Genomic DNA, 50058 nt, shown 5'->3' with positions numbered 1-50058 from the left:
AATCCGACATCTACAGCCGGATCCCCGCGCCCGCGCGCATCGACCGCACGTGGGACAACGGCACGGAGTCCTCCTGCCACCTGCTCGTGGACGAGGCGCTGGGCATGCTCACCTACTATGCGGACCCGTACTCCTCGTGGCAGCGGGGCACGAACGAGAACCGCAACGGCAGGATCCGGCGCTACCTGCCCAAGGGGACCAGCTTCGACGACCTGTCGGATGCGGACCTGCAGGCCATCGTCGACGAGATCAACGACACCCCGTTGAAGGTCCTGGGCTGGGAAACGCCCAACGAGGTTTGGTACCGCGAGCTCGGCAAGGTAATGTCAAAGACAAGCCACCCAGAGACGAGTGTTGCACTTACAAATTGAATCCGGGCGATGACGATTGCCGACTCCTTCATGCTATCCTCGTGCGCACGTTCTGTCACGGATTCGTATACGGCGATCTTTCGGTGCTGTCGATGCGGGCCGAACCGCGGTGCCGTCGTATGCTGTGCCCATGAGATGGCCAAGACTGTGGAACGTTGATTTTCCAACGATTCGGTGTGTTCCGAAGAGCGGGCAGGGTATACTGGAGATGAAGGCAGGATATGTTCGTTTTGAGGTATCCGAAGGGCTTTGGCGGCGATGCCAAGCCGGAATCCTGCCTTACGATCCGCGGATGATGTGGATGCAGAGAATCGGTATTGAGGCTCCGGGGCTTGAAACACCAGCTCCGGAGCCTCCTTTTATGTGCTTACGCGTCCCTATTCACCGGGCTCAAGCATTCTGTCGTGGTCCCGACGGTAGATGTCAGGTTCCACATAGATCTCGAACCGATACCACGGCAGTGCGGTGCGCACGGCGTTTTCGATCTTGTCGACGGTTTGCACGTCGTAGTCACGGTCAAGCTTCGAGGTCTGCACCTTGACGCACAGCAGGATGTCGTCTTCGGACATGTGGATCGTCTGCATGTTGAGCAGACGCTCCACACCCGGCGTGGAGGTGACCGCATGAACGATTTTGGTGCGGGTCTCGGAATCCACGGTTTCGCCCAAGAGCAGGGAGCCGGACTTGGTGGCCAGCAGCACGGAGCCGACCATCAGACCGCCGACCGCATCCCATAGCTCGTCGCCGGTGAGAATGGCGATGCCGATGCCGGTGGCGGCGAAGGCCAGACCGATGAGCGCAAGCGTATCCTCCATGATGACCGAAGCCAGTTCGGCCGACTTGGTGCGACGCCAGAACCGAAGGAAACCGATGCGCTTCATGCCGATGCGGTCCATGCGCTCGCGGGCTTCGAGAACGCTTTTGTGCAATCCCATGCCTTCGAAGCATGCGCTGACCACGCATACGGCCAGCGCCACGGCCAGCTCGAACCGGTTCGCCGTGTGCGCGGCGGGGTCGGAAAGCACAAGCTGCATCTTCTTGATGGCCTCGGAGGTCGAATAGAAGCCGCCGACGAAGAACAGCAAGGTGGCTACGACGAACGAGGCAAGATACTTCGCGCGGTACAGTCCGAACGGGTGATCGCCGTCGGTTTTGTGGTGGGAGGCCTTCTCTCCGATGATCAGCACGATTTCGTTGGAGCAGTCGGCGGCCGAATGCACGCTTTCCGAAAGCATGGCGGACGATCCGGTGAATATGGCCGCCGCGACCTTGCAGACGGCGACCCCGATGTTCGCGGCCAGAGCGGCCTTGACGGCCGCCCCCTTGTGTTCGGGTTCCTTGGCGGCCACCACGTTCTTCGACGGTATCGAATCCATTGCCTGCACACCGGCTGATCCACTCATCAGCGGCTCACGCTCCTCCATTCACGGCCTGTATGACGAAACACACTATAGGTCGATGCTGGGTCTCGGGGGCGTGAAGTGTCGGGAATCGTCTCATGCGTCGGCAAGGCGCGGGAGACGAAGGCGTACGAAGGTACGTCGACCGAGGAGCAACGTGGCCGACGCTCCGTTATTCCTCGGCGACGAGATCGAGGTAGTCGTCGCTCCACAGATCCTCGTCCCCGTCCGGCATGAGCAGCACGCGCTCGGGATTCAGGGCCTGGACGGCGCCTTCGTCGTGGGTGACGAGCACGATGGCGCCTTCGTATTTGCCGATGGCCTTGAGGATCTCATCGCGGGATGCGGGATCGAGATTGTTGGTGGGCTCGTCGAGGAGCAGCACGTTGGCTCGGGAGGTGACGAGGGTGGCCAGGGCGAGTCGTGTTTTTTCGCCGCCGGAAAGCACGCGGGTGGGTTTGAGTGCGTCGTCGCCGGAGAACAGGAACGATCCGAGGATGCTGCGGGCCTGGGTGTCGTTGAGCTCGGGAGCCACATGGGTGAGGTTCTCCAGAACGGTCACGTCGTTGTCGAGGGTGTCGTGCTCCTGGGCGAAATAGCCGATCTTCGCGCCGTGACCGAAGATCACCTCGCCGGTGTCGGGCTTGTCGATGCCGGCGAGCAGACGCAGGGTGGTGGTTTTGCCGGCGCCGTTGTAGCCGAGGATCACCACCCGGGAGCCCTTGTCGACGGCGAGGTTGACGCCGGCGAATACGATGTTGGAGCCGAAGGCCTTGGAGATGTCCTTGGCCATGATCGGCGTGCGGCCGCAGGGGGCGGGCTCGGGGAAGCGGATGTCCGCCACCTTTTCGGCCTTCTGCGCCGTGGAGGTCTCCGAAAGCAGACGCTCGGCGCGGCGCATCATGTTCTGCGCGGCCACGGCCTTGGTGGCCTTGGCATGCAGTCGGATGCCCTGCTTCATCAGGCGTTCGGCCTTCTTCTCCGCCACCTCGCGTTCGCGACGGCGTCGCTCCTCGTCCACGGCGCGCTGATGCAGATACGCCTTCCAGCCGAGGGAGTACATGTCGATCTGGCCGAGCTGGGCATCGAGATGCCACACCTTGTTCACCACCTCGTCAAGCAGCTCGGTGGAGTGGGAGATCACCAGGAACCCGCCGTTGAACTTCTTGAGATACCCGCGCAGCCATTCGATGGAATCGGCGTCCAGATGATTGGTGGGCTCGTCGAGGATCATCGTGTCGGCGTCGGAGAACAGGATTCGGGCCAGTTCGATACGGCGTCGCTGGCCGCCGGAAAGCGTGCCGAGCTCGCGTTTGAGCACCTCCTGATCAAGCCCCAGGCTTTCGGCCATGACGATCGCCTCGGACTGCACGGCGTATCCGCCCGCATTCTCGAAATCCTGCTGCGCCTTGTCGTACCGCTTCATGGCGCGGGTCATGACGTCCGGGTCGGGGTCGGTCATCTCCTTCTCCGCCTTGCGGATGCGAGTGAGGATCGTGTTGATGTCACGGGCGCTCATGATGCGGTCGAGCGCGGTCTGCTCCTGATCGCCGGTATGGGTGTCCTGCGGAAGATAGCCCAGCTTGCCGGTGACGCGCACCTTGCCGGCCGTTGGCAGCATGTCCCCGGTGATCACGCGGGTCAGCGTGGTCTTGCCGGCGCCGTTTCGTCCGACCAGACCGATGCGATCCCCCTTCGATACGTGAAAATCCGTGGGATTGAGCAGCGTTCGCGCTCCGATGCGAATCTCCAGTCCCTGAGCCTCAATAGCCATGCCTCACCTACCGTATGCGATCGAATATCGATGTCTTCCTCACGTAAAGTCCAACGGACCATGATACCGAACGGCATGCCGAAGCGGAATCCTCTTCGCGCGGACGGACGATGGCGCCCGTCCCTCGACGGAATCTTCCCGAAATACGGAGACTCACGGGATGTCAAGGAGTCATGCCGACCATCGTGTATGTTCGAACGCATGAATGATGCCGCCTCCGAAAACCGGGAAACCGTGAACCAGACCGTCGTGCATGCCGAATCCGTGGGGTTCTGGCGGGACCGACGGCTGATCCTCGCCGACGTGAACCTCACCATTCGACCGGGGGAGAAGTGGATCCTGTTCGGGCCGAACGGGATCGGCAAATCCACGTTGATCTCGATGATGAGCCTGCGTCAGTTCCCCAACGTCGGGCGGCTGTCGCTGCTCGGCAGAGGACAGGGAGGCCTCGACCGGTTCTCGGCCTCGGGACGGATCGCGCTCGCCTCGTCCGCGGTGGGCAGGGAGCTCGCCCCGCCGGCGGATCCCGTCGACGTGATCGTGGACGCCGCACCCATCCGGTCCGTGCCCGAGGATCTCGGCGATTCCGCAGACGTGATCGAGCTCACTGCCCTGCATGAACGTCGGAGGCGGGACACCGCCGTCTATGATCGCGCACGCGCTCTGATGGAGCGCTTCGGCATCGAATACCTTGCCGGCAAACGCATGGCGGGACTTTCCGAAGGGGAACGCACCCGGGTGCTGATCTGCCGCAATCTCATGTCGGACGCTGATCTGATGATCTTCGACGAGCCGACGACCGGCATGGACATCGGCGGGCGGGAGCTTGTCGTCGGACAGCTGGGAAGGCTGGATGAGAACGGCGTCGGAAGAGGGGCGAGCGGTCCCGACGCCGCCTGTGAACGGGCCGTGGTGCTGGTCACCCATCAGCTGGAGGAGATTCCCGCCGGGTTCGACCATCTCGCTCTGATGGACCATATGCCCGAGGATCGGTATCGCGACTATCTCGATGCGCATCCCAGCATCTATGCGCCCGACGAGGGCAATCCCATGCCGGGCACGATCGTCTACACCGGCGGTCTTGATGATGGGTTCACCTCCGAACGGCTCACGGCGATGTTCGGATTCCCGATCCGCGTGCATCATGACGGGGGACGCTGGTCCGCCTTTCGAGCCTGAGCGACCGGCGCGAGGGATCGGGAGTGCCTCCGCGTGTCGAGGTTGCATTGAAGTCAGGTTGAACCGCTTGTATGGAACTTGATGTGAGCGCGCACAATCGCGTGTCCGTGAACGGGAACAACCGGGACGTCATACAGACCCATACAGCTAAGGAGAACACCATGCAATACCGTCGAGTGGGAAAGTCCGGACTCAAGATCAGCGAGATCGCGCTGGGCAGCTGGGTAACCCGGCTGACCGACACCGCACAGGTGGACGTCGCCCGCGATGTGGTCCGTCTGGCCTATGATTCCGGCGTCAACTTCTTCGACTGCGCCGACGCCTATTCGGGAGGCGACGCGGAGCGCTTCCTCGGTGAGACCCTCAAGCAGTATCCGCGGCGGGAGCTGGTCATCTCCAGCAAGGTGTTCTTCCCGACCGGCGACGGCGTCAACGATCGTGGTCTTTCCCGCAAGCACATCTTCGAAAGCATCGACCAGACGCTGCGGAACCTGCAGACCGACTACGTCGACATGTACTTCTGCCATCGGTTCGACGAGACCACCGATCTGACCGAGACGCTGCGCGCCATGAGCGATCTCGTCGCACAGGGCAAGGTGCTGTACTATGGCGTCTCCGAGGAGTGGGGCGGCGCCCGACTGGAGGAGGCGCAGCGCATCATCGACCGCTACGATCTGTATCCGATCACCGTGGTGCAGCCGCAGTACAACATCGCCGACCGCTACATCGAACATGAGATCATGGGCGAATGCCGCCGTCACGGCATCGGCATCACCACGTTCTCGCCGCTCGCGCAGGGTCTGCTCACCGGCAAGTACCGCAAGGGTCAGTCCCTGCCGGCCGGCTCCCGCGCCACTTGGCAGGCGGATCACCAGATCAACGATCTGCTCACCGACGAGAACCTGAACATGGTCGAACGTCTGTCGAAGGTCGCCGACGAGCTCGGCACGAATCTGGCGATCCTGTCGCTTGCATGGATCCTGCAGCATCCCGAGATCAGCTGCGTGATCGCAGGCGCCAGCAAGCCGAGCCAGCTGGAGAACAATCTCAAGGCCTCCGGCTTCGAGATTCCCGACGATGCGATGGCCGAGATCGACGAGATCACTGGCTTCCGTCGTTTCGAACGCCACGTCGGCTGACCGTCGTTCATCCGAGGCTCCTGTATTCGTCCTCCACCGGTTCGAGCCATTCGTTCGATGCGCCCTCGACGACGTTCATGATCGCGATATGCGCGAAATCGGAGTCGGGGGCCGCGCCATGCCAGTGCTTGGTTTCGGGGGCCACATACACCACGTCACCGGGATTGAGCTCGATCGGCTCCCGGCCCCATTCCTGGTAGTAGCCGCGGCCGCCCACGGCGATGAGGATCTGGCATGCCTGGTGATGGATATGCCAGTTGTTCCGGCAGCCGGCCTCGAACGTCACGTTGGAGACGTTGATCTCCCTGCCCGCCACCAGTGGGGCGAGATAGCTTTGGCCGATGAAGTACCTTGCGTAGGCGTCGTTCGTTTCGCCCATGGGGAAGAAGCTCGGATTGTCGATGACCATGATGTTCCTTTCCGAACGATGGATGTGAACCGGCATCCGCGGGAGGGGCGCCGTGCGACTGGTGATCAGCGTAGAAACCGCTGGCCGGCGTCGCAAATGTCGAGATCGAATAGAATCGCATAGCAAAACCGTATGGACGGCATAGGGAATCGATCAGCGGCATCGTTCCGTGAATCAGGAGGCGTGCGTCGTGGATATTCGGGTGCTGCGCAATTTCATCATGGTGGTGCGTGAGTCGGGGGTCACCGCGGCGGCCGAGATGCTGAGGATCAGCCAGCCGACGCTTTCCCGTCAGATGAAGGATCTTGAACGGGAGATGGGCGCCACGCTGTTCGTGCGGGGCAATCGCGGCCGTGCGTTCGGGCTCACCGACGAAGGACGGCTGCTATACCGCCGTGCGGGGGAGATCGTGGAGCTCGCGGACCGCGCCAAGGTCGAGATCTCCTCCACGGACGGGATCGGCGGGGACGTGCACATCGCCGCCGCGCAGAGCGCGGTCATGCGCATCGTGGGAAGGGCTGCGGTTCGGGTTCGACGACGGTATCCGGGCATCCGAGTCCGTTTGCATGACGATTACGGTGCGAACATCGTGGAGCGGCTGAACAACGGGCTTGCCGACTTCGGCGTGCTGGTGCAGCCCATCGACATGGGTCGTTTCGACCATCTGCCGCTGCCGGGCGGCGATGAGATGGGCGTGCTGATGCGCCCCGATGATCCGCTGGCGTCGAACAGCGCCGTCCGTGCGGAGGATCTGCGCGGCGTGCCGATCATCATGCCTCAGGGGGCCTTGGAGCGGAGGGACCTCTCGGGATGGTTCGGCTCCGAAGGCGTCCATCTCGACATCGTGGGGACGATGAACCTTTCCTACAACGCCAGCTGCTTCGTCCAGGAGGGATATGGGTGTGCGCTGGGATTCGGCGGCATGGTGGACGAGTCGGAGGGTAACGATCTGTGCTTCCGGCCGCTCGATCCGCCGATGAGGGCCAAGCTGAGCATCGCGTGGAGGAACGGGCTGCCATTGCCCCCTGCGGCCGCCGCGTTCCTCGAAACGCTGAAGGGCGTAGTGGAGCAGGAGGAGGATCGCCGGATCTGATCATGCATGATCCGCATGGAATCGTCGGCCGTCTCGACATTTGCCGTCTCCTCGCCGTGCTCCTATCGTAGGGGCGTCGAGATCGTCCCGCGAAACGGAAGATGGGAGCAGGCATCATGGAACAGTCATACGAGGAATCGCCGTACCGGCCGCGGATCACCGAACCCGCCCGCCGATATCGCGAACGGATGTCCGGCGGGGCGGAACCCTTCGGAGCCTCGCTCGAACGGACCGATCCGGAATTCATGGAACGGTACTGCAATTTCGCCTTCGACGAGGTGATCGAACGTACGGGCGGTTCCGGGCGACTGGACGACCGCACCAGATTCATGGCGATCCTCGCTACGCTGCTCGGATGCCAGGGGGTGGCCGAGTTTCGCGAGACGCTGCCTGCGGCGCTGAACATGGGGGTCTCCGCCGTAGAGGCCAAGGAGATCGTGTATCAGGCGGTGGATTATCTCGGCATGGGACGGGCGCGGTCGTTCTTCGACGTGGTCAACGAAGTGCTCGCATCAAGGGGAGTGGAACTGCCGTTGCCGTCGCAGGCCACGACCGAGCCGACCGAGGAATCGAGACTCGCCGGCGGCACCGACAGACAGGTGGCGATCTTCGGCGAGCATATGCGGGACTTTCCGGATTCCGGTCCGGCCGACCGCCGGCACATCAACCGCTGGCTCGCCGCGAACTGCTTCGGCGACTACTACACGCGCAGGGGGTTGGACGACGCGCAGCGCGAGATGATCACGTTCTGCTATCTGGCCGCCCAGGGCGGGGTCGAACCGCAGCTCGTCGCCCATGTGGGAGCCAACCTCCACGTCGGCAACGACAGGGATTTCCTCATCGCCGTGGTCTCCGCATGTCTGCCGTACATCGGCTATCCGCGTTCGCTCAACGCGCTGCGCTGCATCGACGATGCGGTAGCGGCCCGGAACGCGTCGGAAGCCTAGGACCCCGACGCCGGAGTGTCGTCGTTGTACTTCGAGCGCTCGAAGCATCTACCGTGATAACGGTCAACCGCAAATCATGCTGCAACCATCCGATGAAGGAGGAACCCATGACCGAAACGATGAAGGCCGCCGTGTTCGAACAGCCCGGTGTGATGGCCGTCAGGGAGCTGCCGAAGGCCCGGCTCGAAGCCGATGACGATGCCGTGGTGCGTGTGGTGCGCGCCTGCGTCTGCGGTTCCGACCTATGGTATTTCCGCGGGCTCTCCCCGCACGCCGCGAACAGTCAGATCGGCCACGAAGCCATAGGCGTGGTCGAAGAGGTCGGCCCGGCCGTCGAATCCGTGAAGCCCGGTGATTTCGTGGTGCTGCCGTTCCCGTACAGCTGCGGCACCTGCCCGGTATGCAAGGCCGGTTTCGAATCGGTATGCCCCCACGGTGGCTACTTCGGCGCCAGCCAGTCCGAATACGTGCGCGTGCCCGAGGCCGACGGCACATGCGTGTTGGTGCCCGGCGCTCCCGAAGACTACGACGACGCCACGCTCGCCTCGCTGCTGACCATCGCCGACGTGATGTCCACCGGCTACCACGCAGCCGTGTCCGCCGAGGTCAGGCCCGGCGGCACCGCCGTGGTGATGGGAGACGGCGCCGTCGGCCTGTGCGGCGTGATCTCCGCGAAGATGCTCGGCGCCAGTCGCATCATCGCCATGAGCCGCCACGACGACCGTGCCGCGCTCGCCCGCGAATTCGGTGCCACCGACATCGTCCCCGAACGCGATCAGGCCGCCGTCGACAAGGTGCTCGCCATGACCGACGGCTACGGCGCCGACGCCGTGCTCGAATGCGTGGGCTCCAGGCAGTCGTTCGACACCGCCATCGGACTGGTTCGCCGTGGCGGCGTCATCGGTCGCGTCGGTCTGCCGCATGACGTGGAGATCAGCGCCGAAGGCACGTTCTACGCCAACGTCGGCATCAAGGGCGGCCCGGCTCCGGTACGACACTACGACATCGACTCCGGTCTGCTCGACGCCGTGCTGAACCACGAGATCAACCCCGGCCGCGTGTTCACCGCCGAATACGATCTCGACCACATTCAGGACGCCTACGAGGCCATGGACCGGCGCAAGGTCATCAAGTCGCTCATCCGCTTCTGACGATGGGCCGTGTCGCGTAGCCGGCGCGGCGCGGCCGACTTCGGCGTTCCTACCAGCGAACGGAGATGCGCTCGCGATTGTGGGAGCCGGTTCCGTTCGCGCCGGTGGCCACATCGACCACGGCGATGGCGTAGTCCGCGTAGCTGATCGCACTGATGCCGTGCTCGTCGGTGGTGAACTCCTCGCCGGCGAGCACATAGCTGCCGGTGCGCTCGCCGTCCGGCCGGAAATCGGCCGCGGGGGAGATGTACGTCCAATTCACGTCGCTGCGCTCACGTAGTTCGGCTAGGGATCGTCCCATGGCGGTGGCGACGGGCTGATAGGCGTCGGGGAATCCTTCGGTCTGGTTGAGCTGAACCGTGTGCTCGGGGTTCACGTACAGGCTGCCCGCGCCGCCGACGACCAGCAGTCTGGTTTCGGTGCCGGACAGCACGTCCGCCAGATGCTTCAGCGTGGTGGAGTGCTGAGGCAGGGTTTCTTCGGTCCATGCGCCGAAGGCGTCGACGACGACGTCGAATCCGGAAAGATCCTCACCGGTCAGATCGAACAGATCCTTGGAAATCACGCGCTTCGCCTTCGTCCGGTTCTCACCGCGCACCACGGCGGTGACGTCGAGGCCCCGGTTCGCGGCCTCCTCGACGATCCGGCTGCCGGCCTTGCCGTTGGCGGCGATCACTGCGATTGATGTCATGGTTGGCTCTCCTTCATGGTCGTTTCGGTCATGCCGATGCCGGGGTTGTGTCCGCATCGGTATGACAGTACGATATTGAAGTACATCCCGAAATGGAAGAAGGCACCTAGAAGTGCCATAGTTACCAAAACGGAACCATTGTGCGTTTTCAACGAAAAACAGGAGTCGTGAATGCCGAAACTGAGTGAACTGCCGGCGTGTCCGGTCGAGACGACGCTGATGCTGATCAATGACAAGTGGAAGATCCTCATCGTGCGTGATCTGCTGGACGGCACCAAGAGGTTCGGAGAGCTGAGAAGATCGGTGGGCAACATCTCTCAGAAGGTGCTTACGTCGAATCTGCGCGACATGGAGGCGGACGGACTGGTGAACCGTAAGGTGTACGCCGAAGTGCCTCCCCGGGTCGAATACACGCTCACCGAAACCGGCCACAGCCTCGAAACCGTGATCGACGCCATGTGGCAGTGGGGAGAAGACTACAAGGCCCTGCTTGGCGGCAAGATCGGTGAGGGTCCGAACCGGGAGGACGACACCCGATGATCGAGGGGAAGGACGGAGGGAGGACGGACGCGCTCGACGCGATCGAGGTGCGCGGTGCTCGCGTGCACAATCTCAAGAACATCGACATCAACATTCCACTGGGTAGGATGGTCGGCGTCGCCGGCGTCTCCGGCTCCGGGAAATCCTCGCTGGCGCTGGGCGTGCTCTATGCGGAAGGCTCGCGCCGGTATCTGGAGGCACTCTCCACGTACACGCGTCGGCGACTCACTCAGGAGGGTCGGGCACAGGTGGACGAGGTGCTGCACATACCGGCCGCGCTCGCCCTGCATCAGCGGCCGAACGTGCCCGGCGTGCGATCCACGTTCGGTACGATGAGCGAGCTGCTCAACAGCCTTCGCCTGCTGTTTTCCCGCGTCGGCTCGCATGTCTGTCCGCATTGCGGGGCCAGAAACGTGCCCAGCCTCAACGTCGCCGCGGAGCTTCCCATCGTCTGCTCCGCCTGCGGGCGGGAGTTCCACGGTCCCGGAGCCGAAAGCCTCGCCTTCAACTCGGCCGGCGCATGCCCCACCTGCTCCGGTACGGGCATCATGCGTGAGGTGAACCGCGCGGCTCTGGTGCCCGACGAATCGAAATCCATCGACGACGGCGCCGTGCTGCCATGGGGATCACTCATGTGGGATCTCATGAAGCAGGTGTGCGGCGCGATGGGCGTGCGTACCAGCGTGCCGTTCCGCGAGCTGACCGATCGGGAACGCGACATCGTGTTCAACGGGCCGGCCGTCAAGAAGCACATCCTCTACAGGCCGAAGAAGGGCGACGACTTCGCCGAACTCGACTTCACCTACTACAACGCCGTCTACACGGTGGAGAACGCGCTCGCCAAGGCCAAGGACGAGAAGGGCCTCAAACGCGTGGCACGGTTTCTTGTGGAGCGGCCGTGCTCCGATTGCGGCGGCACACGACTGTCCGCGGCAGCGCGTGCCCCGATGGTCGATGGGCTGAACCTTGCGCAGGCGACCGCCATGACCTTGGACGACGCCGTGGACTGGGTGCGGTCCGTGCCGGGGACCCTGCCCCCGGACATGCGGCCGATGGCCACGAACATCGGCGAATCGTTCCTCGACGTGGCCGGACGACTGCTCGAGCTCGGCCTCGGATATCTCGCGCTCGACCGTGCCGGCGCCACGCTTTCGACCGGCGAACGTCAGCGCGTGCAGCTCGCCCGCGCCGTTCGCAACCGTACGACCGGCGTGCTGTACGTGCTTGACGAGCCGTCGATCGGCCTGCATCCGGCGAACGTGGACGGGCTGCTCGGCGTGATGCGCGATCTGGTCTCCGACGGCAATTCCGTGGTGGTGGTCGACCATGACGTGCGCGTGCTCAAGGCGGCCGACCATCTCGTCGAGATGGGGCCGGTCGCAGGCGCGGACGGCGGTCATGTGATCGCGCAGGGCACGGTGGACGACGTCGAGCGGACGGTCGGCAGCCGCATCGCGCCGTTCCTGAAGGAGACCGCGCCGTCGCGTGTGCGTCCGGCCATCGGGAACGCCGACGTGTTCGAGCATGGCCGGATCCGCATGACGACCGACGCGTTGCATACCGTCAAACCGCTGACCGTGGAGATCCCGAAGGGCCGGCTCACCGTCGTAACCGGCGTCTCGGGCTCCGGAAAGACGACGATGGTGCTGGAATCGCTGATCCCCGCCCTGCATGCCGCGGCCGCGGGGGAGACGCCGCCGCGGCATGTGCGTCACATCGAAACCGACGGCATCCGCCGGACGAACCTCATCGACGCCACTCCGATCGGCGCGAACGTACGATCGACCGTCGCCACCTACGCCGGCATCCACGACGAACTGCGGCGCGCGTTCGCTCGCGGAGAGGAAGCCAACAAGGCCGGATTCAAGGCGGGTGATTTCTCCTACAACACCGGTCGGCTGCGCTGCCCCACCTGCGACGGCACGGGATCGATATCGCTCGACGTGCAGTTCCTGCCCGACGTGGAGATCGAATGCCCCGACTGCCATGGCAGCCGGTATTCGCCGGAGGCCGGTCGCATCCATCGTCGTTCGGGGCGCGACGGATCCGGCCGACCGCTGACCCTACCGCAGTTCATGGCGATGAGCGTGGATGAGGCGCTCGTGGAAACCGTCGATCTGAAACGGATTCACACGCGGCTCGAAACCCTGCACGATCTGGGTCTTGGATATCTGACGCTCGGTGAACCAACGCCGGCATTGTCCGGCGGAGAGGCCCAGCGTCTCAAACTGGCCAGCGAAATGGGGCGGGCGCAGTCCGACGCGGTGTTCGTGTTCGACGAGCCCACCATCGGACTGCACCCGCTCGACGTTCGCGTGCTGCTCGGCGTATTCGACCGTCTGATCGAGGCCGGAGCCACGGTCGTCGTCATCGAGCATGATCTCGACGTCATCGCCAACGCCGATCACATCATCGACATGGGGCCGGGAGGAGGGGAATCCGGCGGCCGCATCGTCGCCGTCGGTACGCCCGCCGATCTCGCGGCCTGCCCGGCCAGCATCACCGGCCGGTATCTTCACTGATCCGCAGTTCGGCCGACATCCCATATCGGACGGATGGCCATGAGGATGTGGATATGCATGAAACCGTCCACAACGCCGTATCGAGACCCGACTTATCCACATTTCCGATGGTCGAACGTGGCCGGCGCCCTGTTATCCACATTTCCGAACCGATCGGTTGCCGTGCGGGATCACGGCTTCTAGAGTGTGGCTCACCCGCGGCCATCGGGGCCCGCGGGAGGTGCGGCGCATCGGTGCCGCGCGAACCACAAGGAAGTTGGGAGTGAATCATGGTGACGACGATGGAGAGTGCGGAGAACTCCGGCGGAACGATGCTGGACACCTTCGACGTGGCCGACCTGTTCCGCCGCTGCGATCCGGATGGATACGCCGACGCAAGACGGCGATTCTACCGGGCGGTGAACATGAACCCGTTCAAGAAGCATCCCGAGGCGATGCTGCGCATGATCGAATGGTCGTTCTGCGACTGGCTGGCATTCGACTGCGCCGTTGATCCTTCGTCAACCGACGCCGATGACGTTGATGGGGCTCCTCGGTTCCGGATGCGTCGCGGGAAGGAGCCCGGCGAATCCCCGTATCTGGCGACCGCGAAACGACTGTATGACTGCGATCGCATCAATGCCGCGCAGCTGGACGACATGCGTGAAATGGACTCCACCAATTTCGTCTCCGTGTTCTGGATCACCGACGCCGAAGCGGTACGGTCCCGCATGAAGGTGGAGGACCTGATGCACGGCGGGGAATACGAGCTGCTCTCCGCACCGGATGCGGCCAAATACGATGGCGCGCATGGCGGAGTGATCGTCAACCGCATCGCCAGGGTTCGAGGAGCGTGGCGGCCGTGCGCGATCGCGATCTACGAGGCCCGACGTCCGGACACCAAGCGCACGCGAAACGCGCTCGCCGGCATATTCGGACCGAAAGGGTATCATCCCGACTTCCCGGGACTGCTTCGACTGTTCTACGGGCGTGCCAGGGACATCGGCCTCGATTGGGAGGATCTCTCCATGCTTCTGGGCGCAGGCGCGAGATGACATGCGCCGGTTCATGGAATCCGACCGGCGTTCTTGACTTCAAGCGCTTGAAGTTCCTAGATTCATGGAAATATGAGCGATATGAACACCGCAACCGCATGGCACACCATCCGCGAGGCCTCCCTGGCCTCCGGACTGCCGGAATCCACCTTGCGATACTACGAGCAGATCGGCATCATCCCCCCGATCGCACGCGATCCGAGCTCCGGGCACCGCGCCTACTCGGACGCAGACCTCGAACGGCTCGACACCATCGCGTGCCTTTCCGCCACGGGCATGCCGTTGGACGCGATGCGTGAATACCTCGCCAACGCAGCCGATGGCGAGGAGGGCGCCGTCCGCCAGATGGAGCTGCTCGACGCCCAGGCGCTGCGGCTCGCAGCCAGGGCCGAAGCCATCCGCATGCAACAGGCCTACGTTTCGTTCAAAACGCTCTACTGGCGCGCAGTGGCCGAAGGGCGCGAGGACGACGCGAGACGGTTGCTCGAGGAGAACGCCGACATCGTCACCAAGGTCAAGCATCTGCAGACCGGTGGCAATGCCATCCGATGAATGACGATGCATACCGCAAACGAAAGGACGTCTCATATGACCAAGCGAATCCTTGTCACGTATTTCTCGGCGACGTGCACCACACGCCAAGTGGCCGAACGGCTCGCGAAGGCCGCCGATGCGGAGCTGAAACGGATCATGCCTGCGGAACCGTATACCGCCGCCGACATCGACTGGCGCGATCAATCCAGCAGATCAAGCGTCGAGCATCGTGACCGATCCATCCGGCCCGCGCTCGCCGAACCGATCGACGTGACGCCCTACGACGTCGTGTTCGTCGGCTACCCGCTGTGGTGGGAGACCGCTCCGCGGGTGGTCCGTACCTTCCTCGAAAGCGTGGACTGGACAGGCAGGACCGTTGTCACATTCGCAACCTCCGGGTCGAGTGTGCGCGGCGCCGACGGCGTGCAGCTGCATGATTCCGCGCCGAGCGCGAACTGGATTCCCGGCCGTCGTCTCTCCGCGAACGTGGGGGAGCGTGAACTCGCCGATTGGGTGGCGGAACTCGGACTGCGGGATTGATCCGTCTGTCGGTCCGCCGGAGGATGCCTGATGCTGCCGGAGACGGATCGTTCCCCGGCACCCGGCGTCACGAGGATCGATCCGCTGCGCAGCCCGTGCCGTAGTCGGGGATGGCGGCGACCCCTCGATGCATGAGATCGGTCATGACGTCGGCCAGCTCCTCCTCCGGCAGGACCATGCCGTCCCGGACCCACTGTTCCAGTACCGAGCAGATCGCGCCGGCCCAGAAGCGGCTGGCGTACCTCGGTCCCGGCCGGTCGTCCGTCGCCCCGCGGTTCATGTTCGCATGCATGGCGTCGACGATGCGCTCCCCATGCCCGGCATCCAACAGCAGGCGGTACTTTGCGGCGATGCGACGAACCGCGCCGAGCAGCGCGATCCAGGATTCACGGGTCTGCGTCAGTGGGTCGTAGACGACCATCGTCTCGTCGATCGTCTCGATCAGACCACGCAGATAGTCGTCGAGAATCGCCTCCTTGGATCCGTAGTTGCGGTAGTAGGCGTTGCGCGAGACCCCGGCGCGGCGGGCGATGTCGGAAACGGTGATCGACTCGAATGAGCGGGTCTCCATAAGCTGAACAAGCGCGCCTTCGATGCATTCGCGCACGAAGGCGTTGGACTCCTCGTTGTTGCGATGCAGGGTGGCCAAACGCCGATCGTCGAGTGCCATGTCACAATCCTCCCGCTTCTGTCATGTCCGAGGTCCCGCGCCTTGCCGAGATCCAACGGAACCCGTTATCGTCAATGATGTCACACATGTTACACCGAACGGTGTTTTTTTTTCATTGATATTCGGAAGGATCGGCATGGGCGATCCGAATCGCAGAACAATTCTCATCACCGGCGCGTCCGGCGGCATCGGCAAGCAGACCGCACTTGCGCTCGCCGAACAAGGGCATGTCGTCATCATGCACGGCAGAAACCCCGGCAAAACCCGGCAGGCCCGGGAATGGGTGGTCGAACGATCCGGCAACCACGACGTCCACGCTCACGTCGCCGACCTGTCGCTGATGAGCGAGGTCTCGCGGTTCGCAGCCGAGATGCGATCCCGCTACGACAGGCTCGACGTGCTCGTCAACAACGCCGGCGGACAGTTCGGTGGCGACCGCGAAGTAACGGAGGAAGGCCACGAGCGGACGTTCGCCATCAATACGCTGCAGCCCTTCCTGCTGACGAGCCTGCTGCTGCCGCTGCTCGAACGCAGTCCTTCGGCGCGCATCGTCACCGTTTCCAGCGAATCATACCGTCAGGCAGGTCTGCCGATGCTCGACGACATCGAGCTCGAACATCACTACACGATGGTTCGCGCCTATGCGTTTTCGAAACTGTACGTCTGGTGGCTCATGCGTCGGTTCGACGCCCGACTCAAGGCCTCGGGCATCACCAATGTCACCGTGAACACCGTGGAGCCCGGGGCCGCCCTCACCGCGCTGCAGCGCGACTCCCTGACAAAGACGCCGTTCATGCTGCCGCTGCTCATCCTATGGCTGCCGTTCATGCGCACCGCACGCCACGGTGCGCGAACCAGCGTGCTCATGGCCGCATCACCGACTGTGGAGGGGGTATCCGGCGAATTCTGGGGCAATCGCAGACCCAAGCGCATCGACACCAAATGGGTTTCCGAGGAGGGGGAGCGCAGGATCTGGGATTACTGCGAACAGGCATGCGAATCCTATCTGCACGACGGTTCCGTGACGGCCGACTAGATACGGACGTCGATCGATGCCTGTTGCCGTCGACGTCTTATGCCCCGGTCGTGAGATTGGCGAGGGAGGACACGAAATCGCGGACGATAGGTGTCGGTCGCCGCGCATACAACAACCCGTATGGCACCGTGATGTCCCAATCCATCGGAATCAGGCGGATCGATGGGTGAAGGTTGCTCCAGATGCTCTTCGCCAGTATCAGGTCGCCGGATTGCGCGCATTCGTTGAATACATCGAACTCGTATCGTTTCATATCGATGAGCGTGACGTCTCCTTGCTTGGCGAGACGAGCGCGGGCCTCATCCATGGCGTCTCCTTCGCCGATCGGCGGCAGATGCACCCGCTGGCCCGCAAGATCGCCGATGGTGAGACGGGTCCGGTGCGCCATCGGATTGGACAGCGGAACCCCCATGCATAGCTGGTACTCGGCCAATTGCAGCGTCTGACAGGGATGATGCCAGCTGCCGCGGGAGAAGCCGGTGACCACGGCATCCACGCTGTCCCCCAGATGGTCGATTGCGTGGAGGAAGCCGTCCGGTGCGTCCGACAGCGGCACCAGTTCGAGGCGGATCGGCGGGTGATGCGCGGCCATGGCCGGTGCCAGCCGCGGCCACAGATTCAGCAGAGCTGTGGCCGGGCGCAGCAGGGAGACTCCGATGCGGATGCTCGCTCCATCTTCCGCAAGACGGCGAGCATGCCGCAGTGCATGTTTCGACTCCTCGATGATGTCGTAGGCGTCGGAGACCAGCGCCACACCGGCCGTGGTGAGGCTGACGCCGCCGCGGCTTCGGTGGAACAGCGTGATCCGGTGTTCTCGTTCGAATCCGGTGACCTGCTTGATGAGCGCCGGCGTGGAAAGATGCAGACGTGCCGCCGCCTGGCTGAAACTGCCCAGCTCCGCCGCCGCGAGAATCGCGTCGAGACGCCTGTCGTACATCGGTGCTCCTTTCGTTTTGCGTTGCGTGGTCATGATGCGACGGTGATTTTCCGGTCATGAATCGGGGCTTCTCATCCTCGTTTGGCTCCCACCGATGAAATCGGCGATATTGCTGTGAACTTTTAGATCATGCATTATGAACCTTAATCATTCATAAGCTCTCGTATTCCGGCTGCTCTTGAGAATATCATGGCTACTGCGATAACCAAATGGATATACGGAACAAGGATTGATCTCAGGGAATCATGACTGATTTCGCCAGAATGACCGATGATGCGGATACGGGCGCAGGATCGGGAGAAGGACGGGTGAGCCGCACCGACGTCGACCATACGCACCGAAGCGACCGTGCGAGCCGCCTGTCATCCACTCTCACCACGCTCGCTTCGGCGATCGCCTCGTTTCTTGCCGGCATGGACGTGCTCGTCGTCAACGTGGCGCTGCCGACCATCGCCGCTGATCTCGGCGGCGACATGGTCGTACGGCAATGGGTCGTCGACGGCTACACGTTGCTGTTCGCGGCATTGCTGCTCCTCTCGGGCAGTCTGGCCGACCGGTTCGGCGCCAGACATGTGTTCGTCATTGGGACCTGGTTGTTTGCCGCGGCCTCGCTGTTCTGCTCCATTTCATGGTCGATGACCGCGCTCGTCGCCGGTCGTTGCGTTCTCGGCGTTGCTTCTGCTTTGCTGCTGCCGGCGTCGATGGCGCTCATCAATGAGGCCAATCCGAATCCGAGGCGACGTGCATGGGCGCTGGCTCTGTGGGGTGCTGGCGGCGCGTCCGCATCCGCCGTCGGCCCACTGCTTGGCGGCCTGCTCACGCCGATCCACTGGAGTCTCGTCTTCGCCATCAACGTGCCGTTCTGCCTGATGATTCTGGTCGTCTCGACGAAGATCACCGTCTCTCCGTCCCGACCCATCCGATTCGACGGGCTCGGCCAGATGCTGGCGCTTATCGGGCTGACCGCGCTCGTCGCCGGCATCATCCAGATCGGTTCGCTCGGTCTTTTCCGACCGACCACGCTTGTGCTGCTCGTCGTCGGCATCATGTCGCTTGCCGGGTTCCTGTTTTCGCAGAGCAGGGTCCCCGTACCGATGATGCCGCTGAACCTGTTCCGTATCCGGGGCATGCAGGTGGCGTTGCAGATCGGCTTCATCATGATCTTCAACTGGTACGGCATGGTGTTCATCTGCACGATGTTCCTGCAGAACCAGCTGCACATGGGAGCGTTTACCGCCGGCCTCGTGTTCGTACCGTCCGCGTTCGTGACCATCATTGGCAATATCGCCGGTGGACGCATCATCACCGCGCGCGGCTCGAAGTTCTCCATCACCCTAGGCGTGTCGATCATGATCGCCGGTTTCGTGGTCGAATTCCTCGCACCTGCTCCGATTCCCGTATGGGTCGTGGCCGCGGGGCTGAGCGTCGTCGGTTTCGGAGCCGCCATCACTACGCCGGCCGCCGCCGGTGTAGTGCTCAAAAGCGTGGATCCCGCGCAGGCCGGCATCGCGTCAGCCATGTTCAACACGTTCCGTCAGGTTGGCGGTGCGATCGGCGTGGCCGTGTTCGGCGTCGTCGCCACGTTCCTGCCGAATCTCATGCTCGCCCTGCGTGCTGTGTTCCTCGCCTCCGCCGTGCTGCTGGCCTACGTGCTTGCGTTCGAACTGCTGCGCTGGAATGATCGATGAAATTGACTACCTTTGACTACTTTGAAGCAGCATGCCATACCTCATGCTGCATGAGGCTTCTGCGCTCTGCGGGGGACGGCTGATTCGGGTACGCCCGGCGACCGGTATCGGCGATCTTGCCGTTAGGCGAGCAGTGCTTCGCGGTAGCGGGCGGCGGCTTCGGCGAGCGCGGCGTCGTCGAGTTCCATGGCGTTGAAGAGGACGAACGGTTGATGCCAGACGGCGTTCGTGTACCGTGCCGTCATCCGGTATGGAGAGAGCACCTCATCCATGGTGGCGCCGCCGTTCTCCGTTCGATATTCGCTTGTGGCGCCGCCTGCGGTGGTGGCGACCATGATCTCCTTGCCGTTCAGCGCCTCTCCGTTGGGGCCGTACGCCCAGCCGTAGGCGAGGACCTTGTCCTCCCATTCCTTGAGCAGTGCGGGGGATGAGTACCAATACAGCGGGAACTGCAGTACGATGCGGTCATGCTCCTCGACGAGCCGCTGCTCGGCGGCCGCGTCGATCGCGCCGCCGGGATAGATCGCGTACTCGTCGCGCACGGTGACGTCGGGCAGTTCGGCGGCGGCCTGTGCGAGCGCCTTGTTGGCGTGCGACTGGCCGTCGAGGTCCGGGTGGAACACCAGTACCAGTGTCTTCTTCATGATCGTCGTCCTTTCGGTTTCGTGAATCGTTTTCGGAGGCCTTCTCCGGCGTCGTCATCGAGTGGTTCATCCGATGCCGCTTCCATTATCATCCATTCATCGCTCTTGTCGCGCTGATGCCGGAGTCGGACGAATGCGGAAGGCCCGTCGTGGCATCCGCGCGATTGTTTCTTGCGAGACGTCACGACGGGTCTTCCTATGTTGGCTGACGATTACTTGACGACCTTGAAGCCTGCGGTCCACGGGGTCTGTTCGGTGACGCCGAGGATGATCTGCAGTGCGCCGTAGCCTTCGAGGTACTGGGCGCGCTTGAGCGCGCCGGCGTCCACGGTCTTGAGGCCGGCGTCCTCGATGAACGTCTTGACGGCGTTCTTGGCGTCCGCGTCATCGGCGGCGAGCTGGACCACGGTGGGGGCGCCGTCGGTCTCGCCGGAGGCGAGCGTGGCGGCGAACGTGGTATTGAACGCCTTGACGATCGTGCTGTCCGGCAGCTTGGCGGCGAGGTATTCGGCGGCGGACTGGGATCCTTCCGGCAGGGCGAGGTTGAAGGTGGTGAAGTCGATCGGGTTGGACGGGTCGACCACGGTCCTGCCGGCGAGCTGGCCGGCGTAGGTGGCGAGCACGTCCTCGTAGGCGGGGAACGGCAGGGCCAGGACGACGATGTCGCCGGTGATGGGCTCGCCGAACTTGCTTCCGGTGACGCCTTCGGCCGCGGCGGCGGCCTTGTCGGGGTTGCGATCGATGACCTGCACGTTCGCGCCGGACTTGACGGCCAGTCCTGCGACTGCGGATCCGATGTTGCCTGCGCCGAAGATGGTGATGTTGCTCATGATGGTTCCTCCTGATGGTTGATGTCATGTCTGTTACCGCGTCGCTTCGGTTCTTCGGGCTGTCGCCTTTCGTCCCGCCGCTTCCGCGTTGACGACAAACCTACATTTCCCACTGAGATATTTCAACTTGAAATATCTCAACACGGGTTGTGTGACTGGAGTCGAACCGTTGGGGCGCTTGGGTTTTGTGTGACTTTCGATGGCGCGACCCTGCGGCGTGTCGTCTTGAGATATTTCAAACTGAGCTATAGTGGTGGATATGAACATCGTGGAGATCATGACATTGGGCTTTCTGGCCGAAGAGCCACTGTGCGGCTATCGTCTGAAGAAGAAGATGGAACGGCTGTTCGGCTACGCGCGCCCGTTCAGTGACGGCACACTGCATTCCGTCACCGGCAAATTCGTCAGGCTTGGGCTTCTGGGGGAGTCGTTCAGCGTCGTCAACGGCCGCCGTCTGCGGGAGTTCCGTCTCGAACCCGCAGGCCGCGAGGCGTTGATCGAGGAACTGAAAAACGCCGACGGCTACATGGTGTCCGACATCACCAAATGGTCGGTCGTCATGTCGTTCCTGTCCGTCGTGCCGGACGAGGCCGATCGCAATGCCGTGCTGCGCCGGCGTCTCGACCTGTTGAACTCGGACGTGTATCGCATGTACAGTGACGGTGAGGGGCCGATCGATAACGCCGACCTGACCGACCGGTACCGCATCGCCATCACCGAGATCCACGACGCGGAGATCGCGGCGGAACGCCGATGGCTGGAACGGGAGCTCGGCATTGCCTGACATGACGAGGCATGACGGCCTGCCCAAGTCGGAGACGATCGAGGCACTGTACCGCACGATGCTGCAGGAGATGGGGCCGACCGGCTGGTGGCCCGCCGACAACGTGTACGAGATCATGGTCGGCGCGGTGCTTACGCAGAACGCGGCATGGGCCAACGCCGCCCGATCCATCGACGCGTTGAAGGCCGCCGGAATGCTCGACCCGCACGCGATTGCCGGAGCGGACGGCGAACTGTTGCAGGAGCTGATCCGCCCGTCCGGCTTCTACCGCAACAAGTCACGCGCGCTGCGCGAGGTGAGCCGATGGTATGTCGAACGGTGCGGTGCGCGACCCGAGGGGGCGGCCGGTATCGACGACGATACGTTGCGCAAGGAGCTGCTGCGACCGTTCGGCATCGGCGGCGAGACCGCCGACGACCTGCTGCTCTACGTGTTCGACCGTCGCGCGTTCATCGCCGACACCTACGCACGCCGACTGTTCGCGTTTCTCGGCTACCGGGTGCCTGCCGGCTACCCCGCATTCCACAAGGCGGTCAATCCGATCGTGCTCGCCACATCCCTGACCGTCGCCGATCTCAAGGAGTTCCACGGCCTCATCGACGAATACGGCAAGGCCTACCGCAGCGACGAGGCGAAGGCGGGGTCGTTCCTGAACGAATAGCAATAGGAGAACAAGTGGATTTGCGACTGCCTGTAAAGATGAGCGGAATCTAGCCGAACAGATGCAGGTATCGTGCAGCGGTCAAGGATTTTATGGGGGAGCGCGAGAACGCTCCGGAATCACGGGTGATGATGAAACCCATGTCGTTCTTTTCCGCGGCAGCACGGATCAGACCGTCTTCAAAGTCCGGTTCGTTCGAATAGGCTGAATCCCTGCATTCCTCCTGTCCTACTGGAAGTACCGTCAGAAGAATGAGGAACTGTTTGATGAGTTCCCGGCATCCCGGTTCCCCCAATGGTTTGCGGCATAAGTAGTAGAAGTCCTTCAGTGAGCCGGACGTCGTATACCCGAGCACGTCGGAAACGGCGATTTTCCTCATCAAACGATCGGCTGAAGCGTGTTCCGGGCGTCCCTCGACCGCGTAGTCGATGAGCACGTTTGTATCGAGCAGCAGTCTAGATGGCACGGTTCTCTAGCTCCTTACGCATCTCCTCGTAGCTCATGGTGTCGAGTGCCGTGCCGTGCGGCAGTTCGGCGATCAGGTGCTGCGTCTTCTCGTAGGCTTGCAGCCGCGCCTGTCGGCGCATGTTGTCCGAGTCGGTGAATTCAGGCACCACTCCGGTGTTGGCGATGCTTTCCCACAGTCGCCGGATGAGTTCGTTGGGGGTCAGGCCGGCCTCTTTGATGTAGGCATTGGCTATGGTCTTCGTATTGATGTCGACGCTTGCCGAAACAGTTGCCGTAGTCATCATCAAACTCCTATCAATCATCTTGCTATCAACTATAGATACGTCAATGATGGGCAGTCAAGCAAATGGAATGCCGGCATACCGACATACGAATGCACGCCAATGACCTACCGCATCTCATGGTTATCGTGGATTGCATGGTCACATGGGATTCGGAACAGTATCTGCGCTTCAGGACCGAACGCACGCAGCCGTCACGCGATCTGGCGATGCAGCTGCCGGCCGACGACGGCACGGTCCGTCGCGTGCTCGACATCGGCTGCGGGCCCGGCAACAGCACCGCCGTGCTGCGCGAACGGTACCCGTACGCATACATCCTCGGCGTCGATAGCTCTCCCGAGATGATCGAAGCCGCGCGCGCCGCCCACCCGGACATCGCATTCGCATTGTGCGACGTCTCGCGCAGCGAACAGCTCGACGCGCTGCCGCACGACTTCGACGTCGTGTTCTCCAACGCCTGCATCCAATGGGTTCCGGACCACCGACGGCTCATCCCCGCCATGATGGGCCTGCTGCACGAAGGCGGCATGCTCGCCGTGCAGACGCCGATGAACTACGAGGAGCCGATCCACCGCATCATCGCCGACATCGTCCACTCGCCGCGATACGTCGACCGCCTGCCTCAGCGGCGCGAGTTCTTCAACCTCACCCCGCCCGAATACTGGGAGCTGCTGCACGCCTGCGAACTCGTATCGGAGTTCCGCATGTGGAAGACCACCTACCTACATGTGCTACCCTCGCATCAGGCGATCATGGACTGGTATCGGGGCACCGGGCTGCGGCCATATCTTCAGGCGCTCGCCGATGACGCCGAGCGGCAGGCCTTCGAACGTCAGGTGTACGAACGCGTTCGCGAGGAGTATCCCACGCAGTCCGACGGCAGCATCATCTTCCCGTTCCCTCGATTCTTCTTCACATCGGTGCGATAGCCTTCCCGAAGACATGCCGAACATCCGCGAACCCCGCGGAGCAATGACTCCACAGAGCAATCACACAGAGCAATACGGAAAGGAGCATCATGAACCACGAAGGGAACGAGGAGGCCAGCGCCGACGACGGGCGGCCGTACGGCCCGATGCTGGACTGGGCCGTGGAACTGCAGAGCCTCGCACAGGCCGGGCTGACCTACGGCGAGAACATGTACGACAGGGAACGCTACCAGCGAATCCGCGACATCGCCGCCGAGATGCTCGCCGCGCAGGCCGACCTGCCGTTGCGCAAGGTGAAGGACCTGTTCTGCAACGAAACCGGCTACCAGACGCCCAAGATCGATACGCGCGCCGCAATCTTCAGGGACGACCGCATACTCCTCGTTCAGGAGAACGACGGCACATGGTCGCTGCCGGGCGGATGGGTGGACGTCAACCAGTCGGTGCGCGAGAACACCGTCAAGGAGGCCAGGGAGGAGTCCGGCCTCGACGTGACCGCCGACCGTATCATCGCCATACAGGACCGCAACAAGCACAACGTGCCGCCCTACGCGTACGGCATCTGCAAGATCTTCGTACTGTGCACGGCGGTCGGCGGACGGTTCGAACCGAACATCGAAACGATCCGATCCGGATACTTCCCGCTGGACGGGATTCCTGAGCTCGCCAGGCAGAAGAACACGGCCGAACAGATCGCCATGTGCTTCGACGCCCGGCGTGACCCCGACTGGACCGTGGTGTTCGACTGACCGTTCCATTCTTCCGGTCTTCGCATGATCTTCAAACAGGCGAATAGCGTCGGCATACCGCAGACCGGAAGAAACGACGAATGGATGCAGTTTGTGCATTGCCTGCCGGAGCGCCCGCCGATATAGTCGGTGACAGTGTGTTCCATGTCCTATTCGGCACATCCGGAACACCGGAATACCGTGCGCGGGAGGGGATTGCATTGTCGGAGACGTTCGGATCATCGAGGCTGGCATGGTGGGAAAGATCCGTGGCGCTCATCGAAGCCGTGGCGGCCCGCCGCACCGTACATCTGGCGTCGGAACCCGAGGGGGAGCGCTGGGGGACCATACGGCCGTCGGACTCCACTGCGACGATGGCGTCGGAACCCACGAGACCGCTCGACATGGCCGTTGTCGGAGACTCGCTGACGGTCGGATGCGGCGTCGAACGACAGTCCGACGGGCTGGTGCCCGACATGGCCCGATCTCTCGCCGATGTCATCGACCGACCGGTGCATTGGCGCGCCTACGGCCGTCTTGGTGCCACCATGCGCCGTGTGCGATTCCGTCTGCTGCCGCAGGTGGAGGGTCAACCCGACCTACTGGTTCTGTGCGCCGGATCGAACGATCTTATGGCACGACGCAGCGAGGCGGAATGGCGGGAGGACCTCGGCGCAGCAATCGACGAGGCCCGTACGAAATGTGACCACGTCGTGGTCATCAGCTCGGGACAGGTGTACCGCTCCCCGGCGTTGGGAAGAACACTGCGCAAGGCCGTGCTGACCATGACCGACCGGCAGACCGCAATCAGCCGGTCGATATGCGAGGGCAAGCGGGTCCAGTTCGTCGACATGACCCATTACGACACCGGATTGCGGGACGACGATTTCTGGGCGTACGACCACTTTCATCCCTCACGGCGCTGTTATGGTCTGCTGGCGGACGGTGTCATCGGCCAGTTCGAGGACGGCTTGCTGGAGTCGCTGCGCAAGGCATGACCGTCTACCGCAGCGCATCGAGCAGGGCGTTGACTCTGGTCATGTCCACGTCGCGCTCGCCGAACGCCTGCCGCTCATACGTCAGATCGATATCGTGTTCCCTGGCGTACGATATGATCCTGCGGGCCAGATCGGCGACCTCGCCGGTCCTGTTGAACGGTCGTCCCCGAAGCAGGACGCGCTGCAGGATCGGCCGTATCGCCTTGACCAGCTTGTACCGGTCCGACTTCACCTTCACCATCCAGCCGTCGGCGAAATACAGCACCACGCCTTCGCGGACGCTTGCCTTCGCATCCAGGATCGCCCGTGCGACCTCGTCGGCCGTATGCGCGACAAGCACCGTCTTCGGTCGTGCGAACCCTCCGATGCGGGCGAATTCCTCTTCATGGTCGTAATCGATGGAGAAGCGTTCCGCGTTGCGGATGAGATGCAGCAGTCGAAGTTCGGAGCGATCGTATCCGACGATATGCCGGTCCGACTCCCGGTCGATCACCTCGAACGCCGCAGTGACGTTCCATTCGCGCAGCATGTGCCACAACGAGGTGCGCGCATCGTCGTCGGCGGGGAACAACCGTTCGATCAGCGGGGAGTAGTCGGTCATTCCGGATTTGGACCAGAAGCGGAACACACCGGCCGAATCGGCCGCTCCCACCAGTCCGAGGAACCCGTTCTCCTTGCGTTCCACGCGGACCGGCAGTGATTCGGGATGCTCCCGCGCATGCCCGACCACTCGGCTGAACGTCGTCTCCTCGGTCTCGTCCACGGCGAAGAACTTCTCGAATCCCCGTTGCACGACCCTGCCGGATCCGTCCACGAACAATCCTCTCGCGTTGATCGTGCGATCCGTCCACCGATGCTCGCGGAACGCCTCCGGCGTGAAGTTACAGGCGAACACGTCCGCTTCGCCGCGTACCGGTATGACGCGCACGTACGGGTCGGCCCGCATGCGCTCCAGCAGGTTCCCGTTTGGGTCTCCCGGCTCCAACGGACGGAACATCACGCCATGGAACCTTTCCCACGAGGCGCGGATGTAGTCGTCCGGAACGCGGTCGGATTCGGAGCGCGCCGCGTTGCGTCGCAGCAGCTCGTCCAATGGCACGTCGAAGTCCTTCGTCTCCCATATCGCGCAGTGTTCCCGGGCGAGACGGGCCAAATCGACGGCGTACCGGGGATTCGCATGCTGCGCATCCGCCACGACGTCCCATCCGGCGTCCAGCGCGTCGGCGATCATATGCCGTCCCATCGCGACGACCATGGCTTCGAAGCGCTTGCCGTTCCGCGTCTTCATCCGATCGCGGTTCGCTGCCGAGCCGGCTACCATCAGTCGGATCGCATCCAGTGAGACCACGCAGTGCGGCCGCGTGTTCGACGGGTCTTCGGCCCAGGCTCGCGCCCATGTGGACTTGCCCGAAGCGGGAAGTCCACGAAGAATGATGAGCTTTGCCATGGGTCACCGGTCCCTTTCCGCTCCCGAACCCTGTGCATGGTCGTGGAACCATGCGGCGACGCGTGCCTCGCTCACCGGTTCGAGATCCCAAGCGTCGAGGCCCACGTTGAGTGCTTCGGGGCGTGCACCCTCGGGGGAAAGCTGATGCGTGTGCCCGTATAGAAGCCGATGGGATCCGTCGAACGGCAATGCCTGATCGTGGAAGCGCACGGCGTCGTCCGGCCAGCCGAAGGCGAGATCCTCGCGATACGGAAAGTGCGAAAGATGCACTGGCTCCGTCGTGTCCGGCCGTGAGGAGTCAAGACCCCTGAGTGCGACCTCGCCGTTCGGCTCGATCGATTCGAACAGGTTGCGGGTCGGCCTGTTGTCCAGCCACCAGTCGTCATGGTTGCCGATGATCGCGTGCAGGTGCCGGCACCGCAAGCGCCTCAGACAGTCCTTCAGATGCTTGACGGACGTGCGGAATCCGATGTCTCCCAGAATCCACAGCTCATCCTCCTCGTCGACCATGCGGTTGATGTTCGCGATGATCGCCTCGTCGTGCGCGTCCGTGTCCGCAGCCTTGCGGAAGCTGAGTCGGGAATCATCGGTCACGACGCCCTTCGCCCAGTCCTCGGCCGCTTTTCGGCCGTGGGCGGCGAGTATCTCGCCGTAGTGGGTGCGGTCGGGATCGAAGGTGGTGAAGCCGCGCAATACGCTGACCAGCGGATGTCCGAAATGCGTGTCGGTGGTGAAATACTTCATCCTATGCCTCCCTGCCTTGATCTGCTTGATACGTCATCCAATCTACCGCTACCGAGTGCCGTCATCGACCGCGTCGTCGTGTTCGGCTAGTATGAACCGCCATGTGTGCTTTCATGATGACCGTGTGCCCGCAGACCGGTGGTCTGCCGGGTAGATTCGGGCGCTGAGATCCGGGTACTGAAACCCGTATGCATCCCGGTCCCGGACCTTGGGCGAACCATCCCCAAGGCGCTCCGGGCGAACCGCAGTCATTCATCGATCCGTCAGACAGTCGCGTCGTCCGTATCGGGAGGGAATCTCCCGTCCCGTTCTCTCTTGTTCCCTTGTTCCCGCGGGAACCGGATCCGCGTCTGTGATCAAGGAAAGCAAGAACACAGGTATGACCACCAACACGTCCATGAACATCAACGCCTGCGAGCGGCCGGAAAACCGAACGACGGTCGCGCCGGACCCCAACGAGAAGGACTGGATGCGCCGCGTCGCGCTGCTGCTCGCCGGCCAGGCGTTCTCGCTGCTCGGCTCCAGCATCGTCCAATACGCCATATGGTGGTGGATCGCATTGGAATGGAAGACAGGATGGGCCATGCTGCTGGCCACGCTGTTCGGCGTGATGCCGCAGGGCGTCGTCTCCATCTTCGGCGGTTCCATGGCCGACCGGTACAACCGCAAGACGCTCATCATGCTGCCCGATCTCATCATCGCGGCCGTCACCATCGCGCTGTCGGTGAGCTTCGCCGTCGGTTGGGCGAACCTGACGGTGATCTTCGTGGTGCTGTTCATCCGTTCCTCGGGCGGCGGCGTGCAGATGCCCGCGGTCCAATCGTTCATCCCCGACGTGACGCCGTCCGACAAGCTGCTGCGTGTCAACTCGGTCTACGGCGTCATCAACTCGGCGAACATGATCGTCGCCCCGGCGATCGCCGCCGTACTCGTCAACCTAATCCCCCTGTGGGCGATTCTGCTCGTCGACGTGACCACGGCGGTCATCGGTGTCGGCTTCGTCGCATTGATCCGCGTTCCGGAGAAAGCGCGGAAGCAGGCCGTGTCCGATCGGTCTAAGGAGTCCGTCGGATCGCGCACGTTCGCGGTCTCCATCCGCGGCACTCTCGTCGACCTGAGGGACGGATTCGTCTACGCGATGGGGCATCCGTACCTGCGGGGCGTGATCCTGGGCGACGCGCTCGTATGCTTCATGGCCGTCGCCCCCATGAACCTGACACTGCTGCTCATGACCCGGGAATACGAGGGCATCGACCTGAATCTGGGATTCGTGAACCTCACCACCGCGTCCGACAAGCTCGCCGCCAACGAACTCGGCCTGAGCTTCGGCATGCTGCTCGGCGGCGCGCTCATGTCCGTGTTCGGGGCGAAGCTTCTGCGAAGCAGTCGCGCGCAGATGCGCATGGCGGCGTTCGGCATAGCAATGGTCGGCGTCACGGTCGTCGGACTGGGCGTCGCGCCGAATCTGCTCGCGTATCTCGTCGCCGACCTGCTGACCGGCGTGGCCGCCGCGGCGTGTGTCGGCCCGATGCGCACGATCATGCAATCCGAATCCGACGAATTGATGACCGGCCGCGTGTTCGGCCTCGACACCACGTTCGCCACGTTCGCGATGCCGCTCGGCATGCTGGTGTTCGCGCCGCTCGCCGACGTGATCCCGATCTCATGGGTGTTCATCGCCGGCGGCCTGCTCACGCTGCCCGCAGCCTGGTACGTGGGCATGCTGTCACGGCGGGAAACGCGGCCTGCGGCGTGAATGGGTCTCATACTACAATCCGCACTGAGAAACGAGCCTGTTCCGGACGGCGATGATCGCGCTTGCGGCCGTCGGCTTCGTCATGTCCGTGCTCTTCTGCCGCAGGCGGCGAGGCGGTGATATCGGGTGATCGGTCATATCAGGCGAGACGACGGCATCGATGATTGTGATTCCAGAATTTAGCATAATCATGCTAAATTCTGGATTGGAGGTGGTTATCGTGGCCAATACAACAATTCGTCCTGTGTCGGATCTTCGCAACAATTTCGCGGATGTGTCCCGCATCGTGCATGAGACGGGCGAACCTGTATTCCTTACGAAGAACGGGTTCGGAGACATGGTGGTGCTTAGCATGGAGGCGTACGAGAGTCTTCGTCTCGACAGTCATGTGTACGACATGCTGCTGGAGGGGGAGCGTGAGGCCGAGGCCACGGGAACCCGGTTCAGCCCGAAGGAGGCATTGGCCGCCATGCGTGCCGCGATCGATGGTGCGTCGCGTGCGTAGGGCCGCATATAAGGTCGAGATTCTCCCCAAGGCCGTGGGTGACATGAGCGGTGCGGTTTCATATATCGCAGGCGAACTGCATAGTCCTCATGCGGCCGAAGATCTCATGTCGGGACTGAATGCGGCAATCGAGAATCTGGCCGAATTCCCGTATTCGCATCCCTCCTACATGCCGATTCGTCCTCTTCGTCATGAGTATCGCCGGGTCATGGTCGGCAATTACGGGGTCTTCTATTGGGTTGACGAGCAGGCCGCAACCGTTACCGTTGCGAGGGTCGTCTACGCGAGACGCGATCTGCCCCGTCACTTGTCCTGAAACGATGTGCGGTACGGCCGACGGCGTATTCCCTTCCGGTTCCGGGTGCCATATCGTCGGCGTCTTTTAGAATTATCTGTTGGCCCAAATCGGACGCACAAGAAGACGGACAGGAAAAATATGGGGGAGCATGGCTAGGAAGTGAACTGCGCGCCGTCCGGTGAACTGACGGATACGGAAACGGCGACCGTACAGTTCCATCTTGCAATTCGCTCCGTCACCCACAAGCAGACAATCGGTGATGCGCCTGACGCCGGCACCATGAACGCCGTGGTCGAGGACATGGTCAGACAGGTGATCTCCTGTACCGGAGTCGAAAACGTGGTGATTGCCCAACAGTTGCCCGATGGCGGCAATATCTTCAGCGAGGAATTCGCCCAGAACCTCGCGAAGATCAAACTGCCTATCACTAAGTTCAACGCCCTGCTCAAACTGTCGCAGCGGAGCATACGCGACTACAAGCGGACCAATAATGTCAAGGCCGTGGAGTTTGACGAACGCCTCCAGAAGATCGTGGATGCCTATAACACTCGCGACAATCTGCAGTTCGTCAGCGACACGGTTTCCGACTTCGTCAACGATTTGTCCGATCAGCCGCTTGATCTGTTGAAGGATCTCGACAAGGACAGGCAGTCGTTCGAGTCGCTTGGTCTTACCTATGAGGAAAAAGCGTTCTACGACATCCTGGTCAAGGTACGTGACGACATCAAAAGCGAACTGGACATGGATTTGACCGTTTTGCTCTACAAAAACGGTTATCCGCCGGAATGGAATGAGGAAGTGTTCGACAGGGTGATGGCGCAGGCGACGAATTACAAGTCGCATCCACGGTGACGGCACGATGCTTTGGCGGAGAGGCCGCCGATCGGTTGCCGGCGCGTCTAGCGCGCTTGACCCAGCCAGTCGGCCACGGCGCGTTCGACGGCGTCGGGGCGGCATTGCGCGTCGGTGCCGAGGATCGCCAGGCCCGGCAGCACGGTCGCTCCGGTCAGCATGACGAGGCGTGCCGGCGTCTCCGCGAAACCGCTGCCGCCGTGGGTGATGAACGGCAGGATGGTCTTGCCGTGCCAGTCGTGGCCGGTGATGAACGTCTCGACCTCCAACGGCATCTCGCCGCACCAGATGGGGTAGCCGAGATACACCGTGTCCGCGGCGTCGAACGCGGCGTCGACGTCCGATTCCGCAGCGGCGCCGGAGGTCGAACCATCCTGATGTCCGTCCTCGACGTTCCCGCCGGCGAATCCGACGACGATCTTCGCCTTCGCGCCTTCGGCCATCTCCTCCTTGACCCGGTCCACGGTGTCGCTGTAGGTCGGCGGATAGGGGATCTCCGGCCGGATCTCGATGATGGGCGCGCCGGTGGTTTCGGCGATGGCGTCCGCCACCTTCGCCGTGTTGCCCTCGTAGACGTAGCCGACCTCGTAGTTCTCGTCGGCGCGCGAGAACATGACGATAACCGATGACATGGCCCCTCCTCCGTTCGGTATGACGTTGACGTACAGACCAATCTACTCCGCCGCTCCCGTGCATCACGCATCCCGGCTCAGCCGATCGGCGCGGCGGGCCCAGGGGCGCGGACAGCGAACCTACGGTCCGCAAAACCGCACGCACCGCACGATAGTGTCGATTTTATTCGACATAATGTTTAATAAAATGTACTTCGGTATGGCGGACAGACGAAGCCATGCATCACGACGCCGCCCTGAACCGGCGGCGACCGAAAGGGGATCCACATGTCATTCCTGCAATTCCACGACGTGGTACGCCAATACGGCGAAGGCGAATCCGCCGTCCGCGCGCTCGACCACGCCACCTTCGACATCGAGAAGGGCGAGCTCGCCGTCATCCTCGGCGCATCAGGAGCCGGCAAATCCACGGCGCTGAACATCCTCGGAGGCATGGACCGCGCCACATCCGGCAGCGTCACGCTCGACGGCACCGACCTCACCCGGGCCACCGAAGCCCAACTCACCGACTACCGCCGATTCGACGTGGGATTCGTGTTCCAGTTCTACAACCTCGTCCCGAACCTCACCGCCCTCGAAAACGTGGAACTCGCCAGCCAGATCTGCCCCAACGCCCTCGACGCCCGCGAGACCCTGGAGAAGGTCGGACTGGGGGAGCGGCTCGGCAACTTCCCCGCACAGCTCTCCGGCGGCGAACAGCAGCGCGTATCCATCGCACGCGCGCTCGCCAAAAACCCGAAGCTGCTCCTATGCGACGAACCCACCGGCGCCCTCGACTACAACACCGGCAAGCAGATCCTCCAACTGCTGCAGGACTCCTGCCGCCAGCGCGGCATCACCGTGGCCTTGGTCACGCACAACTCCGCGCTCGCCCCGATGGGAGACCGACTGATCCGTTTCCGCTCCGGCAAGGTCACGGAAATCAGCGTCAACCCGAATCCGACGCCCATCGCCGACATCGAATGGTAGGTGACGGACGACAATGACGCAATCCCACTCCCGCACCCGCCGCACAGGCGGCCACGACGCCCTCTGGAAGGACGCATGGCGCGCGATCGCGGGCAACGGCAAACGGTTCGCCGCAATCGCCGTGATCTGCGCCGTCGGCGTGATGATGATGGGCGCCCTGTCGTCCATCGGCAACGACCTGCGAGCGGGACTCGACGATTTCTTCGACGACACGTCGATGCACGACATCAGCATCGTCTCCACGCTCGGATTCGACGACGACGACATCAACGCCCTGCGAACCGTGGACGGTGTGGCCGACGCGGCCGGACTGCGCTCGCAGAGCGTGACCACCAAAATCGACGGGCATCGCGCGTCCGCGACCGTCACCACGCTGGACGGCCGCCATATCGACGAGCCGTATCTGACCGACGGTCGCCTGCCGTCCGGATCGCATGAGGTCGCGGTCACGAAGCAGTACCTGACCGCCAGCGGCAAGCATCTCGGAGACGCCCTGTCGTTCTCTCCCGACGGTTCGACGTCATCCGATGCCGACGTGTTCGAAGACGGCGACTACACGATCGTCGGCACGGTCATCGACCCGAACGACATCGTGAACCCCTCCGGACCGCTCGCCCTGGTCTCCGGCGCCAAGACCGTATACCCGCTGTTCGTAGACGGCGACGCGGTCTCCGATACCGACGCGCCCTACACATCGGCCGTCGTCACCGTGAAGGGCGCGGCCGCATTGAACACCTACGACGACGACTATCTGACGCTCGTCGCCGACGCCCAGCGGAACATCGAGACCATCCGCGCCGATCGTGAGCGGTCGCGCACCGATGAGGTGAAGGATTCCGTGCGCAAGCCGGCGGAGGAGAAGCTCGCCGAGCAGCGCAGACTCGTCGAGACGATGCCGGACGGCCTGCCGATGAAGGCGCAGGCCGAAGGCAAGCTCGCCGAAGCGCAGAAGAAACTCGACGAGAAGCTCGCCGACATGCCGAGCGCGAAATGGATCATCCGCGACCGCGGCGCGCTGACCAGCTACGCCGACGTGAAGACGGAAAGCGAGATGATCAGTCGTCTCGGCAAACTGTTCCCGATCCTGTTCCTCGTCATCGCACTGCTGGTGAGCCTCACCGCCGTCACCCGCATGGTGGAGGAGGACCGTCAGCTCATCGGCACCTACAAGGCCCTCGGCTACACGCGCCATGAAACGATGCTCAAATACCTCGTCTATTCGGCGTCCGCGGTGCTCGCCGGCGGCGTGCTCGGCGATCTCATCGGTCTGCTCGGTCTGCCGTTCGTGTTCACGAAACGCATGCTGCACCTGCTGTACGTCATACCGACCTATCCGCTCATCATCGACTGGACCATCGGCATCGGCGGCATCCTGCTGTTCCTCGTGCTCGTCACCGGCAGCGCGATGATCGTATGCACGGGCTCCCTGCGGCTCGAGCCCGCCGAACTCATGCGTCCGAAGGCGCCGAAGGCCGGCCGGACCATCATGCTCCAACGCATCGGCTTCGTATGGAACCACCTGTCGTTCCTCGGCAAGGTCACCGCCCGCAACCTGTTCCGCTACAAGAGCCGCGCGTTCATGGTGATCATCGGCGTGCTCGGCTGCACCGCACTGATGACCGCCGGCTTCGGCATGGGCAACTCCGCGCTCACGCTCATGCCGCGGCAGTTCAGCGAAGTGGCCACCTACGACGTCATGGCCGTGACGAAACCCGCGGACCATGACACGGTGCAGAAGCGCCTCGACGAGGACTCCCGGGTGCGATCCACCCTGCCGCTGCATGTGGAAAGCGCCACGATGTCCTCCCAAAACGGTGCCTCCAACGAGAAGCTCACCGTGCAGCTCATGGTCGTGCCGGACGGCGAATCGCTCGACGGCTACCTCGACCTGCACACCGCGGACGGCGAATCGCTCAGTCCGAAGGATTCGGGTGACTCGGGCGAACCCGCGGCCATCGTGACCGTCAACGCCGCGCAGACCCTGTCCGTGCGGAACGGCGACTCCGTGGATCTGACGGATTCCCTGATGGACGAAGCCGGCATCGCCGTCACCGGGGTGGCGCAGTACTACACCGGCAACATCGTCGTGATGACCGAACACGCCTATGAGAAGGCGTTCGGCGACGGTTCCTCCGACGGCGACGGACTGTCCCTCAACGCGGATCTCATCAGGGTCGACGGCGATGACGACGCCCAGATCGGATTCGCGGACGATCTGGCCGGGCAGGACGAATACCTGTCGGTGACGAGCGTCGCCAGACAGCAGCGCGACTTCTCCAGGAGCTTCATGATCTTCTTCGTGATGATCGGGTTCATCGTGGTCATGGCCGCCATCCTGGCCGTGGTGGTGCTCTACACGCTCGCCAGCACGAACATCTCCGAGCGAGAGCGCGAACTCGCCACCATCAAGGTGCTGGGATTCCGGCGCAAGGAGGTGCACGGCTACGTGAACAAGGAGATCCTGCTGCTCAGCGTCCTCGGCATCGCCGTCGGTCTGCCCAGTGGGCGTGCGCTGCTGGGCTTCCTGCTCGCACAGCTCGATCTGCCCGGCATGAACATCGTGCCGAACGTGGCCTGGTACTGCTATGCCGCGGCCGCGGTTCTGGCGCTCCTGTTCACGCTGCTGGTGAGTCGGGCGACGAACAAGTCCCTCGATCGGATCGACATGGTCGGTGCGCTCAAGAGTCCGGAGTGATCCGACGTTGAATGGCCGTCTGGCACCGCTTCGGATCTCGACCTGTGATCCGAAGCGGCTGACGGATCGCTATCGTCCGATCAGACCGAGACGGTCCCTTTCGGTGATGGGCCGGATCGCCCGGGCCGGGACGCCGGCGACGAGTGTGCCTTCGGGGACGTCCCTCACGACCACGGCGCCGGCCGCGATCACGCTGTTCGACCCGACCGTCACTCCGGCGACGATGGATGCGCCTCCGCAGACCCATACGTTATCGCCGATGGTGACGGGCAGCGAGCGCTCCCAGCCCGCGGTCCTCTCCTCGGCGTCGAACGCATGTTCGGGCGTGTAGATGCCGACGTTGGGGCCGAACCATACGTTGTCGCCGATGGTCACGCGTGCGCAGTCGAGAATGCAGCAGCCCACGTTGGCGTAGAAGTTGTCGCCGACGGAGAGGTTGTATCCGTAGTCGCAGTTGAACGGGGATTCGATCCAGCAGTTGGATCCCGCATGCCCGAACAGTCGGCGGATGATCGCCTCGCGTTCGGTGCGTCTGGTCGGACGCATCATGTTGAAGTCGAACAGCAGATCCTTGGCGCGCTCCCGCTCGGCGTCGAGTTCGGGATCGGTGCTGGTGTAGTACTCGCCGGCGAGCATGAGCTCCTTCATGCTTGGCGCGGATCGTCCGCCCCTTCCCGTCATGTCGATCGCCGGACGGTCGGCCGTTTCGCGGTCCGAGTGGTGTCGATTCGTATCCATGGGGCAATGATACCGCATGTTATGTACGATCGTACATAACGGTTCCGTGCCCAGCGCCGGAGTGCGTAGGACATCCGTCGCGTAGGATATCCAGATATGAATGAACGTTCAGCCCGCCGGTTCGACCCGGAACGCAAACGACGGATCATCGACGCCTGCCTGAATGTGATCGCCGAACGGGGCGTGGCCGGCACTTCGCATCGCGTGGTGGCATCCGCTGCCGACGTGCCGCTCGGATCCATGACCTACCATTTCGACGGCATCGACGATCTGCTGCACCAGGCGTTCGAACGGTTCGCCGACCAGACCATCGACCGGTTCTCCCGGCGCATGACCGCCGCGTCCAACGCGGAGGAGGCCTGCGAACAGGTGGCCCGGCACATCGAGCATGATCTGCTCGACACGCAGCAGACCCTCAACATCAACCTCGAACTCTATACGCTGGCCGCACGGAACCCCGCATACCGCGACATCGTCGACCGGTGGATGGCCGCCAGCCGAACCGAACTCGAACGGCTCTTCGACCCGTCGACCGCCATGGTGCTCGACGCCCTGATCGAAGGACTCACCCTGCATCGCGCCCTCGGCCGAATGCCGCAGGACCCCCGAGCCATCCGCGAAGGCATCCGGCGGGTAGCCGGCCTCGACCGTACAACCGGTACAATCAAGGCCGTCTGACATCTCCGATCTCATCCCGCCATACCGAAGGCATTCATCGGCGCCCGTCACCGGAATCCCGCCCCGGCCCGCGCAGCTCGGGCAACATGACAAAGAACAGCACCCCGGCGATGATCATCGTGATCAGATCGGCGATGGCCTGCGAGGCGATCACCCCCTCGTAGCCGGCCACGCGGGACGCCACCGCCAGCACGGCCACCAGTACCACACCCTGACGGCAGATCGACAGGATGAAGGCGCCCAGCGCCTTACCCGTCGACTGGAACGTACAGGTGGTCACCATCACCACGCCCACACACACCAGACTCAGCAGCTGCACGCGCAGCATCCCCGCACCAAGATCGATGATACGCGGATCGCCGATGAAGAACCCCATGAGCCGACGGTCGAACACACTGAGCGCCACGGTCATGACAACGGCGAACGCGGACAGAAACACATACGAGAACCGCAGAATCGCACCCAGGCGCCGCATATTGCGCGCCCCGTAGTTATAGCCGATCAACGCCTGCGCGCCAAACGCGAACCCCACGAACACCGACACCGCGATCATCACCACCTTCAGCGCAATGCCCATGGCCGCCACCGGATCATTGCCATACGCCAGCAGATACAGATTCACCATCACGATGCCGAAACTCTGCGTGATGTTCGTCACCGCCGAAGGAATGCCGATCGCAAGAACATCCCTCACCTCCAACGACGAAATGTTCAGACGCCTACGCCGCACCGCCACCGGACGCTCCACGAACGCACGCCCATACGACTTCGCCGCCGAACGATTCCCCTCCGACCGCCGCACGACCATAAGACGGGGATCGACGGAAAGATTGCTGCTGCGAAACACCAGAAACCACACCAGATACGCATCAGTGCACACATTCGCCAGAACCGTGGCGAACGCCGAACCAGCCGCACCCCAGCCAAGCACATGGATGAACAGCGGATTGAGCACGATATTGACCACGGTGCCCGCGATCTGACCGATCATCGACGGCACGGCATGCCCCTCGGTACGCAGCTGATTGACCGGCGTCATCGACATGATGATCAGCGGGGAACCAATGATGATCCACGTATAGTAGGCGCTCGCATGCACCCAGGTCGCCTCGTTCGCACCAAGCATCGACAGAATCGGCCCGCGAAACACCAGACCGATCGTCAGAACCACCACGCCGACAAGCAGCGACCCATAGAAGCAGAACACACTCAGCCGCCGTCCATCCGCATACCGATGCTGACCGAACAGCCGCGAAATCACCGAGCTGCCGCCCAGACCGAAGATATCGCCGATGGCGATCATCACCATGAACACCGGCGCCGAAAGCGACACCCCGGCAACCATGTTCGAATCCCCGGCATGCGCAATGAAATACGTATCCACCATGTTGTAGACCAGCGTGACCAGCATACTCATCACCACAGGCATCGACAACGCGAAATACGCCCGGGGCACCGACGCCCTCTCGAACAGTTCGCTATCCATCGCGGATTCCCGCCTTTCCCGCTTCTTCTCCGACAAAGGGCCACACGTCCTGCCCGAACCCGCACGACTCCATCGCGCCATCGTTGCCTCATCCGAATAACACATGCCGCCGTACGACGACGATGACATGCCATGCGTAGTAAACCGCATACGCCTAGACAAACACCCGCACGCCATGCTATGCGTGGAACATGCACATCAGCGACGACGACTTCGAAACCGCCATCGAAGAAGCACTACGACTCATCCCGCCACGATTCCACAACGCGCTCGCCAACATCGGCATCGCCATGGCCGACGAACCCGACGAACGCGAGCTCGCTACCATGCACAATCCCCACGACGAACTGCTCGGACTCTACGAAGGCATACCGCTCCCGCAACGCACCAACGACTACGGCGGCGTCATGCCCGACATCATCACGATCTTCAAAGGCCCCCACGAACGCATCTGCGACACCCACGACGAACTGGTCGACCAGATCCGCAAAACCGTCATGCACGAAATCGGCCACTACTTCGGATTCGACGACGAAACCCTCCACGCCCACGGCTACTGAACCACCGAACAGCGCAATGACGACCACACCACGCCAACATCGACACTACGCCAACATCGAACTGATGTTCGAAACACGGGATGAGCCGCGCTATCCTAGAGGGCGATACACCAACGGAGAAACCCCACCATCGAAGCAGAGGAATCGTGACCGACACGACCACACCACAGCATTCCGGAACCAACGCCGAAACCAGTACCGCAACCGTCGGCACCATGCGAAACACGGACGACGACCACATCACCTGGCTGCCCAGCGACGACCAACCCTCGGGCACGCTCATCGCCGACCTCTCACACATGCCCAACGACCGCAAGATCATCATCCAAGGCGCTCGCGAGCACAATCTCAAGAACGTCGATCTATCGTTCCCTCGCAACCGCATGGTCGTGTTCACCGGACTTTCCGGCTCCGGCAAATCGTCCATGGCGTTCGACACCCTGTTCGCGGAGGGGCAGCGCCGGTACGTGGAATCGCTGTCCGCCTACGCCCGTCAGTTCCTCGGCCAGATGGACAAGCCCGACGTCGACTTCATCGAAGGCCTGAGCCCCGCGGTATCCATCGACCAGAAGACCACGAACCGCAATCCGCGATCCACCGTCGGCACCATCACCGAGGTGTATGACTATCTGCGACTGCTGTTCGCCCGCACCGGCGTGCCGCACTGCCCCGAATGCGGCCAGCTCGTCACCGCTCAGACCCCGCAGCAGATCGTCGACACGCTTATGGCGAAGCCCGATCGCACCCGGTTCCAGATCCTCGCGCCCGTGGTCAAGGGGCGCAAGGGCGAATTCGTGGAACTGCTGGAGACCCTGCGCTCGGACGGCTACGCCCGCGCCCTCATCGACGGTGAAATGACCCAGCTCTCCGACGACATCAAACTCGCCAAGCAGAAGAAGCACACCATCGAAGTGGTGGTGGACCGTCTGGTGGTCAAGGACGGCATACGGCAGCGCCTCACCGATTCGGTGGAGACCGCATTGAAGCTCGCCTCCGGCGTGGTGATCGCCGATTTCGTGGACGTGGACGCCAAGGACCCCGCACGCCGGCAGCCTTTCTCCGAAAAACGCAGCTGCCCAAACGGCCACCAACTGGAGCTCGACGAGATCGAGCCACGCACCTTCTCATTCAATGCACCCTACGGCGCCTGCCCGGTATGCACCGGACTCGGATTCAAGTTGGAGATCGACCCCGAACTGGTGATCTCCGACCCGGACAAGTCGCTGGCGGACGGCGTGATCGAACCGTGGTCGAACACCAAGACCACCTCGCAGTACTACGGGCATGTGCTCGAAGGACTGGCCGACGAGATGGGGTTCTCCATGGGCACGCCGTGGAAGGATCTTCCCGAAGACGTGCGCCAGGCGATCATGTACGGCCACGATTTCAAGGTACGCGTCTCCTACCGCAACCGCTGGGGACGTCTGCGCGAATATTCCACCGGCTTCGAAGGCGTGGTGCGCACGCTGATGCGTCGCCATGACGAGACCGACTCCGATTCGATGAAGCAGTACTACGAGTCGTATATGCGCGAAGTGCCCTGTCAGGAGTGCGGCGGCAGGAGGCTCAAACCCGAAGTGCTGGCCGTCACCGTGGACGGCAGATCCATCTTCGATGTGTGCGACATGCCGGTGCGCAAGGCACTGGCGTGGGTGAACGATCTGCATCTGACAGGATCGGCGGCTGCTATCGCCGGTGAGGTGCTCAAGGAGATCCGCGCCCGGCTGGGATTCCTCAACGACGTCGGCCTCGACTATCTGACGCTGTCGCGCGCCGCCGCCACGCTGTCCGGCGGCGAGGCGCAGCGCATCCGTCTCGCCACGCAGATCGGTTCGGGACTGGTGGGCGTGATGTACGTGCTCGACGAACCGTCCATCGGCCTGCACCAGCGCGACAACGAACGCCTCATCGAAACGCTGCATCACCTGCGCGACCTCGGCAACACCCTGATCGTGGTCGAACACGATCAGGAGACCATCGAGAAGGCCGACTGGCTGGTCGACATCGGTCCCGGTGCGGGCGAACACGGGGGAGAGGTCGTCTACTCAGGCCCGGCGAACCATCTCGTCGACGCAGCCCGATCCGTCACCGGCGACTACATCGCCGGCCGCCGTGCGATCGAGGTGCCGGCCCGACGCCGGAAGGTGCGCAGAACCCGTGCGCTCACCGTGGTGGGGGCGCGGGAGAACAATCTGAAGAACATCCGCGTCAGCTTCCCGCTCGGCGTGTTCACCTGCGTCACCGGAGTGTCGGGCTCCGGCAAATCCACGCTGGTGAACACGATCCTCTACCCGGTGCTCGCCGACCGGCTCAACGGTGCGCGCATCGTACCGGGCAAGCACACCCGCGTGGAGGGCGTCGACCAGCTGCGCAAGGTGATCCATGTGGATCAGAATCCCATCGGCCGCACGCCGCGATCCAACCCCGCCACCTACACCGGCGTATGGGATAAGATCCGTCAGCTGTTCGCCAAGACGCCCGAAGCACAGGTGCGCGGATACGGTCCGGGACGCTTCTCGTTCAACGTGAAGGGCGGTCGATGCGAGGCCTGCCACGGCGACGGTACGCTGAAGATCGAGATGAACTTCCTTCCCGACGTGTACGTGGACTGTGAGGTATGCCACGGGCAGCGGTACAACCGCGAGACGCTTGAGGTGAAATACAACGGCAAGACCGTGTCCGACGTGCTGAACATGCCCATCGAGGAGGCCGCCGACTTCTTCAAGGCGTATCCCTCCATCGCCCGTTACCTCGACACGCTGGTGGATGTGGGTCTCGGCTACATCCGGCTCGGACAGCCGGCCCCGACCCTCTCCGGAGGTGAATCGCAGCGCGTGAAGCTCGCCACCGAGCTGCAGAAGCGGTCCGACGGCAAGACCATCTATATTCTCGACGAACCGACCACCGGTCTGCATTTCGAGGACGTACGCAAACTGCTCGTCGTGTTGCAGGGCCTGGTCGACAAGGGCAACACCGTGATCGTGATCGAGCATAATCTTGACGTCGTCAAGTCGGCCGACTGGATCATCGATCTCGGACCGGAAGGCGGAGACGGCGGCGGTACGGTCGTGGCCCAGGGTACACCCGAGCAGGTGTCCGAATGCGGGGAATCATGGACCGGCCGTTTCCTGAAGCCCATGCTAGCGGCGGAATAGACGAGGAGTAAACGAAAGGACGTTGCATGGCATCAGGCATGATCGAACGCCATTCGCCCGACGTATGGCAGGATGCCGCGGATCGTATGCTGCAGGACCGACGGCGGACTGACCGGCACGGTGACGGAGTCCCCACATCCGTCGGAGAGCGGCCGCGGGTCAACGTCAACGGCGCCCCGCTGCTCGGCGACTCCCGCGACCTGTTCCGGCCGAGGACCGGCGATATTCCCGCCGAGCCCGGCGTGTACAAGTGGCGTGACGGCGAGGGACGGGTGATCTACGTAGGCAAGGCGAAGAACCTGCGCAACCGCCTGACGAACTACTTCCAGCCGCTGTATCAGCTGCATCCGCGCACCCAGACGATGGTGCTTACCGCTCGTAGCCTCGAATGGACCGTCGTCGGCACCGAGCTGGAAGCGCTGACGCTGGAATACACGTGGATCAAGGAGTTCGATCCGAGGTTCAACGTGGTGTTCCGCGACGACAAGACCTATCCGTATCTCGCGGTCTCCGTAGGCGAGGAGTATCCACGCGTGTGGATCACCCGAAGCCGCTGGCATCACGGCACCCGATATTTCGGACCGTACGCCAAGGTGTGGGATGTACGGCAGTCGCTCGACAGGCTGCTGGCGAGCTTTCCCGTGCGCACCTGCTCGGCAAGCGCCTTCCGCAAGGCCGGGCTCACCGACCGTCCATGCCTGCTCGCCAGCATCGGCAAATGCTCGGCCCCCTGCGTCGGCCGCATCGACGCGAAGGAGCATCGCCGCCTGTGCGAGCAGCTGGTCGGCGTGATGACCGGACGGCTTGGGAAATCATACATCGCGCAGCTCACCGCCGACATGAAGGCGGCCAGCGCCGATCTGGAGTTCGAAAAGGCCGCGCGTCTGCGCGATCAGATCCAGATGCTAGGCACGGTGCTGCAGCAGAATTCCGTGGTGTTCGACGATCAGGTGGACGCCGACGTCTTCGGCTTCGCCGCCGACGAGCTCGAAGCGTCGGTCCATGCGTTCTTCGTCCGGGCCGGAGCGATTCGAGGCGAACGCAATTGGACCGTCGAACGTGTGGAGGATATCTCGGATGCCGATCTGATCGCCGATCTGATCACCCAGGTGTATGCGGAGAACGCCGGAGAGAACCCCGGCGTCGATGATCAGACGGTCAATGATCAGATGGTGATCTCGACCAGTCGGGATGCTCTCGGCAGCACGCAGACCGTCACCGCCACGGACGCGCGGACCAGAGCCCAAGCCACGCGTGCGCGCAACATGAGGAGGGAGCAGACCGGTAGGGCCGATCTGCTCGCCCCGATCGCCCCGGTCCCGCGTGAGGTGCTGGTGCCTGTCGAACCAAGCCGCCGGGAGGAGCTCGAACGGTGGCTCACCGGACTGCGTGGGGGAGCGGTCACCATCCGCGTTGCGATCCGAGGCGATAAGCGGACTCTGATGGACCGAGCCGGGGAGAACGCCCGACAGGCGCTGCAACGCAGCAAAATGAGCCGCATCAAGGATGTGGGGCTGCGTACCAAGGCCATGAACGACGTGGCGAAGGCCCTGGGGCTGAAACAGGCGCCTCTGCGCATCGAATGCTACGACATCTCGAACACCGTGGGAGGCATCTTCCAGGTGGCCTCGATGGTGGTGTTCGAAGACGGCGTGGCCAAGAAAAGCGAATACCGCCGCTTCGCCATCCGCGGCAAGGACGGCAAAGGCGCAGTGGACGACGTCACCGCACTGTACGAAACGCTGACCCGCCGATTCCGCCACGGCAACATCGCCGGGGATTCGGGCGAGAGCATCGACAACGAACGGCGGGAGGAGCGCGCCGCCCGCGACGGGGGAGGTGGTCATGACGGGGAGCCGATCGTTCAGCAGAACACGGATCGACGGCATTTCGCCTACAAGCCGAACCTCATCGTGGTGGACGGCGGACGGCCTCAGGTCGCTGCGGCCGCCAAGGCGCTGGCGGACTGCGGTGTGGACGACGTGGCATTGTGCGGCCTCTCCAAGCGTCTTGAAGAGGTATGGCTTCCCGATGACGACTATCCGGTCATCCTCAGGCGACAGTCCGAAGGCATGTACCTCCTGCAGCGGGTGCGCGACGAATCCCACCGATTCGCGATCACCTACCATCGTGAAACCCGTTCCAAGGGATCGTTGCGCTCCGCGTTGGACGACATTCCCGGCGTCGGATTGACCTACCAGAAGAAACTGCTGAAACACTTCGGATCGGTCAAGGCCATGCGGGAGGCCCCGATGGAGGAGTTCCTCAAGATTCCCGGCATCGGAGAGAAGAAAGCCCGAACGATCCATGATTCCTTGCGTGAACGCGCCTGACCGTGCGGCCTGGAGCCTGATGCCGATTTGATTGTCAGGATGTGAGCGGTAGCATAAGGCAAAGAGACGAAGGAGATGCACCTCATGACAGAAATCAGGCACCGGGCCGCCGTATTGGGCAAACCCATCTCGCACTCACTGTCGCCGCTGATCCATAACACCGCCTACAAGGCCATGGGGCTGAGCGACTGGTTCTATGACAGCCATGAGGTGGACGAACACTCTCTCGCGGATTTCATCGGTGAACTCGATCCTCGATGGCATGGGCTGAGCCTGACCATGCCGTTGAAGAAGGCCATCATGCCCATGGGAAGGACGTCCAACCGCTGGGCCGAAAAACTCGGCGTGGCCAACACCGCGATCTTCGAGTGGAGGCCGGGCGCATCCGGACCCGCCATCCACCTGTACAACACCGATGTGGCGGGCATCAATCTGGCGATCACCAACGCCGTGAGGAAATACGGCAGGAACGATGACGCCACCTATGCGACGTTGCCCGCCAAGGCACTGATCATAGGATCGGGCAATACCGCGACGTCGGCCATCGCCGCATGCTCCACCATGCAGATCGAGCATGTGACCATCGCCGCCCGTCATGCGGACAAGGCCCATGCCATAGCCCCCTTCGCTCAGACATTCGGCATGAGCGTCGACGTGATCTCGATGAAGCAGATTCCCGAGATCATCGCTGGCGAAAGGATCGTGATCAGTACGTTGCCGTCCCATGCCGCGGACTCCACGGCTTCGTCGCTGCTGGCGAATGACGATGGTCCCGTCGGCGGTCTGCTGCTTGACGTGATCTACGACCCACGCCCCACTCTGCTTATGCAGGCGTACCGCAGTCGCGGGGGAACGGCGATCGGCGGCGAGGAGATGCTGCTGTATCAGGCCATTCCGCAGCTGGCGTATATGACCGGCACCGATTTCGACGCATTGCCGTCCCATCTCGATACCACTATCCGTCAGGCTTTGGAGGAGGTGCTGTGATGAATCCGCAAACCATCGATTCGAACGTCGACGAGCCGCAGCCGGCGAATGAGTTCGAGGTCCTGCTGATCACGGGCATGTCCGGTGCGGGCCGGTCGCGTGCCGCGGACAGCGTCGAGGACATGGGCTGGTACGTGGTCGATAATCTGCCTCCCATTCTGTTGGTGCCGCTGGTCGACATGATGACCTCCTCCGGGTCCAAGGTGCATAAGCTCGCCGCGGTCATCGACGTTCGGTCCCGCGGATACTTCGACGATCTGGCCCAGGTGTTCAGTCATCTCGACGATCTGGGAGTCAAGTACCGCATCCTGTTCCTCGACGCCACCGACGACGTGCTGATCAAGCGATACGAATCGGTTCGGCGTCCGCATCCGCTGCAGCATGGGCGTCGTCTGATCGACGGCATCAACGAGGAGCGGGCTCTGCTTGGCGGGCTCAAGGAGCGGGCCGACTTCGTCATCGACACCTCCAGCCTGAGCATCCACGAGCTGTCCACCAAGCTCTACGACGCTCTGCTGGGCACGGGACCCACCACCGTCGCCGTGCACATTTTCAGTTTCGGGTTCAAGTACGGGGTTCCCCTCGATGCCGATTTCGTGGCCGATGTGCGGTTCCTGCCGAATCCGTTCTGGGTGCCGCAGTTGCGGGATCTCAACGGAAACGACAAGCCGGTGGCCGATTACGTATTGTCGAGCGACGGGGCGAGCAGCTTTCTTGATTCATATTCCGAGGCGATTCTCACCGCGATCAAGGGATACTCCCGTGAGGACAAGCATTTCGTCACCATCGCCATCGGATGCACCGGCGGTCAGCACCGTTCCGTGGCCATGAGTCATGCGTTGGCCGATAGACTGCGATCCCACGGGCTCAATGTCAGCGTTTCGGCCAGAGAGCTGTCGAAGCAGCATTGAGCGGATCATCATGCATGCGGCTTAGACGATTCGTCTCGAATCTCGAAACAATAGGTTGAATCAATGAAAAAACCGCCGTTTTTGTCCAGCTGATTGGGTAACACAGAAGTTCGGTGCGAAAGTCTGTCGACCTACCGCCGATCACCCTTTCCGCGCCGACATGAAGCTGTACAATTTAAAGGAGGATAGCTCTTGGCTCTGGTTGATGAGGTCAAAAGCGAACTCGCCGCTATCGATGATGAGTTGCCTGCCGCCAAGAAGGCACAGGCGGCTTCTATGATCCGCTTCGGCGGAGGTCTTCATCTGATCCAACGTCATATTGTCGTCGAAAGCCAATTCGACTCCCTTGATGCAGCTCAGTGGCTTCAGCGCACCATTCAGGAGGTCTACGGGCATGAGGCCGATCTGATCAAAGTGGCGCGCAAGACCCCCGCAGGTACTGTGGAACGCTATTCGGTGCGCGTGCTGAAGGCCGGTGGTGCGTTGGCGCTGCAATCCGGACTGCTTGATCGGCGTAAGCGGCCCGTACGCGGTCTGCCGGCGGAGATCGTCTCCGGCAATATCGCCCAGATCAAGGCGGCTTGGCGAGGCGCGTTCCTCGCTCATGGCGAGTTGTCGGACCCGGGAAAGGCCAGTTACCTCGAAATCGTCTGCCCCGGTTCGGAGGCCGCCTTGGCGTTGGTGGGTGCCGCACGCCGTCTTGGCATCACCGCCAAGGCCCGGCAGGTTCGCAGTTCCGAACGGGTGACCCTGCGTGATCCCGATGTCATCGAACGCATGCTGACGCTCATGGGCGCCACCCGCACCGCCCGCGAGTGGAGCGGCAAGCGCAATGACGGTGAGTCGCGAGGCAAGGCGAATCGTCTCGCCAATTTCGACGATGCGAATATGCGTCGCAGCGCCAAGGCCGCCGTCGAAGCCAGCGAGAAGGTGCAGAAGGCGTTCAAGATTCTCGGTGACGATATTCCCGAGAACCTGCGTGCGGCCGGTCAGCTGAGACTCGATCATCGCGATGCGAGTCTGGAGGAGCTGGGTCGTCTCGCTGATCCTCCCGTTACCAAGGACGCCATCGCCGGCCGTATCCGCCGTCTGCTGCAGCTGGCCAACAAAGTCGAAAAGCAGCGAGCCGCGGAAAACGAAAACTGACGCGGCCGACGTCATCCGCTTCCTCGTTTGCTTCGATGCCTTCCGATCATGGATGCGTGATCGGAAGGCATCGTTTGTCTTCGGCATTTGCCTCGGGTTGTTACCGGGCTTTATCCCGTTGGCAAGGTAAGATTTCACATGGCGCACAGGACGCGGAAGCCGTGGGAGCCGTTTCCATGGCCTTCAAACGCTGCGCCGCAGCTGGAAAGGATATCAATGAAAACTCTCAAGGACCTCGGAAATCTTCAGGGTAAGCGCGTGCTGGTCCGCGCTGATTTCAACGTCCCGCTGGACGGTACGACCATTACCGACGATGGTCGCATCAAGGCCGCTCTGCCGACCATCAAGGCTCTGCGCGAACAGGGTGCCAAGGTCATTCTGATGGCCCACCTCGGCCGCCCGAAGGGCAAGGTCGTCCCCGAGCTGAGTCTGGCTCCGGTCGCCAAGCGACTGGGCGAACTGCTCGGCATCGAGGTTCCGCTGGCCGCAGACACCTATGGCGAGGACGCTCACGCCAAGGTCGCCGCCATGAACGACGGTGATGTGGTGCTGCTGGAGAACGTGCGCTTCAACCCGGAGGAGACCAGCAAGAACGCTGAAGAGCGTGCCGCATACGCCAAGAAGATCGCCGAGCTGGGTGAGGTCTTCGTCTCCGACGGCTTCGGCGTCGTCCACCGTGCGCAGGGTTCCAACTACGATGTTGCCGCTGATCTGCCGTCCGCCGCCGGTCTGCTGGTGGAGAAGGAAGTCACCGCTCTGTCCAAGGCCACCGAGAACCCGGATCGTCCTCTCACCGCAGTGCTCGGCGGTGCCAAGGTCGCCGACAAGCTCGGCGTCATCTCCAACCTTCTGGGCAAGGTCGATCGACTGATCATCGGCGGCGGTATGGCCTACACCTTCCTCAAGGCACTCGGCTATGAGGTCGGCAACTCCCTGCTTGACGAAAGCAACATCGAAACCGTCAAGGGCTACATGGAGACCGCCAAGAAGAACGGCGTCGAGCTCCTGCTCCCCGTCGACATCGTCGTCAACCCCGGCTTCCCCGCCGGTGACGACGCCGTCATCGACCCGAAGGTCGTGGACGCCGACGCCATCCCGTCCGACGAAGAGGGTCTGGACATCGGTCCGAAGACCCGCCAGCTCTTCCACGATAAGATCGTCGATTCCAAGACCGTCGTGTGGAACGGCCCGATGGGCGTGTTCGAGGTTCCGACCTTCGCGAATGGCACCAAGGCCGTGGCCGAGGCTCTGGTCGACGCCACCCACGCCGGCGCCTTCACCATCGTCGGTGGCGGTGATTCCGCTTCCGCCGTGCGCAACCTCGGCTTCCCGGAGGATGGCTTCTCGCACATCTCCACCGGCGGCGGCGCCTCCCTCGAGTTCCTTGAGGGCAAGACCCTGCCCGGTCTGAGCGTGCTCGAGTAACGAATATTCTCAAAGGCTCCCGCCCATGGCTCAACCGCGTCACAACGGTTCGCTACGGACGGGAGCCCCTGTTTTTCGATTCGATTGCTTGTGGAAGGACGGATCTTGGCATCGAGACGCATTCCCATCGTCGCCGGCAACTGGAAGATGAACTTCGATCATCTGGAAGCCACGTATTTTGTGCAGAAGCTCGCGTGGATCCTTCGGGACGCGCATTTCGGGTTTCGGCGCTGCGAGGTTACGCTGATGCCGCCGTTCACGTCGATTCGCAGCGTGCAGGTGCTCATCGAAGCGGATCGTTTGAAGATCACCTATGGGGCTCAGGCTGTTTCCGTCACCAATCAGGGTGCGTTCACCGGAGACGTTTCCGCGGACATGCTGGCCCGGCTGGGATGTACCTATGTGTTGGTCGGACATTCCGAACGTCGTAAGTATCATCCGGAGGACGATGCGAATATCGTCGATCAGGTCCGTGCCGTGCTTGCCGCGGGGATGAAGCCCATATTGTGCGTGGGGGAGAGTTTTGAGGAGCGTCGTCAGGGCATCGAGCTGGAATACGCCGTCGGTCAGGTTCAGGATGTGATCCGGGATCTTAACGACAAGGAAGCCGAGCAGATGGTGATAGCCTACGAACCGGTGTGGGCGATCGGTACCGGAATGGTCGCCACGCCGCAGTCCGCCCAGGAGGCGGCCGCGGCTATCCGCACCCATCTCGGTGAGGTCTATGGCGACGATGTGGCGCAGAGGGTTCGGATCCTGTACG

At 62.7% G+C, this 50058-nt stretch carries 48 protein-coding genes (1 of these 48 only partly in view); 33 read left to right on the top strand and 15 right to left on the bottom strand.

Going from position 1 to position 50058, the window contains the following annotated elements; translation table 11 throughout:
- Positions 1-371, top strand: a 371-nt coding sequence (locus Uis1B_RS06680; protein WP_133124868.1) for an IS30 family transposase, incomplete at its 5' end; no start/stop codon positions are given.
- A gap of 377 nt (positions 372-748) precedes the next feature.
- On the opposite strand, the gene Uis1B_RS06675 is transcribed toward Uis1B_RS06680, so the two are convergent.
- Together Uis1B_RS06675 and Uis1B_RS06670 are read right to left on the bottom strand one after the other, a co-directional pair.
- On the bottom strand, positions 749-1747 hold the full coding sequence (locus Uis1B_RS06675) for a cation diffusion facilitator family transporter (RefSeq protein WP_243390292.1): 999 nt from the start codon (positions 1745-1747) through the stop codon (positions 749-751).
- A 196-nt stretch (positions 1748-1943) separates the two neighbouring features.
- The gene (locus Uis1B_RS06670) at positions 1944-3545 is read right to left on the bottom strand and encodes an ABC-F family ATP-binding cassette domain-containing protein (protein ID WP_101616691.1); all 1602 of its coding nucleotides are present in this window, start codon (positions 3543-3545) and stop codon (positions 1944-1946) included.
- A 234-nt stretch (positions 3546-3779) separates the two neighbouring features.
- On the opposite strand from Uis1B_RS06670, the gene Uis1B_RS06665 reads away from it, so the two are divergent.
- On the top strand, positions 3780-4724 hold the full coding sequence (locus Uis1B_RS06665) for an ATP-binding cassette domain-containing protein (RefSeq protein ID WP_101616753.1): 945 nt from the start codon (positions 3780-3782) through the stop codon (positions 4722-4724).
- Between the two features lie 161 nt (positions 4725-4885).
- The gene (locus tag Uis1B_RS06660; RefSeq protein WP_101616689.1) at positions 4886-5863 is read left to right on the top strand and encodes an aldo/keto reductase family protein; all 978 of its coding nucleotides are present in this window, start codon (positions 4886-4888) and stop codon (positions 5861-5863) included.
- A gap of 7 nt (positions 5864-5870) precedes the next feature.
- Here the strand turns inward: Uis1B_RS06660 and Uis1B_RS06655 are convergent, their stop codons facing one another.
- Entirely contained in the window at positions 5871-6272 is a 402-nt protein-coding gene (locus Uis1B_RS06655) for a cupin domain-containing protein (protein ID WP_165782771.1), read from the bottom strand.
- 190 nt (positions 6273-6462) lie between these two features.
- On the opposite strand from Uis1B_RS06655, the gene Uis1B_RS06650 reads away from it, so the two are divergent.
- From Uis1B_RS06650 to Uis1B_RS06640, 3 genes are all read left to right on the top strand, one after another.
- Entirely contained in the window at positions 6463-7365 is a 903-nt protein-coding gene (locus Uis1B_RS06650; protein ID WP_101616749.1) for a LysR family transcriptional regulator, read from the top strand.
- 188 nt (positions 7366-7553) lie between these two features.
- Positions 7554-8312, top strand: coding sequence for a carboxymuconolactone decarboxylase family protein (locus Uis1B_RS06645; protein WP_207763390.1), 759 nt, complete (start codon positions 7554-7556; stop codon positions 8310-8312).
- Positions 8313-8419: 107 nt separating this feature from the next.
- Positions 8420-9463: a zinc-dependent alcohol dehydrogenase family protein gene (locus Uis1B_RS06640; protein ID WP_101616687.1), complete on the top strand. Its 1044-nt coding sequence runs from the start codon at positions 8420-8422 to the stop codon at positions 9461-9463.
- A gap of 49 nt (positions 9464-9512) precedes the next feature.
- Here Uis1B_RS06640 and Uis1B_RS06635 read toward each other — a convergent pair whose 3' ends face one another.
- Positions 9513-10154 carry an SDR family oxidoreductase gene (locus Uis1B_RS06635; protein WP_101616686.1) on the bottom strand — a complete coding sequence of 214 codons (642 nt, stop codon included), beginning with the start codon at positions 10152-10154 and terminating at the stop codon, positions 9513-9515.
- A gap of 171 nt (positions 10155-10325) precedes the next feature.
- On the opposite strand from Uis1B_RS06635, the gene Uis1B_RS06630 reads away from it, so the two are divergent.
- The 5 genes from Uis1B_RS06630 (at position 10326) to Uis1B_RS06610 (ending at position 15324) form a co-directional block, all read left to right on the top strand.
- A complete protein-coding gene (locus Uis1B_RS06630; RefSeq protein ID WP_101616684.1) occupies positions 10326-10694 on the top strand; it encodes a winged helix-turn-helix transcriptional regulator in 369 nt (122 codons plus the stop codon).
- Entirely contained in the window at positions 10691-13216 is a 2526-nt protein-coding gene (locus Uis1B_RS06625) for an excinuclease ABC subunit UvrA (protein WP_101616683.1), read from the top strand. The genes Uis1B_RS06630 and Uis1B_RS06625 overlap by 4 nt, the downstream gene beginning before the upstream one ends.
- Before the next feature lie 269 nt (positions 13217-13485).
- Positions 13486-14250, top strand: a complete 765-nt coding sequence (locus Uis1B_RS06620) for a hypothetical protein (RefSeq protein WP_243390288.1) — start codon at positions 13486-13488, stop codon at positions 14248-14250.
- An 81-nt stretch (positions 14251-14331) separates the two neighbouring features.
- Entirely contained in the window at positions 14332-14802 is a 471-nt protein-coding gene (locus tag Uis1B_RS06615; protein ID WP_101616743.1) for a MerR family transcriptional regulator, read from the top strand.
- Between the two features lie 36 nt (positions 14803-14838).
- Positions 14839-15324: a flavodoxin gene (locus Uis1B_RS06610; RefSeq protein WP_101616681.1), complete on the top strand. Its 486-nt coding sequence runs from the start codon at positions 14839-14841 to the stop codon at positions 15322-15324.
- Between the two features lie 67 nt (positions 15325-15391).
- Here the strand turns inward: Uis1B_RS06610 and Uis1B_RS06605 are convergent, their stop codons facing one another.
- Positions 15392-15994 (bottom strand): TetR/AcrR family transcriptional regulator, encoded by a 603-nt coding sequence (locus Uis1B_RS06605; protein WP_101616679.1) that lies wholly within the window; start codon positions 15992-15994, stop codon positions 15392-15394.
- Between the two features lie 136 nt (positions 15995-16130).
- Between Uis1B_RS06605 and Uis1B_RS06600 the strand changes: the two genes are divergently transcribed.
- Positions 16131-17030 carry an SDR family NAD(P)-dependent oxidoreductase gene (locus Uis1B_RS06600; RefSeq protein ID WP_101616677.1) on the top strand — a complete coding sequence of 300 codons (900 nt, stop codon included), beginning with the start codon at positions 16131-16133 and terminating at the stop codon, positions 17028-17030.
- Between the two features lie 37 nt (positions 17031-17067).
- Here the strand turns inward: Uis1B_RS06600 and Uis1B_RS06595 are convergent, their stop codons facing one another.
- Positions 17068-17967, bottom strand: coding sequence for a LysR family transcriptional regulator (locus Uis1B_RS06595; protein WP_165782770.1), 900 nt, complete (start codon positions 17965-17967; stop codon positions 17068-17070).
- 245 nt (positions 17968-18212) lie between these two features.
- On the opposite strand from Uis1B_RS06595, the gene Uis1B_RS06590 reads away from it, so the two are divergent.
- Complete coding sequence (locus Uis1B_RS06590; protein WP_243390287.1) at positions 18213-19655, top strand: MFS transporter; 1443 nt, start codon at positions 18213-18215, stop codon at positions 19653-19655.
- Positions 19656-19777: 122 nt separating this feature from the next.
- Here the strand turns inward: Uis1B_RS06590 and Uis1B_RS06585 are convergent, their stop codons facing one another.
- Together Uis1B_RS06585 and Uis1B_RS06580 are read right to left on the bottom strand one after the other, a co-directional pair.
- Entirely contained in the window at positions 19778-20299 is a 522-nt protein-coding gene (locus tag Uis1B_RS06585; protein WP_101616672.1) for an NAD(P)H-dependent oxidoreductase, read from the bottom strand.
- A gap of 212 nt (positions 20300-20511) precedes the next feature.
- Positions 20512-21129, bottom strand: a complete 618-nt coding sequence (locus tag Uis1B_RS06580; protein WP_101616670.1) for an NADPH-dependent F420 reductase — start codon at positions 21127-21129, stop codon at positions 20512-20514.
- Between the two features lie 259 nt (positions 21130-21388).
- On the opposite strand from Uis1B_RS06580, the gene Uis1B_RS06575 reads away from it, so the two are divergent.
- Positions 21389-21913 (top strand): PadR family transcriptional regulator, encoded by a 525-nt coding sequence (locus Uis1B_RS06575; RefSeq protein ID WP_101616741.1) that lies wholly within the window; start codon positions 21389-21391, stop codon positions 21911-21913.
- A 1-nt stretch (position 21914) separates the two neighbouring features.
- Complete coding sequence (locus Uis1B_RS06570) at positions 21915-22574, top strand: endonuclease III domain-containing protein (RefSeq protein ID WP_101616669.1); 660 nt, start codon at positions 21915-21917, stop codon at positions 22572-22574.
- Between the two features lie 49 nt (positions 22575-22623).
- Here Uis1B_RS06570 and Uis1B_RS06565 read toward each other — a convergent pair whose 3' ends face one another.
- Positions 22624-23040, bottom strand: a complete 417-nt coding sequence (locus Uis1B_RS06565; protein ID WP_101616667.1) for a type II toxin-antitoxin system VapC family toxin — start codon at positions 23038-23040, stop codon at positions 22624-22626.
- Positions 23030-23323, bottom strand: a complete 294-nt coding sequence (locus Uis1B_RS06560; RefSeq protein WP_165782769.1) for a type II toxin-antitoxin system RelB/DinJ family antitoxin — start codon at positions 23321-23323, stop codon at positions 23030-23032. Before Uis1B_RS06560 ends, Uis1B_RS06565 begins: the two co-directional genes overlap by 11 nt.
- Positions 23324-23442: 119 nt before the next feature.
- On the opposite strand from Uis1B_RS06560, the gene Uis1B_RS06555 reads away from it, so the two are divergent.
- From Uis1B_RS06555 to Uis1B_RS06545, 3 genes are all read left to right on the top strand, one after another.
- On the top strand, positions 23443-24252 hold the full coding sequence (locus tag Uis1B_RS06555; RefSeq protein WP_243390286.1) for a methyltransferase domain-containing protein: 810 nt from the start codon (positions 23443-23445) through the stop codon (positions 24250-24252).
- 89 nt (positions 24253-24341) lie between these two features.
- Positions 24342-25001 carry an NUDIX hydrolase N-terminal domain-containing protein gene (locus Uis1B_RS06550; RefSeq protein ID WP_165782768.1) on the top strand — a complete coding sequence of 220 codons (660 nt, stop codon included), beginning with the start codon at positions 24342-24344 and terminating at the stop codon, positions 24999-25001.
- A gap of 248 nt (positions 25002-25249) precedes the next feature.
- Positions 25250-25978 carry an SGNH/GDSL hydrolase family protein gene (locus Uis1B_RS06545; RefSeq protein ID WP_243390285.1) on the top strand — a complete coding sequence of 243 codons (729 nt, stop codon included), beginning with the start codon at positions 25250-25252 and terminating at the stop codon, positions 25976-25978.
- A gap of 4 nt (positions 25979-25982) precedes the next feature.
- Here Uis1B_RS06545 and Uis1B_RS06540 read toward each other — a convergent pair whose 3' ends face one another.
- Together Uis1B_RS06540 and Uis1B_RS06535 are read right to left on the bottom strand one after the other, a co-directional pair.
- Positions 25983-27425: an RNA ligase gene (locus Uis1B_RS06540; RefSeq protein ID WP_101616661.1), complete on the bottom strand. Its 1443-nt coding sequence runs from the start codon at positions 27423-27425 to the stop codon at positions 25983-25985.
- A gap of 3 nt (positions 27426-27428) precedes the next feature.
- On the bottom strand, positions 27429-28169 hold the full coding sequence (locus tag Uis1B_RS06535) for a metallophosphoesterase family protein (RefSeq protein ID WP_101616659.1): 741 nt from the start codon (positions 28167-28169) through the stop codon (positions 27429-27431).
- A 469-nt stretch (positions 28170-28638) separates the two neighbouring features.
- On the opposite strand from Uis1B_RS06535, the gene Uis1B_RS06530 reads away from it, so the two are divergent.
- The 4 genes from Uis1B_RS06530 to Uis1B_RS06515 all read left to right on the top strand — a co-directional run bounded on the left by Uis1B_RS06530 (position 28639) and on the right by Uis1B_RS06515 (position 31580).
- Entirely contained in the window at positions 28639-29925 is a 1287-nt protein-coding gene (locus Uis1B_RS06530; protein ID WP_243390291.1) for an MFS transporter, read from the top strand.
- Positions 29926-30145: 220 nt separating this feature from the next.
- Positions 30146-30430, top strand: coding sequence for a type II toxin-antitoxin system Phd/YefM family antitoxin (locus Uis1B_RS06525; protein WP_243390284.1), 285 nt, complete (start codon positions 30146-30148; stop codon positions 30428-30430).
- Positions 30423-30746 carry a type II toxin-antitoxin system RelE/ParE family toxin gene (locus Uis1B_RS06520; protein ID WP_207763389.1) on the top strand — a complete coding sequence of 108 codons (324 nt, stop codon included), beginning with the start codon at positions 30423-30425 and terminating at the stop codon, positions 30744-30746. The genes Uis1B_RS06525 and Uis1B_RS06520 overlap by 8 nt, the downstream gene beginning before the upstream one ends.
- A gap of 141 nt (positions 30747-30887) precedes the next feature.
- Positions 30888-31580: a type I restriction enzyme endonuclease domain-containing protein gene (locus tag Uis1B_RS06515; RefSeq protein WP_101616655.1), complete on the top strand. Its 693-nt coding sequence runs from the start codon at positions 30888-30890 to the stop codon at positions 31578-31580.
- A gap of 47 nt (positions 31581-31627) precedes the next feature.
- Here the strand turns inward: Uis1B_RS06515 and Uis1B_RS06510 are convergent, their stop codons facing one another.
- A complete protein-coding gene (locus Uis1B_RS06510; RefSeq protein WP_101616653.1) occupies positions 31628-32212 on the bottom strand; it encodes a flavodoxin in 585 nt (194 codons plus the stop codon).
- A gap of 267 nt (positions 32213-32479) precedes the next feature.
- Here Uis1B_RS06510 and Uis1B_RS06505 point away from each other — a divergent pair, with 267 nt between their 5' ends.
- A complete protein-coding gene (locus Uis1B_RS06505) occupies positions 32480-33181 on the top strand; it encodes an ABC transporter ATP-binding protein (RefSeq protein WP_101616651.1) in 702 nt (233 codons plus the stop codon).
- Between the two features lie 13 nt (positions 33182-33194).
- Complete coding sequence (locus Uis1B_RS06500; RefSeq protein ID WP_101616649.1) at positions 33195-35876, top strand: ABC transporter permease; 2682 nt, start codon at positions 33195-33197, stop codon at positions 35874-35876.
- Between the two features lie 69 nt (positions 35877-35945).
- On the opposite strand, the gene Uis1B_RS06495 is transcribed toward Uis1B_RS06500, so the two are convergent.
- Positions 35946-36614, bottom strand: coding sequence for a sugar O-acetyltransferase (locus tag Uis1B_RS06495; protein WP_207763388.1), 669 nt, complete (start codon positions 36612-36614; stop codon positions 35946-35948).
- 96 nt (positions 36615-36710) lie between these two features.
- Between Uis1B_RS06495 and Uis1B_RS06490 the strand changes: the two genes are divergently transcribed.
- Positions 36711-37292: a TetR/AcrR family transcriptional regulator gene (locus tag Uis1B_RS06490; RefSeq protein WP_101616647.1), complete on the top strand. Its 582-nt coding sequence runs from the start codon at positions 36711-36713 to the stop codon at positions 37290-37292.
- Positions 37293-37326: 34 nt separating this feature from the next.
- Here the strand turns inward: Uis1B_RS06490 and Uis1B_RS06485 are convergent, their stop codons facing one another.
- Positions 37327-38778 carry an MATE family efflux transporter gene (locus Uis1B_RS06485; RefSeq protein ID WP_101616645.1) on the bottom strand — a complete coding sequence of 484 codons (1452 nt, stop codon included), beginning with the start codon at positions 38776-38778 and terminating at the stop codon, positions 37327-37329.
- A gap of 191 nt (positions 38779-38969) precedes the next feature.
- Here Uis1B_RS06485 and Uis1B_RS06480 point away from each other — a divergent pair, with 191 nt between their 5' ends.
- The 8 genes from Uis1B_RS06480 to tpiA form a co-directional block, all read left to right on the top strand.
- Positions 38970-39338, top strand: coding sequence for a metallopeptidase family protein (locus Uis1B_RS06480; RefSeq protein ID WP_101616643.1), 369 nt, complete (start codon positions 38970-38972; stop codon positions 39336-39338).
- Between the two features lie 215 nt (positions 39339-39553).
- Positions 39554-42493, top strand: a complete 2940-nt coding sequence (uvrA, locus tag Uis1B_RS06475) for an excinuclease ABC subunit UvrA (RefSeq protein ID WP_101616728.1) — start codon at positions 39554-39556, stop codon at positions 42491-42493.
- Positions 42494-42519: 26 nt separating this feature from the next.
- Positions 42520-44826, top strand: a complete 2307-nt coding sequence (gene uvrC, locus Uis1B_RS06470; protein ID WP_243390283.1) for an excinuclease ABC subunit UvrC — start codon at positions 42520-42522, stop codon at positions 44824-44826.
- 84 nt (positions 44827-44910) lie between these two features.
- Positions 44911-45813, top strand: coding sequence for a shikimate dehydrogenase family protein (locus Uis1B_RS06465; protein ID WP_101616642.1), 903 nt, complete (start codon positions 44911-44913; stop codon positions 45811-45813).
- Positions 45813-46724, top strand: coding sequence for an RNase adapter RapZ (gene rapZ, locus Uis1B_RS06460; RefSeq protein ID WP_101616640.1), 912 nt, complete (start codon positions 45813-45815; stop codon positions 46722-46724). The genes Uis1B_RS06465 and rapZ overlap by 1 nt, the downstream gene beginning before the upstream one ends.
- Positions 46725-46916: 192 nt before the next feature.
- Complete coding sequence (whiA, locus tag Uis1B_RS06455) at positions 46917-47870, top strand: DNA-binding protein WhiA (protein ID WP_101616638.1); 954 nt, start codon at positions 46917-46919, stop codon at positions 47868-47870.
- A gap of 216 nt (positions 47871-48086) precedes the next feature.
- Entirely contained in the window at positions 48087-49295 is a 1209-nt protein-coding gene (locus Uis1B_RS06450; protein ID WP_101616636.1) for a phosphoglycerate kinase, read from the top strand.
- Between the two features lie 105 nt (positions 49296-49400).
- Positions 49401-50058: the 5' portion of a triose-phosphate isomerase gene (gene tpiA, locus Uis1B_RS06445; RefSeq protein ID WP_101616634.1), read on the top strand. It continues 149 nt past the right edge of the window; the window shows 658 of its 807 coding nt (coding positions 1-658); the start codon lies at positions 49401-49403; its stop codon lies off the right edge, out of view.

It is taken from the genome of Bifidobacterium margollesii (assembly GCF_002860355.1).
Taxonomy (GTDB): Bacteria; Actinomycetota; Actinomycetes; order Actinomycetales; family Bifidobacteriaceae; genus Galliscardovia; species Galliscardovia margollesii.
This window is presented reverse-complemented; position numbering and strand designations above follow the sequence as displayed.

Excerpts from the sequence above, each read along its gene's own strand:
- Uis1B_RS06495 (WP_207763388.1), bottom strand. The coding sequence starts at position 36,614 with ATGGATACGAATCGACACCACTCGGACCGCGAAACGGCCGACCGTCCG.
- Uis1B_RS06485 (WP_101616645.1), bottom strand. The coding sequence starts at position 38,778 with ATGGATAGCGAACTGTTCGAGAGGGCGTCGGTGCCCCGGGCGTATTTC.
- Uis1B_RS06590 (WP_243390287.1), top strand. The coding sequence starts at position 18,213 with ATGACTGATTTCGCCAGAATGACCGATGATGCGGATACGGGCGCAGGA.
- Uis1B_RS06625 (WP_101616683.1), top strand. The coding sequence starts at position 10,691 with ATGATCGAGGGGAAGGACGGAGGGAGGACGGACGCGCTCGACGCGATC.
- Uis1B_RS06535 (WP_101616659.1), bottom strand. The coding sequence starts at position 28,169 with ATGAAGTATTTCACCACCGACACGCATTTCGGACATCCGCTGGTCAGC.
- Uis1B_RS06505 (WP_101616651.1), top strand. The coding sequence starts at position 32,480 with ATGTCATTCCTGCAATTCCACGACGTGGTACGCCAATACGGCGAAGGC.
- Uis1B_RS06595 (WP_165782770.1), bottom strand. The coding sequence starts at position 17,967 with ATGTACGACAGGCGTCTCGACGCGATTCTCGCGGCGGCGGAGCTGGGC.
- rapZ (WP_101616640.1), top strand. The coding sequence starts at position 45,813 with ATGAATCCGCAAACCATCGATTCGAACGTCGACGAGCCGCAGCCGGCG.
- Uis1B_RS06540 (WP_101616661.1), bottom strand. The coding sequence starts at position 27,425 with ATGGCAAAGCTCATCATTCTTCGTGGACTTCCCGCTTCGGGCAAGTCC.
- uvrA (WP_101616728.1), top strand. The coding sequence starts at position 39,554 with ATGCGAAACACGGACGACGACCACATCACCTGGCTGCCCAGCGACGAC.
- Uis1B_RS06575 (WP_101616741.1), top strand. The coding sequence starts at position 21,389 with ATGAACATCGTGGAGATCATGACATTGGGCTTTCTGGCCGAAGAGCCA.
- Uis1B_RS06655 (WP_165782771.1), bottom strand. The coding sequence starts at position 6,272 with ATGGTCATCGACAATCCGAGCTTCTTCCCCATGGGCGAAACGAACGAC.
- Uis1B_RS06645 (WP_207763390.1), top strand. The coding sequence starts at position 7,554 with ATGTCCGGCGGGGCGGAACCCTTCGGAGCCTCGCTCGAACGGACCGAT.
- Uis1B_RS06450 (WP_101616636.1), top strand. The coding sequence starts at position 48,087 with ATGAAAACTCTCAAGGACCTCGGAAATCTTCAGGGTAAGCGCGTGCTG.
- Uis1B_RS06585 (WP_101616672.1), bottom strand. The coding sequence starts at position 20,299 with ATGAAGAAGACACTGGTACTGGTGTTCCACCCGGACCTCGACGGCCAG.
- Uis1B_RS06615 (WP_101616743.1), top strand. The coding sequence starts at position 14,332 with ATGAACACCGCAACCGCATGGCACACCATCCGCGAGGCCTCCCTGGCC.
- Uis1B_RS06480 (WP_101616643.1), top strand. The coding sequence starts at position 38,970 with ATGCACATCAGCGACGACGACTTCGAAACCGCCATCGAAGAAGCACTA.
- Uis1B_RS06490 (WP_101616647.1), top strand. The coding sequence starts at position 36,711 with ATGAATGAACGTTCAGCCCGCCGGTTCGACCCGGAACGCAAACGACGG.
- Uis1B_RS06570 (WP_101616669.1), top strand. The coding sequence starts at position 21,915 with ATGACGAGGCATGACGGCCTGCCCAAGTCGGAGACGATCGAGGCACTG.
- Uis1B_RS06550 (WP_165782768.1), top strand. The coding sequence starts at position 24,342 with ATGAACCACGAAGGGAACGAGGAGGCCAGCGCCGACGACGGGCGGCCG.
- Uis1B_RS06620 (WP_243390288.1), top strand. The coding sequence starts at position 13,486 with ATGGTGACGACGATGGAGAGTGCGGAGAACTCCGGCGGAACGATGCTG.
- Uis1B_RS06580 (WP_101616670.1), bottom strand. The coding sequence starts at position 21,129 with ATGAGCAACATCACCATCTTCGGCGCAGGCAACATCGGATCCGCAGTC.
- Uis1B_RS06675 (WP_243390292.1), bottom strand. The coding sequence starts at position 1,747 with ATGGATTCGATACCGTCGAAGAACGTGGTGGCCGCCAAGGAACCCGAA.
- Uis1B_RS06465 (WP_101616642.1), top strand. The coding sequence starts at position 44,911 with ATGACAGAAATCAGGCACCGGGCCGCCGTATTGGGCAAACCCATCTCG.
- Uis1B_RS06555 (WP_243390286.1), top strand. The coding sequence starts at position 23,443 with ATGGTTATCGTGGATTGCATGGTCACATGGGATTCGGAACAGTATCTG.
- Uis1B_RS06530 (WP_243390291.1), top strand. The coding sequence starts at position 28,639 with ATGCGCCGCGTCGCGCTGCTGCTCGCCGGCCAGGCGTTCTCGCTGCTC.
- Uis1B_RS06510 (WP_101616653.1), bottom strand. The coding sequence starts at position 32,212 with ATGTCATCGGTTATCGTCATGTTCTCGCGCGCCGACGAGAACTACGAG.
- Uis1B_RS06560 (WP_165782769.1), bottom strand. The coding sequence starts at position 23,323 with ATGACTACGGCAACTGTTTCGGCAAGCGTCGACATCAATACGAAGACC.
- Uis1B_RS06610 (WP_101616681.1), top strand. The coding sequence starts at position 14,839 with ATGACCAAGCGAATCCTTGTCACGTATTTCTCGGCGACGTGCACCACA.
- Uis1B_RS06500 (WP_101616649.1), top strand. The coding sequence starts at position 33,195 with ATGACGCAATCCCACTCCCGCACCCGCCGCACAGGCGGCCACGACGCC.
- Uis1B_RS06630 (WP_101616684.1), top strand. The coding sequence starts at position 10,326 with ATGCCGAAACTGAGTGAACTGCCGGCGTGTCCGGTCGAGACGACGCTG.
- Uis1B_RS06635 (WP_101616686.1), bottom strand. The coding sequence starts at position 10,154 with ATGACATCAATCGCAGTGATCGCCGCCAACGGCAAGGCCGGCAGCCGG.
- Uis1B_RS06670 (WP_101616691.1), bottom strand. The coding sequence starts at position 3,545 with ATGGCTATTGAGGCTCAGGGACTGGAGATTCGCATCGGAGCGCGAACG.
- Uis1B_RS06605 (WP_101616679.1), bottom strand. The coding sequence starts at position 15,994 with ATGGCACTCGACGATCGGCGTTTGGCCACCCTGCATCGCAACAACGAG.
- Uis1B_RS06600 (WP_101616677.1), top strand. The coding sequence starts at position 16,131 with ATGGGCGATCCGAATCGCAGAACAATTCTCATCACCGGCGCGTCCGGC.
- Uis1B_RS06660 (WP_101616689.1), top strand. The coding sequence starts at position 4,886 with ATGCAATACCGTCGAGTGGGAAAGTCCGGACTCAAGATCAGCGAGATC.
- uvrC (WP_243390283.1), top strand. The coding sequence starts at position 42,520 with ATGGCATCAGGCATGATCGAACGCCATTCGCCCGACGTATGGCAGGAT.
- Uis1B_RS06640 (WP_101616687.1), top strand. The coding sequence starts at position 8,420 with ATGACCGAAACGATGAAGGCCGCCGTGTTCGAACAGCCCGGTGTGATG.